The organism is Cryobacterium sandaracinum, assembly GCF_004403415.1.
In the GTDB taxonomy this organism is placed as follows: domain Bacteria; phylum Actinomycetota; class Actinomycetes; order Actinomycetales; family Microbacteriaceae; genus Cryobacterium; species Cryobacterium sandaracinum.
The window spans coordinates 1-57,671 of record NZ_SOGO01000010.1 but is presented as its reverse complement, the minus strand read 5'-3'; the positions used below and the strand labels follow the sequence as shown (position 1 = coordinate 57,671).

At 64.3% G+C, this 57,671-nt stretch carries 45 protein-coding genes, 1 tRNA gene and 1 other RNA gene (1 of these 47 running past the window's edge); 8 read left to right on the top strand and 39 right to left on the bottom strand.

Annotation, left to right across the window (positions count from 1 at the left end; all coding sequences use genetic code 11):
* The 3 genes from E3T25_RS03220 to E3T25_RS03210 all read left to right on the top strand — a co-directional run.
* On the top strand, positions 1-385 hold the 3' portion of the coding sequence (locus tag E3T25_RS03220) for a hypothetical protein (RefSeq protein ID WP_134372142.1). It extends 146 nt beyond the left edge of the window; only the last 385 of its 531 coding nucleotides appear in the window; its start codon lies beyond the left edge, outside the window; it ends in the stop codon at positions 383-385.
* A gap of 88 nt (positions 386-473) precedes the next feature.
* The gene (locus E3T25_RS03215; RefSeq protein WP_241980580.1) at positions 474-1,556 is read left to right on the top strand and encodes an acyltransferase family protein; all 1,083 of its coding nucleotides are present in this window, start codon (positions 474-476) and stop codon (positions 1,554-1,556) included.
* Between the two features lie 659 nt (positions 1,557-2,215).
* Complete coding sequence (locus E3T25_RS03210) at positions 2,216-2,950, top strand: hypothetical protein (protein ID WP_134372138.1); 735 nt, start codon at positions 2,216-2,218, stop codon at positions 2,948-2,950.
* 84 nt (positions 2,951-3,034) lie between these two features.
* On the opposite strand, the gene E3T25_RS03205 is transcribed toward E3T25_RS03210, so the two are convergent.
* The 26 genes from E3T25_RS03205 to E3T25_RS03085 all read right to left on the bottom strand — a co-directional run bounded on the left by E3T25_RS03205 (position 3,035) and on the right by E3T25_RS03085 (position 34,970).
* Complete coding sequence (locus tag E3T25_RS03205) at positions 3,035-4,870, bottom strand: DUF4012 domain-containing protein (RefSeq protein ID WP_134372136.1); 1,836 nt, start codon at positions 4,868-4,870, stop codon at positions 3,035-3,037.
* Between the two features lie 348 nt (positions 4,871-5,218).
* Positions 5,219-6,238: an LCP family protein gene (locus E3T25_RS03200; protein ID WP_166784519.1), complete on the bottom strand. Its 1,020-nt coding sequence runs from the start codon at positions 6,236-6,238 to the stop codon at positions 5,219-5,221.
* 23 nt (positions 6,239-6,261) lie between these two features.
* A complete protein-coding gene (locus tag E3T25_RS03195; protein ID WP_134372132.1) occupies positions 6,262-7,575 on the bottom strand; it encodes a UDP-glucose dehydrogenase family protein in 1,314 nt (437 codons plus the stop codon).
* Positions 7,576-7,673: 98 nt separating this feature from the next.
* Complete coding sequence (locus E3T25_RS03190; RefSeq protein WP_134372130.1) at positions 7,674-8,678, bottom strand: GDP-L-fucose synthase family protein; 1,005 nt, start codon at positions 8,676-8,678, stop codon at positions 7,674-7,676.
* Positions 8,679-8,680: 2 nt separating this feature from the next.
* A complete protein-coding gene (gene gmd, locus E3T25_RS03185; RefSeq protein WP_134372128.1) occupies positions 8,681-9,733 on the bottom strand; it encodes a GDP-mannose 4,6-dehydratase in 1,053 nt (350 codons plus the stop codon).
* A gap of 330 nt (positions 9,734-10,063) precedes the next feature.
* Positions 10,064-11,521: an oligosaccharide flippase family protein gene (locus E3T25_RS03180; RefSeq protein WP_134372126.1), complete on the bottom strand. Its 1,458-nt coding sequence runs from the start codon at positions 11,519-11,521 to the stop codon at positions 10,064-10,066.
* Between the two features lie 178 nt (positions 11,522-11,699).
* The gene (locus E3T25_RS17860) at positions 11,700-12,524 is read right to left on the bottom strand and encodes a glycosyltransferase family protein (RefSeq protein WP_420898220.1); all 825 of its coding nucleotides are present in this window, start codon (positions 12,522-12,524) and stop codon (positions 11,700-11,702) included.
* A gap of 396 nt (positions 12,525-12,920) precedes the next feature.
* Positions 12,921-14,096 carry a glycosyltransferase family 4 protein gene (locus E3T25_RS03175; RefSeq protein WP_134372124.1) on the bottom strand — a complete coding sequence of 392 codons (1,176 nt, stop codon included), beginning with the start codon at positions 14,094-14,096 and terminating at the stop codon, positions 12,921-12,923.
* Positions 14,087-15,502 carry an O-antigen ligase family protein gene (locus E3T25_RS03170; protein WP_134372122.1) on the bottom strand — a complete coding sequence of 472 codons (1,416 nt, stop codon included), beginning with the start codon at positions 15,500-15,502 and terminating at the stop codon, positions 14,087-14,089. Before E3T25_RS03170 ends, E3T25_RS03175 begins: the two co-directional genes overlap by 10 nt.
* Positions 15,503-15,616: 114 nt before the next feature.
* On the bottom strand, positions 15,617-16,690 hold the full coding sequence (locus tag E3T25_RS03165; protein WP_134372120.1) for a glycosyltransferase: 1,074 nt from the start codon (positions 16,688-16,690) through the stop codon (positions 15,617-15,619).
* 255 nt (positions 16,691-16,945) lie between these two features.
* Positions 16,946-18,121 (bottom strand): glycosyltransferase, encoded by a 1,176-nt coding sequence (locus E3T25_RS03160; RefSeq protein ID WP_134372118.1) that lies wholly within the window; start codon positions 18,119-18,121, stop codon positions 16,946-16,948.
* 33 nt (positions 18,122-18,154) lie between these two features.
* The gene (locus tag E3T25_RS03155) at positions 18,155-19,039 is read right to left on the bottom strand and encodes a glycosyltransferase family 2 protein (RefSeq protein ID WP_134372116.1); all 885 of its coding nucleotides are present in this window, start codon (positions 19,037-19,039) and stop codon (positions 18,155-18,157) included.
* Entirely contained in the window at positions 19,036-20,154 is a 1,119-nt protein-coding gene (locus E3T25_RS03150) for a glycosyltransferase family 4 protein (RefSeq protein WP_134372114.1), read from the bottom strand. The genes E3T25_RS03155 and E3T25_RS03150 overlap by 4 nt, the downstream gene beginning before the upstream one ends.
* Positions 20,151-20,708 carry an acyltransferase gene (locus E3T25_RS03145; RefSeq protein ID WP_134372112.1) on the bottom strand — a complete coding sequence of 186 codons (558 nt, stop codon included), beginning with the start codon at positions 20,706-20,708 and terminating at the stop codon, positions 20,151-20,153. Before E3T25_RS03145 ends, E3T25_RS03150 begins: the two co-directional genes overlap by 4 nt.
* 5 nt (positions 20,709-20,713) lie before the next feature.
* Positions 20,714-21,460, bottom strand: a complete 747-nt coding sequence (locus E3T25_RS03140; RefSeq protein ID WP_134372110.1) for a WecB/TagA/CpsF family glycosyltransferase — start codon at positions 21,458-21,460, stop codon at positions 20,714-20,716.
* A gap of 62 nt (positions 21,461-21,522) precedes the next feature.
* Complete coding sequence (locus tag E3T25_RS03135; RefSeq protein WP_134372108.1) at positions 21,523-22,971, bottom strand: sugar transferase; 1,449 nt, start codon at positions 22,969-22,971, stop codon at positions 21,523-21,525.
* The gene (locus tag E3T25_RS03130) at positions 22,962-23,945 is read right to left on the bottom strand and encodes a beta propeller repeat protein (RefSeq protein ID WP_134372106.1); all 984 of its coding nucleotides are present in this window, start codon (positions 23,943-23,945) and stop codon (positions 22,962-22,964) included. The genes E3T25_RS03135 and E3T25_RS03130 overlap by 10 nt, the downstream gene beginning before the upstream one ends.
* 9 nt (positions 23,946-23,954) lie before the next feature.
* Positions 23,955-24,560: an arsenate reductase/protein-tyrosine-phosphatase family protein gene (locus E3T25_RS03125; RefSeq protein WP_134372104.1), complete on the bottom strand. Its 606-nt coding sequence runs from the start codon at positions 24,558-24,560 to the stop codon at positions 23,955-23,957.
* Complete coding sequence (locus E3T25_RS03120) at positions 24,560-26,002, bottom strand: tyrosine-protein kinase domain-containing protein (RefSeq protein WP_134372102.1); 1,443 nt, start codon at positions 26,000-26,002, stop codon at positions 24,560-24,562. The genes E3T25_RS03125 and E3T25_RS03120 overlap by 1 nt, the downstream gene beginning before the upstream one ends.
* Before the next feature lie 133 nt (positions 26,003-26,135).
* Positions 26,136-28,508 carry a sensor histidine kinase gene (locus tag E3T25_RS03115; RefSeq protein WP_134372100.1) on the bottom strand — a complete coding sequence of 791 codons (2,373 nt, stop codon included), beginning with the start codon at positions 28,506-28,508 and terminating at the stop codon, positions 26,136-26,138.
* Positions 28,505-29,158: a response regulator transcription factor gene (locus tag E3T25_RS03110; protein WP_134372098.1), complete on the bottom strand. Its 654-nt coding sequence runs from the start codon at positions 29,156-29,158 to the stop codon at positions 28,505-28,507. The genes E3T25_RS03115 and E3T25_RS03110 overlap by 4 nt, the downstream gene beginning before the upstream one ends.
* A gap of 247 nt (positions 29,159-29,405) precedes the next feature.
* Complete coding sequence (locus tag E3T25_RS03105; RefSeq protein ID WP_134372096.1) at positions 29,406-30,035, bottom strand: thymidine kinase; 630 nt, start codon at positions 30,033-30,035, stop codon at positions 29,406-29,408.
* A gap of 92 nt (positions 30,036-30,127) precedes the next feature.
* On the bottom strand, positions 30,128-31,468 hold the full coding sequence (locus tag E3T25_RS03100; RefSeq protein WP_134372094.1) for a hypothetical protein: 1,341 nt from the start codon (positions 31,466-31,468) through the stop codon (positions 30,128-30,130).
* A complete protein-coding gene (locus E3T25_RS03095) occupies positions 31,465-32,868 on the bottom strand; it encodes a sensor histidine kinase (RefSeq protein ID WP_134372092.1) in 1,404 nt (467 codons plus the stop codon). The genes E3T25_RS03100 and E3T25_RS03095 overlap by 4 nt, the downstream gene beginning before the upstream one ends.
* 939 nt (positions 32,869-33,807) lie before the next feature.
* Complete coding sequence (locus E3T25_RS03090; RefSeq protein ID WP_241980578.1) at positions 33,808-34,650, bottom strand: IS3 family transposase; 843 nt, start codon at positions 34,648-34,650, stop codon at positions 33,808-33,810.
* Positions 34,651-34,658: 8 nt separating this feature from the next.
* The gene (locus E3T25_RS03085; RefSeq protein WP_134372088.1) at positions 34,659-34,970 is read right to left on the bottom strand and encodes a transposase; all 312 of its coding nucleotides are present in this window, start codon (positions 34,968-34,970) and stop codon (positions 34,659-34,661) included.
* Positions 34,971-35,228: 258 nt separating this feature from the next.
* Between E3T25_RS03085 and E3T25_RS03080 the strand changes: the two genes are divergently transcribed.
* The gene (locus tag E3T25_RS03080; protein WP_134372182.1) at positions 35,229-36,203 is read left to right on the top strand and encodes an IS481 family transposase; all 975 of its coding nucleotides are present in this window, start codon (positions 35,229-35,231) and stop codon (positions 36,201-36,203) included.
* A gap of 74 nt (positions 36,204-36,277) precedes the next feature.
* On the opposite strand, the gene E3T25_RS03075 is transcribed toward E3T25_RS03080, so the two are convergent.
* The 4 genes from E3T25_RS03075 to E3T25_RS03060 form a co-directional block, all read right to left on the bottom strand.
* Positions 36,278-37,747, bottom strand: coding sequence for a malate:quinone oxidoreductase (locus tag E3T25_RS03075; RefSeq protein WP_134372086.1), 1,470 nt, complete (start codon positions 37,745-37,747; stop codon positions 36,278-36,280).
* Positions 37,748-37,911: 164 nt separating this feature from the next.
* Complete coding sequence (locus E3T25_RS17300; RefSeq protein WP_134342253.1) at positions 37,912-38,364, bottom strand: DUF1801 domain-containing protein; 453 nt, start codon at positions 38,362-38,364, stop codon at positions 37,912-37,914.
* Entirely contained in the window at positions 38,361-40,856 is a 2,496-nt protein-coding gene (locus E3T25_RS03065; protein WP_134372084.1) for an EAL domain-containing protein, read from the bottom strand. The genes E3T25_RS17300 and E3T25_RS03065 overlap by 4 nt, the downstream gene beginning before the upstream one ends.
* 52 nt (positions 40,857-40,908) lie before the next feature.
* Positions 40,909-41,952 (bottom strand): aspartate-semialdehyde dehydrogenase, encoded by a 1,044-nt coding sequence (locus tag E3T25_RS03060; protein ID WP_241980587.1) that lies wholly within the window; start codon positions 41,950-41,952, stop codon positions 40,909-40,911.
* Positions 41,953-42,062: 110 nt separating this feature from the next.
* On the opposite strand from E3T25_RS03060, the gene E3T25_RS03055 reads away from it, so the two are divergent.
* Complete coding sequence (locus E3T25_RS03055) at positions 42,063-42,338, top strand: hypothetical protein (protein ID WP_166785930.1); 276 nt, start codon at positions 42,063-42,065, stop codon at positions 42,336-42,338.
* Positions 42,339-42,469: 131 nt separating this feature from the next.
* On the opposite strand, the gene E3T25_RS03050 is transcribed toward E3T25_RS03055, so the two are convergent.
* A complete protein-coding gene (locus E3T25_RS03050) occupies positions 42,470-43,807 on the bottom strand; it encodes an aspartate kinase (RefSeq protein WP_134342256.1) in 1,338 nt (445 codons plus the stop codon).
* Between the two features lie 202 nt (positions 43,808-44,009).
* Between E3T25_RS03050 and E3T25_RS03045 the strand changes: the two genes are divergently transcribed.
* Positions 44,010-44,636: a TetR/AcrR family transcriptional regulator gene (locus E3T25_RS03045; RefSeq protein WP_134372080.1), complete on the top strand. Its 627-nt coding sequence runs from the start codon at positions 44,010-44,012 to the stop codon at positions 44,634-44,636.
* Between the two features lie 49 nt (positions 44,637-44,685).
* The gene (locus tag E3T25_RS03040; RefSeq protein WP_134372078.1) at positions 44,686-45,663 is read left to right on the top strand and encodes a DUF5692 family protein; all 978 of its coding nucleotides are present in this window, start codon (positions 44,686-44,688) and stop codon (positions 45,661-45,663) included.
* Positions 45,664-45,886: 223 nt separating this feature from the next.
* Here the strand turns inward: E3T25_RS03040 and recR are convergent, their stop codons facing one another.
* From recR to ffs, 7 genes are all read right to left on the bottom strand, one after another.
* Positions 45,887-46,486 (bottom strand): recombination mediator RecR, encoded by a 600-nt coding sequence (gene recR / locus E3T25_RS03035; protein WP_104099829.1) that lies wholly within the window; start codon positions 46,484-46,486, stop codon positions 45,887-45,889.
* Positions 46,487-46,489: 3 nt separating this feature from the next.
* Positions 46,490-49,357: a DNA polymerase III subunit gamma and tau gene (locus E3T25_RS17785; RefSeq protein WP_134372076.1), complete on the bottom strand. Its 2,868-nt coding sequence runs from the start codon at positions 49,355-49,357 to the stop codon at positions 46,490-46,492.
* 208 nt (positions 49,358-49,565) lie between these two features.
* Entirely contained in the window at positions 49,566-49,976 is a 411-nt protein-coding gene (locus E3T25_RS03025; protein ID WP_134372074.1) for a YccF domain-containing protein, read from the bottom strand.
* A 352-nt stretch (positions 49,977-50,328) separates the two neighbouring features.
* Positions 50,329-51,543, bottom strand: a complete 1,215-nt coding sequence (locus E3T25_RS03020; RefSeq protein ID WP_134372072.1) for an acetate/propionate family kinase — start codon at positions 51,541-51,543, stop codon at positions 50,329-50,331.
* On the bottom strand, positions 51,540-53,795 hold the full coding sequence (gene pta / locus E3T25_RS03015; protein WP_134372070.1) for a phosphate acetyltransferase: 2,256 nt from the start codon (positions 53,793-53,795) through the stop codon (positions 51,540-51,542). The genes E3T25_RS03020 and pta overlap by 4 nt, the downstream gene beginning before the upstream one ends.
* 3 nt (positions 53,796-53,798) lie before the next feature.
* Entirely contained in the window at positions 53,799-56,267 is a 2,469-nt protein-coding gene (locus tag E3T25_RS03010; protein ID WP_134372068.1) for a phosphoketolase family protein, read from the bottom strand.
* 158 nt (positions 56,268-56,425) lie between these two features.
* An RNA gene (gene ffs / locus E3T25_RS03005) (signal recognition particle sRNA small type) lies at positions 56,426-56,522 on the bottom strand.
* A 229-nt stretch (positions 56,523-56,751) separates the two neighbouring features.
* On the opposite strand from ffs, the gene E3T25_RS03000 reads away from it, so the two are divergent.
* A tRNA-Ser gene (locus tag E3T25_RS03000) sits at positions 56,752-56,839 on the top strand.
* Positions 56,840-57,303: 464 nt separating this feature from the next.
* Here the strand turns inward: E3T25_RS03000 and E3T25_RS02995 are convergent.
* The gene (locus tag E3T25_RS02995) at positions 57,304-57,546 is read right to left on the bottom strand and encodes a ferrous iron transport protein A (protein ID WP_104169199.1); all 243 of its coding nucleotides are present in this window, start codon (positions 57,544-57,546) and stop codon (positions 57,304-57,306) included.
* Between the last annotated feature and the right edge of the window lie 125 nt (positions 57,547-57,671).

The following is a 57,671-nucleotide window of genomic DNA, read 5'->3' as shown; positions in this document are numbered from 1 at the left end:
GGCCATCGCCGCCATTGAGCCCTCCCTGATCGACCACGTCGACCTGGTGAACGCGTCAGTGGGCTGCTTGGGCGCGGACGGCAGCCCGCAGGCCTCGGTGCACGCCTGGCAGAACATGCGCTATGTCTGGCTCATCAGCGGATCCGAGCCGCTGGACGTAGCCGACGCACTGGTGCAGACGAACGAAAAGGCCGGCTGGACCACGCCTGTGATGGGGAATGAGACGGGCGAGAAGCCCGGCGGCGTAGCGAGAACAGTGGTTCTGGTTCCGGCGGGTGACACCGGTAATGCGCCCGCGCTGAGAATCTCGATCGGGTCGAACCCGGCGCTCCCGCCCGTGCTCTACCTCAGCTCGACCAGCCCCTGCTTCGACGGCACGACTTAGGGCCTGTTACCCTTTGAGCCGGATCGTGATGGGCTCAGGTACGCCGATACGGTCTGGTGACACTGCTCGATTTATCGAAGGACCATTGGTGCCCGAAACACGTAGACACGGGCGCATCGAAGGCCTCGACCTCATTCGCGGCCTCGCCATCGGGCTGGTCCTGCTGCGCCACGCGTGGCCGTCCACGTTCGGCGGCGGCGGCATCGTGGGTGTCGTCATGTTCTTCGCCCTCAGCGGCTACCTGATCACCGGGCTGCTCCTCTCCGACATCGGTCGCTTCGGTCGGGTGCGATACGGCCGCTTCTACCGCAATCGCGCACTACGACTGGTTCCCGCGCTGGTGCTCATGTTGGGTGTTCTGGCCGTGGTCACGCTGATTCTTGACCCCTGGGGCGATAGGGCCGGCCTTGGCCGTGCCCTGCTCATCGGCATCACCTACACCGGCAACCTGCCGATCCCGCTGGGCAGTTCGGGCATCAGCCACCTGTGGACGCTGGCCACCGAGGAACAGTTCTACCTCGTCTGGCCGATCCTGCTGGCCATCGGGGTGCGGTTCCGTCGCATGCGCTGGGTGCTGGCGGGATCGGTGCTCGCCATCGCCACCGTCATGATCGCGTCGATGCTGATGACAGCCCCGGACATTACGCGCATCTACACGCTGCCCAGCTCCTGGGCGATCGCGATGGTGATCGGCGCCGCCGCCTACGTGGGTCAGGATGCTCTGGGCCGGCTCCTCCCCAAATCCGGCATTCCGCGGGCTGCGCTCTCACTCCTCAGCCTGGGCATTCTGATGGTGATCACGTTCTCCCCTATCGCCAAGAACTCGCACCTCACCTACCTGGCCATCAGCCCGCTGGTGGCTCTCCTGACAGCGGTGCTGATCTTCCACCTGCGGGAGTGGAAGAGTCTCCCGGCGCGGTGGCTGAGGCCCGCACTGGCTCTCGGCACCATCTCGTATGCGGCGTACCTGTGGAACTACCCGGTGGTGCTGTGGCTGAGTGCCACACCGGCCATCCCGCACGGCCCTCTGCTCTCCCTGCCGATCACCCTGCTCGCGGCAACGATCAGCTGGTGGCTGGTGGAGCGCCCGTTCCTCGCCTGGAAGTCCAGGCTGGACGCCCAACCTTCCGTGCCCGCGCAGAGTGCTCCGGCACGACTGAAGCAGTCCTGAAACGGGAGTGGTCGACTCGCGCCGTCGTCGCCCATCTCCGCCACGAAATCCGTCCCGGGCCCCGGCCGCCGAATTCTGCGTTCATTTGGGGGGGGGGGGGGGCACCGCTCCTAGGGGCACCGCCACTGGGGGCACAAGTTCGCCTCGTGCGCCGCTCAGCGCCGCTCAGCGCTGCATAAGCTCTCAACGTGACCACGCCATTGGAGTGCCCCGGATGTCGCCATTCCGCAACCTCGGTCGGCGCCAGGTTCACCCTCACCAGCTTACTGCGACGGCCCCGGCCCACCGAGTGCCGCCAGCCGTTGGTACTTCTGGACGAGTTCGGACCATTCGACCAGGAATGCGGATGTTGGGATGCCTTCCACACACTCGCACAAGGCCGCCGCTCCACCACGCGAAACCCCTGCATACGCCAAGAGCCCGCCAGTGCACGCCCACCCCCTTTTTGGGGACGCAGGATCGTATTCCACACGATCACACCCGCCATAAGCTAAAACGTGACTAGGATCCGCCCCGAGCAGATGGGGCACAAAGCTCTGCTCCGACGTGGGCGCAGTCACAAGCGGCTTCAATACGCGTTTCTCTTCGTCGCGGCCGCCGCCGCGGGAATCACCGGTTTTGCCGCTATCACCATGACGCTCTAGCGACACAGGCTTCAGATGACTACGTCGGCAGCCTGGGGGGCGGCCATCGCCGCCGGATCGTTGGCCTTAGCGCTCTCGATCGGCTCTCCGGCGATCATGGCCTGGGCCGAAGAACCGCCCTCAACGGCGACCAACGAAGAGCCGGTCGTAACGTCGGATGATTCGACCGTTCCAGTACCGGAGACCCCGCCCGAAACGTCCACCCCGGTCAACCCGAGCCCGGTTGACACGCCGGCCACTGACACACCCGAACCGGAGGTCAGCCAAGCGCCGACGGAACCGGCACCCGCCGACCTGACCGTTGCACCCGAAGCCGTTGCTCCCGCGCCTGTGACCCAGGAGAGCCCGACCACGACCTCGAATGAAGAGCCGGCGGGGAGCCGCTCGCAGTACAGCAGATCGAATTACAGCAGCTCGCGGTCCAGCGATCGAGACTCGGACGAGAAAACAGCTGTGGATGCCTCAGACCTGAGCGTGCTCGGCATCACGACGACCACGCCAACTGCGCCTCTTCAACTGCAGCTGCAACCTGAAACCGCAGCCACCTCGGAGGCCACCGCGACCCCCACCCCGTCCGAGGTGCTCGACTCGGCGGACTCCGCCAGTTCCGTGGCCTCAAGCCTGTCTCCGCTCGCCGTCATTGTTCTGGTGAGCAGCCTGAGCCTGATCGTGCTGCTTGGCGTTGGAAACTTTTTCTATCGCACTCGCTTCGCCAATCGCCAGCAGCCGCGGTCTTTCCCCCGCCGCTGAGGCGCAGACTTACAGGGCGGCAGGAACGTCTACCGTGTTGCCAGCGAATCGGTGAGCCGCTCAGTTATCCGTGCACCCGCTTGTCTACTTCGCGGTACTGCAGCCGGGGGCGTCGACCGTGACCGCGGTCGGGTTCAGCATCGGCGTCGTGCGCAGTTCCGGTGCCGCGTAGGTGCCGGCGGGGCCAATGAAGACGGCCGTGACCGCGCTGGTCTGACCGGGGGTCAGCATGACCGAGAACCGTGCCACGGGCCGGCCGAGGTCGTCGGTGGTGGTCTCCAGACCGGCCCCGTCGACGGCGTCGATCGACGACGACACGAAGGTCGTGCCGGGAGGCCCATAGACGAAGACCTCGGTGCGGAACTGTTTGACGCCCCACGCGCCGCTGGCCACGTAGCTCGGAAGCACCGCCGCAAGTTCCGGCGTGAGGGTGGAGTGCAGCTTGGCCGTCGTGGTGAAGGTCGGGGTCGCCGCGGTGCAGACATCCGTACTGAGCGTCGCGCCGGTTTCGAGGTAGAAGTCCATCTTCGATGCCGACATATCCCGGAAGAATACCCCCGTGGTGGTCGACTCATCGTTGGTTGTGGGCAGGATGCCGGCGATGGGGGTGCCTTCGAGAATCTTCTGCTCCTCGGGGTGGGCGCTCCACGCCATGATGCGGTGCTCGCTGACACCTTGGGTGACGGCTTTCAACATGGTCTGCGGTTCGGCCTGCGAGTTCGTCACGGCGTCGAACATGGTTTTAGCGGCCTCGGCGAAGAAAGCGTCGGTCTGGTCAGGCCCATCCCGGCCCTGGTAACGGAAGTAGATTTCGTTCAGCAGCAGGGCCACGGCGTTGTCCTTCGAGAGCACATCACCGGTACTCATCGTGACCGGGCCAGTAGCGCCCAGCATGTGCGCCAGAGCGACGGGGTCGATCGAGATTACTCCGTCGACGGTTCCGCCGACGTCCCGTTGCCAGAACGCCTGCGCGATCTCGGCTGCGGTGGGGAAGTCGGGCCGGCTGGTCGCGAGGTTCAGTCTGGTGTACATCAGCGAGGTGAACAGCGAAGAGACTTTGGCGTCTTCTCCAATCGCCGGACTCACGGCGTCTTTCAGGAAGGTTTGGCTAGACGCCTGGCGGCCGATGCTGATCTTGCCGTCGAGCACGGTGACCTCGGTCAGGGCGGCGGCAGTGCCACCGAGCGCGGTTGTCTCAGCTAGGTTTTGGAAAACGAGAATGTAGGTACGTGGCCCCGAGGCTCCGAGCATGTCGGGTGCCACCGAGGTGAACGAGTTCACGTCCCTCACGCTAGTCGCCGCGCCGTCGAGCATGGTCGAGAGCTTGGTGCCGGCCGCGCTGATCTGCTCGATGGTGCCGTCGAGTTCAATATCGGCAACAGCTACCGCCGCCGAATCGAGCGCGGTGCTCGCCGTGGCGAGGGCTGTGTTCAGCTCCACGATCGGCCCGAGGTTAATCTTTCCGTCAACGGGCTTCAGCGACGCGGCACTCAGGCCTGACGCCACTGAGGCGATCGGCGCGACCGCATCCTGCGCCACTACGTCGATGGCCTCTGCCATCCGGCGCACGGCCGTGAAGTTGGTGCCGATGAATGGAACGATTTCCGCAGTCCGCCAGAGCGGGTCATGAGTCTGATCGACAGCCTTGCTCGTGGCGACGGAGAGTTTCGTAGCTGTGTCACCGACAGCCGCGAAGTCCATGGCCGTGGCCTGGGTCTTCAGGGCACCCACGAGGGTCTGCGCCTTTTCGAGCTCTGCTTTGGCAGTCAGCGCCCGGGACCCGGCCCATCCCCCGGCGGCACCGAGCAGAACGACGAGTCCGATGAGCACAGCGAGAGTGATCAGAACCCGGCGGTGACGGCTCTTTACCCCCCGAGGTCGGGCGTGAGCGGCGGCGCGGTCGTCGGTTGAATCAGTCACCTACGTACGCTAACCCATGCCGGCCATTCGCCCCGTATCTGCCAACGCGCGCAAAAACTCTGGGGCGACCGCACTGGTTGCACGCGAGTTATACCTACCAGCGCAGTTGCCGGGCTGCGATTTCGTCGCACTTGTCCGAACACCAGTACTTGCGGCTCGGGTCGCAGATCGGCCGCGAACATTGAAGACAGCGGTTGGTCCTGTTGAGACGCCATTGAAGGAAGGAAAAGCGTAACGAAATCGTAGGCATCGGGTTGCCTCCTCGGCCCCGCCCGGGTCAGCGGTGCCGCCACCATAGACCCGCCGCGGCTAAGGAGGAAGACCTGCACCGAACAGGCCCGTGGCCCGTCAACCCGCCGGCTGCAACTCCGGCTGGACCGCATCTAGAGTGCCCGTCTGAAACCCCTTCTGCACAGCCTTCAACTTGTCTTGATCGATAACGACGATCGACTGTCCATCCGGTGAGGTGCCAGTGCCCGTCGTCGGCAGAGTGAAGAACGTCACGTCGCCCACGCGCACGTCGCGAAGTTCCACGGCCAAACCGGCCACGTACGCCGAGTCCAACCCGTCGTCGACGGCAAGATAGGGAGCAATCGCCCCGACCAGGCCGCTAATCTTGGCCGGATTTGTGAGGGTTTCCGCTGTCAGCGACTTGCCGAGAACGGCCTTGATGAATGCCTGCTGGTTGCGTGCGCGCTGAAAGTCGCCGTCAGAGAATGCGTAGCGTTCCCGCACGAAGGCCAGGGCCTCCGTACCGTTCAAGAGGTGGGTTCCCTCGGCGAAGTAACGCCCCTTCAGATGGGACGAGTCGAATCCGATCGGATTGTCGATGTCGACGCCGCCCAGTGCATCTGTGATGCCCTTGAAACCGGTGAAGTCGACAATGGCTACATGGTCGATGCGCGCACCCAGCAGACCTTCAACGGTCTGCACAGCCAGTGGCACTCCACCATAAGACATGGCGGCGTTGATCTTGGCCTTGCCACGGCCCGGAATCTCGAGCCAGCTGTCACGCATAACCGACATGACGAAGATGTTCTCGCGGTCCGCCGGCACGTGCACCACCATGATGGTGTCCGAGCGCTGGCCGGTCAGGTCAGCGATGGACCCGTCGTTGGCACCGCGGGTGTCAGAGCCGAGTAGGAGGATGTTCTGCCCGCTCGTGCTCTGCCCGCTCGACGCATCAACAGGTGGCACCGTCGGGCGCGACGTCTCGTCGGGAAAGACATCCGGAATCTTCACTGTCTGGGTGTCAAACGTGTTGCTCAGGCTCCACGCATAGACACCCACAGCGCCGACAACGAGAAGAAACACTGCCACGATAGCGATGACAACAATCCGTAGCCCTCGGCGTTTCGGCTTCGTCACCGAGGAATGAGATAGGCCAGCCATTACGGCCGTCCGAGTCCCAGGTATGTCCAGCCCGCAGCGCGCCAAGCGGCAGCGTCGAGAGTGTTTCGGCCGTCGATGATGATGGGCACACGCACGAGTGTGGCCGCCGAGACCGGGTCGATCTGCTTGAACTCGGCCCACTCGGTGACCAGCACTACCGCGTCCGCGTTACGCAAGGTCTCCTCGATGCTGGTCGAGTAGGTGAGTTGCGGATGCCGCAACCGCGAGTTCTCAATTCCCTGCGGGTCCGTTGCCACCACATCGGCGCCGAGACCCCGCAGTTGCACGGCCACGTCCAGGGCTGGCGAGTCGCGCACGTCATCGGAGTGCGGCTTGAAGCTCAGCCCCAGCACGGCCACCTTGGCGGTGTAAACGGGCTTGTCCAGAGCCTGCAGGGTCATGGCAACGACCCGCTGCCGCTGCCGCAGGTTGATCGCGTCGACCTCCTTCAAAAAGGCGACCGAGTCTCCCCGCCCTAGTTCTTCGGCTCGAGCGGTGAACGCTCGGATGTCCTTGGGCAGGCAGCCGCCACCGAACCCGACGCCGGCGTTGAGGAACTTGCGGCCAATGCGCACGTCGAAGCCAATGGCGTCGGCGAGCTCGGTGATGTTCGCCCCAGAGGCATCGGCAATCTCCGACATAGCGTTGATGAAGCTGATCTTGGTGGCAAGAAACGCATTCGCCGAGACCTTCACAAGCTCGGCGGTGGCGTAGTCGGTGACGATCAGGGGCGTTTGCGCGGCCATAGCCGAGGCATAGACCTCGTTCAGCAAGGCCGTCGCCTGCTCGCCAGCCTCGCCGGGCGCAACGCCGTAGACCAGCCGGTCGGGGCGAATGGTGTCTTTCACGGCGAAGCCCTCGCGCAGAAACTCGGGGTTCCAGGCGAGGGTCGCGCCGCTGCCGGAAGCCTCGATCACGGCGGCAAGGCGAGCCGCGGTGCCAACCGGCACCGTGCTCTTGCCCACAACCAGGTCTCCGGCGGCGAGGTGAGGCAGCAGCGACTGTATGGCAGCGTCAACGTAGGTGAGATCGGCAGCGTGGCTGCCGGCCTTCTGAGGGGTGCCGACGCCGATGAAGTGCACCTCAGCGCCGGCGGCCTCGGCGATGTCGGTGCTGAAGCGCAGCCGGCCCGAGGCCATGGCCGACGTCAGGATCTCAGGTAAGCCCGGCTCGTAGAACGGCGGTTTCCCCGCGGCGAGCTGCTCGATCTTGTGGGCGTCGATATCGATGCCCACCACGTCGTGCCCGAGTTCGGCCATTGCCGAAGCATGCACCGCCCCAAGGTAGCCACAGCCGATAACTGAAATCTTCATGCGTTGTCTTCCATAAGGTTCAGCCTATTTGCGACTGCGCGACCGATTGGACCAATGTCGCCATCGCTCGCACCCACAACGGTTGGCCGACACCCCTGCTACTGCCTGATTGAGTTCGCGTGGTCGTGATACCACTCCACGGTTGAGCGCAGCCCGTCTTCAAGGCCAATCTGCGCCGTCCAGCCTGCCTGGGCGAGCTTGGACACGTCGAGCAGCTTCTGCGGGGTGCCATCTGGCTTCGTGGTGTCCCACTCTGTCTCACCGGTGAACCCGACCACCCGGGCCACGGTCTCCGCGATCTCACGGATCGTGACGTCACTCCCGGTGCCCACGTTGACCTGCTCCGGCCCGTCGTAATTCTCCAGCAGGTGCAGGCAAGCCGCCGCCATATCGTCAACGTGCAGGAACTCACGTCGCGGAGTGCCAGTACCCCAGTTGGTCACACTCGGCGCACCCGACTTCGCGGCCTCGTCGTACCGGCGGATGAGCGCCGGCAGCACATGCGAACCCGTGGGCGAAAAGTTATCTCCGGGGCCGTAGAGGTTCGTCGGCATCGCTGCGATCCAGGGAAGTCCGTACTGGCGTCGCACAGCCTGAATCTGGAGGATACCCGCAATCTTCGCGATCGCATACGCGTCATTCGTGGGCTCGAGATGCCCAGTCAGGAGAGAGTCTTCCCGGATCGGCTGCGGCGCTAGTCTAGGGTAGATGCAGGACGAGCCCAGGAACAGCAACCGCTCCACCCCATACTTCACGGCCGCATCGAGCACGTTGACCTGGATACGCAGGTTGTCGCTGAGGAAATCCACCGGGTAGGTGTTGTTGGCGAGGATGCCACCCACCTTCGCGGCGGCGAGAACGACGTAACGTGGCTTGGTCTCGGCGAAGAATGCGAAGACCGCGTCTCGGTCCTTCAAATCCAGCTCGGCCGATGACCGGCCGACGAGGTCCGTGAACCCTTCAGCCTCGAGGTGACGCCAGATCGCGGAACCCACGAGGCCGCGGTGGCCCGCCACATAGAACCGGGAAGCCCGCTCCAACGCCGCCGGAACGAAGGAATCCTGCTCCCGGTCGCCAGCAGTGGAGGCTGCAACGATAGCCATCGTCAGTTCGCTCCGACGCTGACGGGGGCAGTGCCCCAACTCGCAAGCTTGACCTCATCGATCCACCGGCTGCCGGAATGCCGCAGCGCCGTGATGTCAGCGTCAACCATGATGCGAGCCAGTTCAGCGGTATCGACAGTGGCCTTCCAGCCCAGCTTGGCTTCAGCCTTGGAAGCGTCACCCACGAGCGCATCGACCTCGGTCGGGCGAAGGTACCGCTCGTCGAACCGAACGTGGTCCTCCCAGTTGAGCCCTGCGTGGCTGAACGACGTCTCAACGAATTCGCGCACGGTGAAGTTGCCGCCGGTGGCGAGAACGAAGTCATCGGGCTCATCGACCTGCAGCATGCGCCACATGCCCTCGACATACTCCGCCGCATACCCCCAGTCCCGGATCGAGTCCAGGTTACCGAGATACACGTGGTCCTGCGTGCCGGCCTTGATCGCCGCGACCGCACGGGTGATCTTGCGCGTCACGAACGTCTCGCCGCGGCGCGGGGACTCATGGTTGAAGAGAATGCCATTGACGGCGAACATGCCGTAGGCCTCACGGTAGTTCTTCGTGATCCAGTAGCTGTACACCTTCGCCGCACCATACGGGGAACGCGGGTAAAACGGCGTCTCCTCATTCTGCGGCGGCGGGGTAGCGCCAAACATCTCGGATGAAGACGCCTGGTAGAAGCGTGTCGTAATGCCCGACATCCGCACCGCCTCAAGCAACCGAATGGTGCCCATCCCGGTCGTGTCCCCCGTGTGCTCAGGCTCATCAAACGACACCCGCACATGAGACTGCGCGGCAAGGTTATACACCTCATCCGGCTTGATCTCAGCAAGCAACGTCACCAGACGGCTGCCATCGCTCAAGTCACCGTAATGCAGGAACAACTTGGCCGCCGGGTCATGCGGATCCACATACAGGTGATCAATACGCGACGTGTTGAACGTCGACGCACGACGAATCAGCCCGTGCACCTCATAGCCTTTTGAAAGCAGCAGTTCGGCAAGGTAGGAGCCGTCTTGACCTGTAATACCGGTGATGAATGCGCGCTTTGCCATAGAGTTCCTTTTTCCTTAGCGGGCAGGGATCGACCGCTTGTGCGGTCATCTGCTGCCAAACCCCTGACCAGATAATCATATCGATCGATGGTGGCCGCCTCGCCTGGTTTGACCCGATCGTGACAACTGCCAAGGGCGCCCGAAGTCCAGCCGCAATGATCTGGTGTGATTCAGTGCGGCTGGCACAGACGGCCATCGTTTCGACAATTCGGTACTCGGTACTCGGTATTCGGTATTCGGTATTCGGTATTCGGTATTTGGTATTCGGTTAATTCTTCGAAGCTGGCACCACTGGCTTGTTCAACTCGAGCTTGGCCCGTGGTCGCAAGCTCACTGCGACGAACGCTTGGGGATAAAGCCGTACTGCCTCGCGATTACGACAGCGGGGATTTTCTCCCTGAATATGAAGAGTGCAAACACGACAACGGCAGCTAGGGAAAGTGTCCAGAACCATTCACTTGGATGATCTCCCGACATTGACGCCAGTTTTACTATCGCCCAGATGATCGCGCCGAGCGAGGCTGAGACGCTCGCAGCTAGAAGATAATTTTGAAGCAAACGTGGAACGTTGAGATAGCCACCCCGTCCCGCGAGCCACACTTGCCATGCATGGCGAACTATATTCGTTAGAAAGATCGCAACAATGGCAACGAAGATGTCTTCGTATAAGAATATAAGGGCAGCGGCACCCACTTGGAGCGAGATGAGAATAGCGTCGGTCGACCACACCCAGCGAAAACGGCCCAGAGCTTCGATCCCACTCGCCAACAAAGTTGTGACTATTTGAAGCCCCCCAGCGATGGCCAGCGGGCCGGCCAGCGAAGCAGCTATTTCCCAGCCAGGTCCAAAAACAACCGGCACGAGAGGAGGGATTAGTGCTGCACCACAGGCGCTCAACCCAAAAGCGATCCAGGCCGTGAGAATGAGCATGTCGGTCCAAACTCTTTTCGCGCGATGCGCATCTGCAATGTCATGCCTAAATTCCGGATACGCAGCCTTAATCAGGGCATTTTGAATGTGCTGGAACGGAATGACGGACACGACTTCAGCGCGATTCCAATGGCCTAAAGTCGCCGCACCAACCGCTCTGGTCAAACTGAACTTGGTTATGTTGCCAGTCAAATAGCTCAAGAAGCTGGCAAACATGAGCTTTCCACTAAACCCTATGTCTCCGTGTCCATGTTTAAGCTTCGCGAGACCGAGGAGCTGCCTGTCCGTTGCAAACAACGATCCTCCGAGAATGAGAAGCTGCGCCAAAGCCCCGGAGACAACAAGAGAACTCGCAGATTGCCAAGTCATGACCGCAATTGCGCCCACTGCCATACCCATCACGTTGCTTGCAACGGTGATCAAAGCCAATTGTCTGAATTTGCCTGAACGCGCCATCAAGCCAGTCGAGAGGCCTATAAATGGGCTTACGAATCCAATGATAGAAAGCCATCTGATCGGCTCCAATGCCTCGTCGACACCCCACAACCAAGTCCAAAATGGCGCGCTGAAATAGAGGGCCGATCCTCCGACTCCACCAAGAATCAACGCATAGCTAACCAGAGCGCGCAGTCGATCCCGGTTGAGATCCAGCATCCTCGAAACTGTTTGCCCAAGGCCGCCAGTCGCGAGGAGCGTCACGAGCCCTGTGACAGTTAGCGCGACAGCATAAGCGCCGAATCCAGCAGGAGTTACGAGCCGAGAGGTGACTGCTGCATACGCGAATTGCGTCACTATTGTTGCTATCTGCGCCCCATATATCCAAGCCGCACCTCTTAGGAGCCTCCGGCCGGTACTCAATCTTGTCTCGCGAACTCGGGTCCCTCAAGGACTAAGTCGAGAGGTGTAAGACGAAGGACCAGCCCTTTCCCCTGAACAGAAGGTTCGCAATGTGCCGGCAATCCGAAGTTCCACCGATTTGCACGATCAGAGCTTTCAGGAGCCAGGTGCCACCTAGCTATGGAATTGCTACACCGCATCAGGTGCTGTGCAGGGAGAGAGAATCAGGGTCCCATGCAGCCGAAGCCTTAATCGGATCAACTCGGGTGTTTTTGTAGTTCAGGAATTTAACGATTTGATCATCCTGCCGATAGAGAGCCTGGGAAAAACTCTGGGCTTTTCTGCCCGCCTCGAGTCGTTCAGCCGGCGTTGTCTCCGTGAGGACTCTTTCGATCGAGTCGACAAGACCCTCTTGAGACTTGCCGAAGATTAGAAACTCGTTGGTACTGGGAGGGAACAGTTCGTCGTAACCCGCGTGGTGCGTTGTCGCATGTATCGACCCCGCAGCTAGAGAAATCGGGAGTCGATCTGAGAAGTAACGTGGCTCGGTCGCGAAGTGGTCCCAGTTTGCGCTTATCCAAGCAGATCGAATCGCGTCATGTTGCAGAGCTGAGTCAACAGGGCCCATTGCTCCCGGGCCAGACCAGCCCCTCCCATAGAGTGCGAGTCGGTCCCCGAAACGTTCCTGCAGCTTGGCGATGAACTGAATGCGATCTTTCCAATTGGGAAGGCCCCGAAATCTGGGTATGTTTCGATTCGCGACTACTACGACGTCGAAGTTGCGCTTGCTCTCATCGCTAACACCCACATATCGGGCTCGATCCGGCTCAAATACATGTGGCGCCCAACGCACGTCACGGGCCCCATTGCGCCGGAAGTTGTCAGCGAAGACGCCAGAACCTACGGTGTAGACGACATCTGCGGCGCGGCCAGCTGCCCGAGCCTCGTGAGTCAGTGGATGTAAGTATCGGCTATAGGGATCGGCCTCGTGGTAGATGAGCTCAAATTGACACGTCTGCCGCATGGCTAGGAAATGATCGAGCCTGAGCCCAGTAGCACCCAGGTGCTGCATTAGAACAACATTTGGGCGGAAGTCCCGCACTCGCGCTATAAGGTCCTGTCGATGTCGTTCTGGATCACCACCATTGGAAATACGAAGTTGCAGGCTGAAAATACTAACGTCCTCGATCAAACCCGCCTCAGACAGGTTTGCGAAGGTCCTTCTGAACCCAACCTGCCTCGACAAACCCGATTCGTTTGGAACATACAGAATGCGGAGTCTATCCACGGACAATTTCTGTCTTCTCTCTATCGTGTGGGTTTGCTGCGCCAACGCAGGCCCGCGGATCACCGCATGCGGGCAACACCCCTCAGTGAGGCTACCTGAATTCTCAGCACCCCAACCAAATCGGACCTCCTCTCAACGCGGTTCTAGTGCCACGACCTTTTGATATTCTTGAAGGTACTGACTCGCGATCAACCGCGGGGAATATCGAGCGGTCATGAGTTCTTCAGCCCGAGCAACTCGAGCAGCGGTTCCTGTTGGGTCTTCCAGCGTTTTGGAGATGGCAGCGGCAACGACCTCAGGGTCCATCACGTCAACCAGCAGACCGCCCTCCCCCTCGAAAAGGGTCCACGCGACACTGCCTGAATCTATTCCCGCGACAATAGGAAGGCGAGCATTCATCGCTTCCAGCAGGCAAATCCCGTGAGATTCTTCTCGAGAGGTGTGGCAGAAAACCGTTGCATTCTTAAGTTCTGAAGCAACGCCGAATCGATTCGCTGGCCCAACAAACGTCACACCGAATTCCAAGCCTTTTTTAAGCGCCCAGATCTCCATCTCGCCTCCGCTTTGAAGCCCCGGCCCGACGAGTCTCAGTTCCGCCGCTGGATGCCTTCTGCGTACGAGAGAAAACGCTGCAAGGAGAGTTCTGACGTTCTTCAGGGGGGAAGAACTTGAAACATCGACAATTACGGGATGAGCGGTCGTTCTCGTAGCCGGGAATTCCATCTTGGGAACTGGGTTTGTGATCACTGGTATTTCGCGCCTGTAGAGCATTTGCCGAGTCCATCTCGTAGCAAGAGAGGGACTCACTGCGGTTAGGTTTTCAACAGATGCCCTAACGCGCAACGCCATGAAAGCTCGAATCAGACGATATCCATCCGGCATGTGGCGAAGAACTGTGAAAGGGGCGTCGTGAGCAGTGACGATCAGCGGTTGTGCGCGGGCATCAAGGCAAGCCTGGGCAAATTCGTAGGTCCAATGGGCGTGAAATACATCCGCATCGCATGCCGCAATTTCAAGTGCCAGAGCCTTTTTCTCTTGCCGAAATAAGTCAAGAGCCCTGTCCCTAGAACGCGAGCGATAGGGGACGACAGCGATCGATAAGCGCTCACCATTTACCCTCCAGACAGTACTGGGCGTCACCGAGGCGGTAATCAGGGAAACTTGATGGCCCATATCCAGAAGTTCCCGAACGAGGCTATTGACTGGGGTGCCGCCCATCCCTTGGGGAAAGGACAAGGTGGAGGAATAGGTCCCGAGGTCCGAGGCGAACTCTTCGGGGTTCGACGGGCCGACGACAGCTATGTGCATGTGGCACTCGACATTGACGCTTGGCCCGTCAGCCCAATGGAGTTCCTCGCGGATCTAGGCTTCCGCATATCGCGGGCCGCTCGAAGGGGCCCCGCGCTAGTGATAGGGCGTCTGGCGGGATGGCCGGGCCGCTCATATCTGGATGCCCCAGCGGGAGTCGCCTCTCTTGAACTGAGCAAGGCGAGAATCAATATAACTACGAAGCTGACGCCCGATAGCTGCGATTTGAGTGGTGCCTCCACAAGCGTTACGACGCCCCCTGCACTAAGCACGGCGAGCAGCAGGGGCCGGCTCATGGTGGTGGAGTTGAGGGCTCGCCCGAAGAGCACGGCGGTCAAGGTGCACAAGGCAATCACCCCCAACAATCCGCTGTCAATGAGCGTCTGCACGACTTGATTGTGCGCCTGTCCAGCATGCTCTGAAACGATCCATCCCATTCCTGACCGGTTCTCCACAGAGAGAACTTCAATTCCATGACCAATAATGGGTGAACTCAGGAACAAGGGCCATAGCGTTGTCCAAATTTGGACACGCCCTGAAAGCAGCACATCTGCGTCGATAGATTGAATCCCGAGCAACAGCACTCCAACGGTCGCCAGCCCGGCAGGGACCATCACGGCCAGCCGCGCCGTCCGCGCATGTGCGGCCTCGCCGCGTGCTCCCCAAAGAACGAGGAGCCCGACAAGGGCTGCCGCCCAACCGCTCCTCGACTGAGCGAACACGAGACAGACCAAGGCAGCGACCATGAAGACCCCTCGATAGCGCGACTGAGGGCGATTGAAGATTTCAATAAGAAACGCAACCGCAGCGACTGGTCCAAGCGCGTTGGGGTGAGTCGTGGCTCCCATCAGCTGACCGATACCGAGAAGGTCGCGTCCACCTCCGACCGCTGACCGCATCACATCATTCGGAGCCAAAGCCCAGAGAGCAAGCGAGAGCGCTATGGCGGTTCGAAGTATCGCCCTGCCATGCCAAAGCAGATTTTCGAAGCTTGCTTGGCTGCTTCCCACGATGAGCGCGATGCCGATTGTTATTCCAAGATTCATAACGTTCTGACCTTGAATAATTGAACTCACGGCCAGCACGCCCCAGAGCGCGACCGCGGCGAGAGCGACCCGAGACGTACGCCACCCCCTCTGCGGAACAGCGAGAACGAGCGCGAGACACAGCAGCATCGCGACAGCAAGGAACAGCTGCCACGCCAACGCCGAGGCGTTGGAGGGGGACGTTGTTAAGCCCTGATAAAAACCGGGATCCAGAGCCACCGGCGCAATACAACCAAATGCAAGCGACCAGATCGCGACGATCGATGCGAGGGGGCTGCCCTCGACGATGGACGTCACAAGCTTCGGCAGTATCACTACTACCCACGGAAATGCGACCAAGAGCGCGGCAATAACACTCATGTTTTGGACGACCCATTGCGTTAGCGAACTCAAAATACAAGCTTTCGTAAAAGACCTATCAGAACCAAGTAACGTGCCCGGGGCGTCATGGCACCTGAATATCCCGCGTTGGGGCTAGTCATCGGCTGCGCTCATTCCTTGATGGGTTACAGACAAGTACAGTGCCAAATACTCCCTCACACCCCGCCGTGCAGAGAAATCGATAATCGGCATTTCTGGCGTTTGGTCTTGTCCATCGCGAGCACGGACCGCCCCTAAGGCAGTCCGCCAACTATCTACATCAGTTCCCACGACTGACACGAGCGGCTGGGTGGTTGCCCAAGAAAGCCCCGGAGCGGGCGCGATAATCGAGGGCACCCCCGCAGTCAAAGCCTCTGCAAGCGCGACAGAGAATCCCTCGTGCTTGGAAGGCAGCAAGAACACATCTGCGTCCGAGAGGCTCTTCGCTGGGTCCCCCATCCCACGATGCAGCAATCGCCCTGCCAGGGCCAGCCGGTCAAGGATCGCGACCTCAAGCGGGCTCGCACCAACTTCACTCCCATGAAAGAACAAGTCAATCGGCAAGCCTTCGAGTGCTTCTAGGGCAAGTACCTGATTCTTTATCGGGGATGCGTTGCCGACGAGCACGGCCGATACTCTTGACCGTATTGAAGTCGGTCGAGATCTCCTCGCCCGTCCGACATGAAAAAAGCGATCATCAACCCAATTGTAGACAAGGTCGCATTCCCTCCCGAATCGGCGTTCATTATCCTGCACGTCAGGAGATGGCGCCACGAATCGCTCCACGAATCGGTCTGAGGCAAGGGCTTGTAGCCTACGGGACCGCAGACTCCTCCCCTTCGGTGCGAATAGACCGTGAATGGTACGAATAATTGGGGTCCTGGACGAGGCTAGACGCGAGGCGATCACAGCCGCTGAAAATGCCTGCTCCGCGTGAATATGCACCACATCCGGGGCCAGTCGCACGACCAGCTCAAACCAGGCCGCAAGTCCTCGTATTGTTCGCACTCTTGGAATGATGAAGACTTTGTAGCCAACTTGACGCAGTTCCTCCTCGAAAGAATTATTTTCGCCCTGACCAACAATGATCGTTTCGATCCCGGCATCATTAAGACTCCCGACAGCAGAAACAAGCATCCGTTCCATGCCGCTCGGCTGCAGCGAGCCGAGCAGGTGAAGTACTCTCATCCGATATCACTTTCTGACTGGCGAGTCGCCTCTCTTGGCCGATCCTGAACCCACCAGCGGCCCCCGACCTTCTCAAAGCAAGAAACACAGATTCGGTGCGCTCTGACTTTGACGGAACTGAAGTCAAGGCTGCTGGGCTCTCGCGTGACTAACAGGACACCGAATGCCCGGACCGCATGAATGTACGTACCGCGGTCAGAACTTAGCGCCCTGCTCAAGTCCTGTTGAGGGGAAACCGGGCACTCTGTGCTTGCCCTAATCGTCCTCAACCTTTCGGTCATCTTGCAACCACCATTTGTCAAAAAGGGCCGGGAATCGGGCTGCACTCCATCGCGTGGAGGGCAACGGGCGCGGACGGGAAAGAACAGTAAGGATTGCTTCAGCGAATGCATTGACCAAGTTGCGTTGATCGGACCTCACAACAAATCCGCCGTTCTGCGAGAGCCTGATTGTGCTATCCGCACCACTGCCTTGAACTGCCACTGCAGGAACACCAAGGGCTGCAGCCTCGCCGACTGCCCATGAGGCTCCTTCTCTGGCCGCCGGGTGCAACAGAACACGTGAAGCCGCAACTAACCGTAGGGCCTCTTCGCGGTCAACCACGCCTAGAAAGTTAACGCGCGGCACCAAACCCGACCGCTTTGCGAACCCCTCCAACACTGGCCGTAAGGGACCATCGCCAACAATATTCAACCGATAGTTCGCTAGCCTCGGATCAAGCAGGGCTTCCAGCGCGATCCAGGGCCTTTTCCTGTTGATCAGCAGCCCTGACATGGTCAATAGATCGTTTTCAACCGCGATTCGTGGGAATTGGTCAACATCAATAACGATGTTGGGTTCCAAGTCACATTCGCGTGGCATTAACCAGTTCCTCGTGAATTCGTTGGTTGCGATCACGAGATCAACGTTTCTAGCGTGAAATTTGCCGAGTTTCCTAAGGCCCCAAACCCCGACGACCTCAATAGGTCTGGGTCTTTTCCCTTGCGAGTGGACGGGCGCCGATGGCACCATCACAGGGCCCCAAATTGTTCGCACACTCTTGTCCCCGCTGGGTAGAACGTGGGGCAGCGACGTGCTCGCAAACGTCACTTGATGCACCACGTCTACTGTCCCTGAATCGACGAGATTCGCGACGCATGCTCGAGCGCCAACGCTCCAACCGAGATAGGTTGCGCGGTTGCGGCTATCGCCGAACGTCTTGAGCAACATTCTCGGCACCGACACTGGTACGACCTTCACATTCGTGCCCACATTGCCAAGCCCAGCGAGGGCCTTCAGCACAACATCGTGATCGCGTTGGTCAATCACCACGTAGAGGTCCTCAGCGTTATTGACGGCCCACAGCGCCGCCTGTGAAACGAACGCCCAGCCGACTCCGCCCTCACTCCCTTTACCAGGGCGAGTTGCAAAGGACACGATGATTTTAGCCAAGATGTATATACCTTCTGGTCAACGATACTCTGCTCACGCTTGCTCATGGACTTTGCGGCGTGCACAAGCAGTTCCTGTGACATTTCGAATCCACCAAAGCAAGTAGGTGGCAGCGACGTAGAGCGGCCACAAACGTGGTGCGTCCTTGTGAATAATTCTCCTCAGCGATGAAAAGTTACCGCCCCCCTTGGCACCGATGAACCGCTGCCACTTGCGGGCCAAACCATCTTCGGGGTCAGGGTGATTCCTCGAACACGTTCCCAAGGTGGCCGACAACAACACAACCGGTACCTGCAGACGCCGACAACGCATTCCATAGTCAATATCTGCCAAGGCATGTGAAAAATCTCCGTCAATGCCTCCAAGAGCACGTGCAACAGGTACGGGCACAAAGACGAGGTTCCCGTTGAACGTGTCGATGCGTATGGGTGCGACTCCGGGGCTCACCTGAGTAAACCTGAGAGGGTGCCATCCCGTCTTGGTCAGTCCTCCGTAGGTGATGCCACCCGTCTGCGGATCACGCATAGCCCCCACAACAACCGTTTTCATGGGAGCAGAGGTGACGGACGATTTGAAAAAGTAAGAGAACTGAAGGATGGCCGATATATCGACAGTGACGTCGTCGTTTAGCCAAACGATCCATTCATTTGGGCCGGTCCCCAAGTCGTCACGAGCCAAAACGCTTGACTCAGCTGCCGCCATACTTCTTGCCCAGTACGCTGAACCGTCCCCGCGCAGGATCAAAATGGGTACTTTCAGAGACCTCAGCGCCCCTTCTGTCCCATCTGTCGAGCCGTCATCAAAAACGGTGAAGTCAACAGCCATCCCGGCAGCATCTGCAGCCGCGATAATGGAAGTTACGGCCCGCAGAGTCAGCTCGCGACGGTTGTGACAGGCCATGATCACGTGCAGCGTCATGGACGGGACTCCAAAGCACTCTGGATGCCCACGATGAAGTTCTCTACCATCGCCTCAACTGTGTAGCGATCACTAGCTTCGATACAAGCCTGCTGCATCGCGGCAAGCGTGACTGGATTCTGAAGAGTGGCGACCAAGGCGCGTGCAAAGTCATCGATGTTGTCGGCAGCGACCACGGCGTTAACCCCCGATTCCAGATACTCAAATTCGGGAGCGTGCCACGGCCAACCGGTGGTAACTATCGGTGTCGCACCCGCGAAACTGTCGACGGCCACGAGCCCAACTCGCCCTGGCATCGCCATCACCTGGGATGCCGTGATCGCAAGTGCCTTGTCAGGGCCAAATAACGACCCCAAGTACTTGACACACGCCATAGAAGCTGCGGCGCATTCCACAAGATTCTGTTCGATGCCGGCGCCAACAATGAGGAGCCGAAAATCAGAGTCGAGCTTGTGCGCTGCATCCGCCGCCTCGAGCAAAAAACTGAGACGTTTGCTGGAGTCAAGACCACCAATGAACAGAGCAGTCTTGCCGTGGAGGTCGTGCTGGGCATTGAAAGTTGCCACTGTGGTCACGTCGACCGCTTCGATTTCTCTCCGCAGCGTTGACGTATCGATTGAGTTCTGCACGACCGTAGTTTTCATCCGTGGATACCCTGCGTTGACTACTGCCTCAACGCCACCAGATGTGTAGGCGAAGAACCAAGCTCCTCTACGAGTGAGCCACTGCTTCAAACGTTCCTGGATCTCACTTACCTGCATTGTGTAGGTCTTACCGTGACCCCAATATGCGAGGGGCACCCGAGAGAAACAGAGCTGGTACGTCTCAAGGTTGCGCACGGCTTGCTCAACGATCACAAGGTCAAAGTGCCTGTGGGCTCTGAACGGCCTAAGAGACTTTCGATTCAAGGTTCGACCGCGCAGATGGAAGAACTGGGTGGGCAAACGGGTGAATTCCTCAGAGGCCCGAGCGTCATTACGATCTTTCCACTCAGGGGGAGAGTCTCCGTAAAAAATGGAAATATCAATGCCCTCTTCAGCGCCTCGCCTCACGAGATGCTCAAAGAATCCGACGCGGTACTGGGGGAACCAAGGGTGAATGATGGCGACCTTCATGCTTCGGAAACTGGCTTCCCAATGAGTATGCGGTGACCGGATTTCCTCAATTTTTTCCAATGCTCGTCGAGCTCCTCATCGGTGAATCTGGGGCCGAGTACCCGTGCAGGGCTTCCAACGGCGATGGAATTAGAAGGTATGTCTTGCGTAATGATCGAGCCGGCACCGATGACCGAACTGTCTCCGACGGAGATGCCGGACAGGACCACCGCCCCGTACCCGATCCAAACGTCTGATCCAATTGTCGTGGCCTGACTCAGCCGCTCAGGATCATTACCTACCCACAGGCTGCGACGGATGCTAGTTCCGATTTCACGTAGATCATGATCTGTGCGACCCACAATGCCGACAAGATTAGCGATAAGAACTCCGTCACCAATTTCACCATCGACTTCGATTGTGACGTTCTTTCCAACGTAAACGTCCTTGCCAATGGTGAGGGATCTGGGTGCCCAGAGCACGGACCCTGGTCCAACATGAAACCCGAAGCCAAACTTTACGTTTTTCCGTACCGCAAAGGAGCGTAGGGCAGCTTCAATGATGCGTCGAACCATGCTAATTACACCTTCGGCGTTGAGAACGCCGCCTTTAGGAATCGGACATTGCCAAACACATAGCGCTTCCAAAGACGGCGTGGCTCACAGATTAATCGATAGACCCACTCCAAGCCGACGTTTGTCATCCAAGCCGGAGCGGAACGAAGCGTGCCGGCGGCGAAATCAAATGCTGCACCAATCGCAATCGCGACGACGGGGAGCGCACTCGCGATGCGCTGGGCTTCCACGTCCTGCTTAGGTGTGCCAAGACCGACCCAGACGATCTGCGCAGCCGTCTCTCGAATTCGAGAATCCTGATCTTGCAGCTCCGCTGCGCTCAGCTTGCGGAAGGGCGGGCTTTCAACGCCAACAATCTTCACTCCAGGGAATCGCCTCGCCAGCTCCAGCTCAAGTGCACTAAGTACTTCTGGGGTGGAACCCAGCAAGAAATGTCTGAGGCCGTGTGCCCGTCCTTGATCAAAGACATCAAGAAAGAGCTGCGGACCACGGACTTGATTGAGTCGGGGCGAGTGACCGCGCAACTCAGAGACCCAACCGATCGGCTTTCCGTCCGGGTAGTTAATTGCCGGCGCCGCTAAAACTCCGCGGTAGTCTGCTGACCGATCAGCAAGGGCAACTGTATAGGCGTTCGCCAGATGGACATGCGCTCCTCGGCCCTGCTGCGAAATAGTGACGATGTGCTCACAGGCCGATTGGGGGGTACTGGCCTCGAACTCGATCGAACCAACCCACTGGGATTGGCTGTCCATCCTGTCACCAGGAGTAAAAAATCTCCGCCCGTCAATTGGTTGGCCCGATTCGGTTCTAGCGCTCAAAATGCACCCTCTTTCGCAAGGACAGCTCTAGCAGTTCTCCACAAAATGATGAAATCCCCAGTGACCGACCAGTTTTCGACGTAATACAAATCGAGCCGCACGGAATCTTCCCAGGAAAGGTTTGATCGGCCGCTTACTTGCCAAAGCCCAGTGATTCCGGGCTTCACTAGGAGCCGGCGCTCCGCGTACTCGTCGTAAAGTGCGACCTCCGTTGCAAGAGGTGGCCGCGGCCCTACCAGTGACATGTGACCAAGAAAAACATTGATCAGTTGCGGGAGTTCGTCCAAGCTAGTGCGCCGCAGAAAACTTCCGACTTTCGTTACTCTCGGGTCGACCTTCAGCTTGAAAAGTACGCCGTTACCGTCGGACTGATCGAGCAAACTCAGAAGCTGCTCCTCCGCGTTAGTGACCATCGAACGAAATTTGACCATGCGAAAGTGCTTTCCGTTGAGTCCCACACGTTCCTGGTAAAAAAAAGCCGGTCCCTCGCTGTCGCGGCGTACCGCGATGATGATCAAAGCGAGCAGCGGACTCAACAAGAAGAGACCGAGGCCTGAAGAGATCAGATCAAACGTGCGTTTGGCCGCATGGCGGCTGCCCTGGAAGGCAGGGAAGTCAACCTGGATAAGTGGCAGGCCAGAAACCGGACGCGTATGGATTCGCGGGCCAGCGATATCCGTGAGTGCCGGCGCCATAATCAGGTCGACCTTGCGGGCCTGAAGTTCCCAGCCGAGTTCTCGCAGCCGCCGAGGGCCGAAAATATCGGCGCCGGTGAAAATAACAGTGTCGGCCCGCGATTGGTCAATTGCCTGAAGTACCTGGCCGAAATCCCCCAGCACGGGAACCCCGTCAACCAAATCCTGGGCGACACTTCCACTTTCAGTAATTGCACCCACAACAAGAATTCCTGCTGCGCTATCACGTCGAACACCCACTACAACGTGAACACTCTTGACGCGCTCGCCCACTACAAGGGCCCGGTGCACATACCGGCCCTCCTGGCGGCGGGAAACCAACCATTGCCGCCACATCCAGCGACCGATGAGCAGGAAAAGAAGACCCATCGGAAGTGCCGTGAGGAAATAACCCCGTGCCAAGTCCACCTTGAGCAGGAACACAACAATTGCTGTGACTCCGAAGATTCGGGCACTAGCGTCTACTATGCGCTTGTACTCGGTGCTCCCGGTCCCAATGGTCTTGTGGTCGCGCGTCGCATAGAACTCGAGCGCAAGCATCCACAGCACGATCAGACCCACCGAAACGAGGGTGTAACCGATCGTGAAGTCTCTGAGATTCTCAATCGGCACGCGCAACTCCGAGCGACGCGTGCCGAACCATAGCGCCTGACTGCCGAGGACGGCGACAAGGATAACCGCAAGGTCAGTGAAGAAGAGGCGCGATGCGTAGGCGCGCTGCCAGGTGAGTGTCTTGCCGCTCAGGCCCACGACTGACCACCATCAGTCGAGCGGGCGAACGCGTCACCCGCCCATAGCCAAAGCGTGCCATCTTCGGCAGCGGTGACGGCAGTCTCACCGGGGATAACCGTGGCGGCCAAGCAGGCTCGGGCGGTTGTATCGAGACCACCGGCCGCCGACACCGTGACCAGAGCAACACCGACACAACCTGCCGAGTTAGCGACCGCCACCCCATAGCCGTCCGCGGTCGCTGTGAGTGCCGCCGCGCCGGGAATTGAAGCGGGTGCCGACCACGTCGCGCCGGCATCCGTGGTCGTGAAGACTGACGCATCGGTGCAGAGAATCGCCGCACTGGAGTCATCCGTCGCCGCTAAAGTTGCGACAGTCGCGCATGGAGCCGCTGCGTCTCCACTCGGGCTGTGCACGGTGTCAGGCGTCGACGGGTCGATGTACCACTCAGCGGCGACACGTTCGGGATAGGCCCTCCACTGGTCGCCCGCCACGAAGGTGGAGACGAGCTGCGGTGCGCAGTCAGCGATGTCGAGGGTGACCAGCGACATCTCGGTGTCATCGGTGACGCTTATCGCCAAAATAGAAGAGGCGTCGGTCTCGATTGAGGCGTTGAAGCTTTCCCAGGTGGCACCGGAATCGGTGGTCAGTTCGGGGTCTGCGGAGGCAGCCGGGCAAGCGCTGGTGGATGCTCGCCAGGCCGTTGAGGAATCGAGAGCTGCCAGGAGGCGGGTGGGGGCGACTGTTGCCGTGGCCGCGGTCTCGACAGGCTCGACCACCGGGGGCTCGACCTCCGCAGGATTGGTCTCGACAGGCTCGACCACCGCGGGCGCCTCGGCAACTGTTCCGGCACTGGAATCCGGCTTTGTTGCAGTAAGCGCGAAGAACACGAGGCCGACGTCGAACAGAAGGAAAACGGCTAGTCCACCCACGAGCCAGCGACGGCGTGCAGGGTTGTTGCGGTTCTTGCGAAAGCTGGGATTGTTTGCAGCCATGGTGCCCCCCTAGGGCTGCAATACTCTTGCGGATCGGTGGAACAGCGACACAACAGCGTTCACGGCTGGCACAAGCTGACGAGCAGACTCGGCGTAGACCTCGTCGCTGCGCCGATAGGGGTCAACCACGTCATCGTCGTCGGGCGACTCGGGCGGGCCCACCGCTCCGCGCTGCGAGGCCGCGAATCCCACCAGCGTGGAAAAGCGACCCACGACATCCTCCAGCGGGAGCGCCGCCGCGTCGTCGAGGTCGTCGTCGGTGACTCCGCTGACGAGTCTCGCGAATTCCCGGATGGTGAAGGTGTAGCGAATGGCCTTGGGGAACAGCTCCACGATGGCGCGTCGGTGTTCCCGCGACATAGCGAACACCAAGTTGGCTTCATTCAGGTGTTCTACCGTGAGCATTCGTGCGACGTGCTCCGAAGGTTCGCCCCCGAAATGCCGAGACAGGTCAGCAGCTTCGTCGGGCATGGCCTGACCGGTCAATCCGATCGTTCCGGCGCTGCCCAGCGAGACCTCGGGCCAGGTGGCCAGACCGACTCGCAGCAGCTGCTCGGCGAGTGGTGACCGGCAGATATTGCCCGAGCACACCGTGAGGATCGTAAAGGTGGCCACTACGCGGCCCGCCGTCTCGGTTTGCCGAAGCCACGGCGAGTAGGCGCGGCGCTGGCCTCAACCGCTTTCTCTTCCTCAAGCGCAGTGCCGTAGCTGTACTGCCCGTAACCATAGGAGTCCGGCCCCTTGGTGGGGAGCATCGTGACGACCATGCCCACAAGTCGGCTTCCGGCGCGTTCAAGGGCCTGCAAAGCACTGGCCAGTTCATTGCGCTTGGTGCGGCCGGAGGCCACCACCATGATGGCGCCACCGCAGAGCTTGCTTAGCACAGCCGCATCGGTGACCAGGAGCAGCGGTGGGGCGTCGATAAGCACGACATCGAATTCGTCGGTGAGAGCTGCGAGCATGCGGGCCATGGCCGCGGATCCAAGCAGCTCGCTGGGGTTCGGGGGAACGCGGCCGCTGGGCAGCACGAACAGTTTATTCTTGCCCCATTTTTGCAGCACGTCGGCAAGCTCGGCTCGCCCAATCAAAACGTCGGTGAGACCCACACCACCCTCGATTCCCATGTACTCGGCAACGCGCGGCAAGCGCAAGTCACCGTCGACCAACACGACCCGCGCGCCGGTCTCGGCAAGAGCGATGGCGAGGTTGGCAGTGGTTGTGCTCTTGCCCTCACCGGGGATGGAGCTGGTGACCACGAAGCTGCGCGGGCCTCCCTCGGTGTTAACGAACTGAAGGTTGGTGCGTAAACTTCTGAACGACTCGGCCCGCGGATTCTTAGGGTCAGAGTGGACCACCAGGGGGCGGAGTCGCGCATCGGGGTCGTTGGTGATGCCGCCGAGCATGGGTGCGTCGGTCACGAGATCGATATCGTGGAGGCTGTGGATGCGAGTGTCGAGCACGCTGCGCAGCACAGCGAAGCTAATACCCAGCGCCAGACCCACCAGCAGCCCAAGAGCGATGTTTTGAGGCACGTTAGGACTGGCTGGCCCGTCAGGAACTAGGGCTGGTTGGATCGTTTCGATCTTAACGGGGCTGACTGCCTCTCCTTCGGGCTTCTCCAGCTGATCGACAACGATCTTGCTGAAGTTCTGGCCGACGGAGTTGGCGATGTTGGCGGCGAGCACTGGGTCGCTGTTGGTCACCGTCACGTCGATCAGCACCGTGTTCAGTGGAGAGGACGATTCGACCATTCCTGCGAGCTGGGCAGCAGTGAGGTCGAGCCCGAGGTCTGCAATGACCGTGTCGAGCACGATGGCACTGTTCACCACGTCAACGTAGGACGTGACGGCCTGGCGGGCGAAGCTGGTTCCGGCATTGAGCTCGCCGCTTCCCGCGTCGCCGGTCGACTTCACGGAGACGTAGAGCTGGGTACTGGCAACGTAGCTGGGGGTCGTCGCGATGGCCGCACCGGCCGCGCCGGCGATTCCGAAGAGGGTGCAAGCGAGAATCAGGATCCAGCTTTTGTGAAAGATCCTGAGGTAGTCCTTGAGCTCCACGCGCGTTCCTCCGGTAGTACTTGGCATAGAGGCACCGCTGAAATTGCTGTATCCCCTTGTTCATCCTTGCACATGGGGGTATTGACCTACCCCCGTGGGGGGTGTGAAGGTCTCTCAAGTTTTTGTGGAGTTGCTACAACGATGGCTGGAGGAGTCCGTCGGGGGTGACCGTGAGCATCCGTGGCTCGTCGGCGTCGACCACGATCGAGGCGATCGTGGGGCGGTCGGCGGGCAGCAGACGGGCGGTCAGGCGACCGTGGGTGAGGGAGTCGAGCTGGTCAGCGACGATGGCGGCCGCGGCGGCCAGCTGCCGGGGCGGCCGGTCGGCGCTGTCGTCGAGCAGGGTCACGTCGACACCCCGGATGCGGGCGGCGCGGGCCGCGGTGATCACCGGCTCGACGAAGAGCGAGCGCCCCCGGATGGCGTCGCGCAGGGTGGCCTCCACGAGCAGGCTTTCCGCTCGCAGGGTCGGTTCAATCTGAAGCGCGTCGATCTGCAGGGGGTTGTTCTGCAGGGCCCCGCTTTTCAGCAAATTCGCGAGGCGCTGCAGGGTGGGCCGGGCCAGCGTGTTCACCCGGGTCAGCTGGGTTTCGCGCTCATCGAGGGCCGCTGCCGCCGTGGCCGCCGCTGCGCCGCTGCGGGCTCGCTCCCGGTTCAGCCCGGCCAGGGTCTGGGTGGAGCGCTTCAGACCCACGGCGAACAGGGTTCCGGCGAGCAGGGTGCCGGCGTGACGGATGACCAGGTTCACCCCGTCGAGCAGCGACAGTCCGTTGAGCAGCGCCCAAACGATCGAGATGACCATGATCATGCCGTAGCCGTACCAAGCGAATCCGGGCCGGCCGCGCACCGCCAGCACGACCAACATCATGGTGATGGCGCCGAGGTACCAGTGGGCGAACGGGGTCGACCCGACCGGCGGCACCGGGAATGCCGTGGCCACGGCGGACAGCCCGCACAGCGCGAGCACCATGACGGCGTTGCGAGGCGACACCGGGTCAGGCACGACGAGGGTGAGCCAGGCGGCCGCCGCAGACACCGCCACGAACCCGAGGATCTCGTAGGGCAGGGTCCACAGGGGTTCACCGTCGGCGAAGGCGAGAACGGCGTGCACGGCGATGAATCCCACGAGGATGGACGTGGACAGGGCCTTCGGCAGGCGGGTCACGCCCTTCAGCTGCGTGGCGGGTCGCGGCGGGGTCGGGGGTGCGCTCGAGAGGGCCGGGACCGGCTGCGCGGGGGCTGCAGGTGTGGGCGTCCAGGAGACCACCACCTCGGTGCCGACGCCGGGGCGGGAGCGCACGGTAGCGGCACCGCCGGAGAGGCGCTCCATGCGGCCGATGATGCTCTGCGCGATGCCCAGGCGCTCGGCGGGCACCCGCGCGGGGTCGAAGCCGACGCCGTTGTCGTGCACGGCCACCCGGATGCCGCCCTGGTAGCTGGCCACGGTAAGGGTGCGGGCCACCGGGCTCCGCACGGGCTCCTGCACGTCGGCGGCGACCGAGTTGCGGAGGGCCTCGCCGACGGCGCCGAGCAGGGCGGTCACGGCGAGGGCGGGCACCGCGAGGGTGCCGGGCAGGTTGGAGGTGATCTGGGCATCCGGTGCCAGCTCGGCCACCAGCTGCTCGAGGCGCCGGGTCACCTGGGTGCCGGGCATGCTCGGGTTGGGTAGCGGGGCGCGCAGGGCGTCGAGCCGCACCAGGGTGTCGGCCGCGTGCCGGCTCAGCACCGGCACCGGGGTGCCGCCGCGTCCGGCCATCAGCAGGGTCGAGATGACGCTGTCGTGCACCAAGGCGTCGATGGTGAGCCGCTCGCGCTTGCGCGCGAGGCGGTCGGCGCGATCGACGAGTTGCACGCGGGCGATCGTGGCCGCCTGGTCGAGCTTGCCGGCGCTGCGGCGCGCCATGGTGGTCAGTCCCACGAGCATGCCCAGCAGCAGGAAAGAGTAGAGGCCGTCTTCCACACCCACCAGCACCGGGGAGGGGTCAGTCGAGGTGGCCGCACGCAGCAGCCCGCTCATCGTGCAGACCAGCACCAGGTAGGCCCAGGCCGTGCGGTCGCGGGTGCTCACCGCCACAGCCATCACGGGCACGCCGGTGAGGCTGATCGCCCAGGGGATGTCCGCGCCCGCCGGCAGCGGCTCCGCCCGCACGGTCAGCCAGAACACCAGCAGCAGCACGAAAAACGTCCCCTCGGCGAGCGCGATCACCCGCAGCACGCGCAGAGGTACCCCGCGTGAGAGCACGGCGATCAGCAGCGGCAGCCCGAAGATCAGCAGCCACGCCGCCACCGACCAGGACCGCCGCGGCTCCCAGGCCTGCTCGAGCACGGTGTCCAGGCAGAGCAGCCCGAAGACGAGGGCGGTGGGTCCGAGCGCGCCGTAGAGCAGGCGGGCGAGGCGCTCGGTCGAGGACTGCGGCCGGGGCGGCGGTCGGGGTGGCCGCCGGGGCCGCCTGTGCAGTCGGTCCTGCTGGGGGGTCTGCCTGGGGGTCGCTGCGCGCCCGGTCACGGCTGGCCGGGGATGGGCAGGAGGCCGTCTTCCAGTGCCCGCTTGTAGAGGTCGATCTTGGTGTTCGCCGGGCGGCCGACCCGCTCATATTTCGAGCGCACCCGACGGATGTAGTCGATCACCGTGGCCTCGGAGAGTCCCATCCGCGAGGCCACCAGCGGTGCCTTCGCGCCCGCAGCGTAGAGCGAGAGCACCTCGCACTCGCGCACGCTCAGGCCCGCGTCGGAGAGGTCAGGATCGCCGTCGAGGGCCGCGGCCCACTCGGTGGAGACCACGGTCTCCCCCGCCGCCGCCCGGGTGACGGCGTCGAGCAGCACCGCGGTCGGCTCGGACTTGCGCACCACACCCAGCACGCCGCTGCGCGCCGCGGCCCGCATCAGAGCGGCGTCGTCGCCACCGGTGAACGCGAGCACCGCCGCGCCCGCCCCGCGCAGCCGGTCGACGTTGCCGGTGGCGGTGGACCCGTCGGAGAGCCGCAGATCCAGGATGACCAGGTCGACGGGCATCTGCTGCACGGCAGACTCGAGCAGCTCGGTCACGGTCGCGACCGTGGCCACCACCTCGATCTCGGGGATCGTGGCGAAGAGGCCGGCGAATCCGCGGGCGACGATCTCGTGGTCATCGATCAGGGCTACGCGAAAGCGGGACATCGGCGATCCTTGGATTCTCGGGGCGGTGCCTGCCGGGGTCTCGGGCAGGGTTCAACGACGTGCGGAGTGACCCCTGTTCTGGTGCCACAAGAAGTAACGGCTAGTCAGTCCGGAAAGCGGCCCTTACGTTTAGGCATGGGGAAAACCAACCGGGGGGTTGGTGGGGCGCTCACGATCCCGAAGTCGTTCGAGCGCCCCGTCCTTCCAGTTGTCACGCAGGTGCGGTCCGTCCTGCGGGCGTGGGTGCTCATGTGGATGCGGGCCGGCTGCGGTTGTTCAGCACACCATTGCTTTCCTCGAGGTAGCACGATCCGCAGAGCGACTCGTAGGTTACCTCGGCGCCGTCGATGGCCACCTGGTCGCCGTCGAAGACGAAGACCCCGTCGATCTGGCGCCCGTTGAACACGGCCTTGCGCCCACACCGGCAGATGGTCTTCAGCTCTTCGAGGCTGTGCGCCACCTCGAGCAGGCGCCGACTGCCCGGAAAGGCCACCGTCTGAAAATCGGTGCGGATGCCGTAGGCCAGCACCGGTATGTTCTCGAGGATCGCGATGCGCAGCAGATCGTCCACCTGCTGCTCGGTGAGGAATTGCGCCTCGTCCACCAGCAGGGAGCTCACGTCGAGGCCGGTCTCGGCGAGCACCCGGGCGCGGTGCTCGTGGAAGAGGGCGTAGGCATCCGTCTCGGGGGTGAGCAGGTAGTCCACGGCCCGGGTGACGCCGAGCCGGGAGAGGATGCCCCGGTCGCCCTTGGTGTCGACCGACGGTTTGGCCAACAGCACCTGGTGGCCGCGTTCCTCATAGTTGTAGGCGGCCTGGAGCATCGAGGTGCTCTTGCCGCTGTTCATGGCTCCGTAGCGGAAATACAGTTTCGCCATTGCGTGGTCGCCCCCTCGGCTGGTCGCGCTCGTGCCGCTCTGCTGCGCTGCGTCATGCCGCGCTGCGTGTCGTGGCGCTGCGTGCGCCTAGCTCAGCGTACTGGTGGAACCGGGCGGGGGCGCTTGTCGCCGAATTCCAGCGTCAGGCCGGGGCGACGGATGCTCACCCGCACCCACGGGAACACCACCCGCAGCACCGCCGTGTAGGAGCGCAGCAGGGCGCGCACCCGGCGCGGCGGGAGGTCGAGCGCCACCCGGATCGAGAACGTGTCGATGCCGGAGTGCCGCTGCTGGCGGTCGCTCGGCGGATCGACCTGGGTGTCGGGCTCGGAGTCGGGCTCGGTGTCGGCCTGCACCACGAGGCTGCGCGGGTCGAAGCCGGGGGCCAGGCAGAGCATGCTGATCAGGGCCGAGGTGGCCGCGCGCTGCTGCGTGCCGAAGTGCGCCGCCCGGTGCTCGGGGTCGGCCACGACGAGCAGCGGATCCTTGCCGCGCTCGAGGAGCGCCGTGCGTTCGCGGGCGATGACGGCGTCGAGCCAGGTCTCGTCGATGTGCGCCACGATCGCCCGGCGAACCCCGGCGGCGAGCTCGTTCGCGCGATTGATGTCGGCCTTGGTCACCACGCCGCGTTCGAGCACGCCGTCGAAGAGGGGGAAGACACCGGGCTGCAGGGTGGCGAGCTGCTGCTCGACCACCTGGCGCACCACGCTGCCGCGGGATTCTTCGGTGCGCCGGGCGATGGCGCGGCGGGCATCCGTCTGCCAGGCCAGCAGTTGACGCACGATGCGGCGGGAATACGCGGCGGCGGCGAGGCCGAGTGCGAGCACCTGGGTGACCGCGACGACCACGAAGACGCCCGACGGCACCCGCAGCGAGCGGAACGGTTCCTGCGGCAGTGTGACCGCGGCCACGACGACGGAGGCGAGCACCGCGGTCAGCGCCAGTTCACGCCAGGGGCGGAAGGGGGCGAGGGCCACGAGCAGGAAGCCGATGGTGATCGGGCCGAAGTCGTCTTGCACCAGGGAGTTGCTGCCCCAGCGGGCGGCCTGGTCGAGCAGGTGGGCGGCCAGGCCGAGGCTGATGATCAGCAGCAGCGACGCCTGGCGCACCGGGGACCGCGACGGTCGTACGGCCGACACGAGCGCGGCGGACGCCGCTGCGGTGGCGACGAGCGCGAGCACGGCCAGGAACGGATGCCGGATCTCGTCGGCCTGCAGCACCGTGGTCACCACCGCGTAGCCGAACACGACCAGGGCGATGCCGGGCACGATCGTCCAGACCGCGAGGGCGCCGAGCGGGTCGAGGCGCTGCTGGGTGAAGGCGTGCGGTTTGGTGTGAGGCGTGGGGACGGGGGTGTGGTTCTGCTGTGCGGCTGCGGCTGCGGCCGTGGCCGCGGCGCTGCCTGATGGCGAGGTTGCGTTCGTGGGTGTCACTGGGCCACCCGCTCGGGGTCTGGGGTTTCTGTTTGTTCGGGCTGTTTTGTCGGCTCGGCGTGCCCGCCGGGTTCCTCGATCGCCACGGGCACGCTCAGCATCACCGAGGTGCCGGCGCCCGGCCGGGTGAGGATGCTCACCGAGCCACCCAGGCGTTCGATCCGGCGGCGCACCGCCTGGCGCAGGCCGAGACGGTCGGCGCCGGTCTCCGATTCCGTGAAGCCGCGCCCGGCATCCATCACCATCAGCGAAATGCTGCTCGGCTCGGACTCGATCACGACCTCCGCGGCGACGATGCCGGAGTGCAGGATCACGTTCACGAGGCACTGCTGCACCGCCAGGCTCAGCTCGCGGTCGCTGGCCGGGCTCAGGCGGCCGAGGGCGGCGCGGTCTCCCGTGACTTCGACCACGAGGCCACGATCGCGACTGCGCTCGATGGCGGCGTAGACCGCGCTGGTGAGCCAGGCATCCGTGCCCCCGTGCGGTTCGACGCTCAGCGCATCGGCGTCAGTGAGCCAGTCGGTGCCGCGCAGGGTCTGCAGGGTGTCACGGATGCTGCCGGCCAGGTTGGCGCTGAGCGGCCCGGGATGCGCGCGGGCGAGGGCGACGAGCTGCTGGAGGGTGGTGTCCTGACCCAGGGCGAGGGTGCGCAGGTCGAGCTCGTGGCGCAGCAGGCGGGTCTGGTCGGTCTGCATGGCCCGGTGCAGGGCGATCTGAACGGACCACTCGCGGCGCACGAAGACCGTGAGCAGCAGCACGCTGACGAGGAAGAGATAGGTCGAGATGGTGAAGACGTCCGCGCCGTAGGGCACCTCGGTTTGCGTGGCGGCGTAGACCGTGACGGCTTCGGCCATGACGAAGGCGGTGGTGCTCCAGAGCACGCCGGCGCGGGCGGAGACTCCGGCACCGCCGATCATGACCAGGGCCAGTTTCGGCAGGGTGACGAGGAAGACGTTCGAGCTCGGGAACAGGGCGGGGATGCCGAGCACGGTAATCGTGTAGAGGTAGGTGGCGACGGTGCCGGTCACGAGGTAGGCGATCGTCAGGGCGACGGTGCGGCGCAGGGAGAGGGCGATCAGCACGGCGGCCATGAGGAGGAGGGCGACGATGGTGGCGAGGGTTTCGGTGGGTGTGGTGGCTGCGGTTGTGGCGGTTGTGGCTGCGGTTGTGGCGGTTGTGGCTGCGGTTTCGGTTGTGGCGGTTGTGGCTGCGGTTGTGGCAGTTGTTGTGGCGGTTGTGGCTGCGGTTGTGGCGGGTGTGGCTGCGGTTGTAGACAAACTGAGGAGGATGATGGCGGCGAGGGAGGCGGCCAGGCAGGTCAGCGCAAACCAGTGTGCAGCCCGCGCGAGGGCATGGCTGAGGGCCCTCGTGACCAGGTGGTCCGGGAGTCCAAGCGTCATGGCAACCCTCTCTGTTCGGTTGATTCTCTCATTCCGCGAGGGCGCTTCCGCGCTGCCCCGGGTAATCCGCTTCGCCCAGATCGAATTCGACGGAGATTGTGCACAATAACGTGGCCACGGGACCCTTTGCGCAATCATCGTGCAAGATCTCCGTCGAATTCGTTCGGCTGGGGTCGCGCGGGGCGGCGGGGCATCCGTCGCGTACGGTCGGGTGGAGCTGGCGGCTCTGGCCCTAGCCACCCTGCCATCCCCCGCGCCCCTCCATGCCTTCCCTGCCATCCCCCCGCGCCCGGTTGTGGCTAACTCAGGAGATCCCAGCCGCTGGCCACGGCGCGGGCACGGATCAGTGCCGAAGTCGCCGCGACTCGGCCACGACCCCGCCGGGATCTCCTGAGTTGGCCACCAGTCCCCGCCTCTTCCCACCACCGGACACGCACAGCTCCTGCAATTCGGCCAAAATATGCTGATTCCGGCCCGTTTTGACCCGCTTTGACCCGCTTCTGAGAATCTGCAGGAGTTATGCAGAGCATGGCTCGGGTACGGGCCACGGCGAAGGCAAAAAAAATACGGCGGCACCGGTGCAGGGACTTCCCCGCACCGATATCGGCCCTCCTGGAGCAGGAGCAGGGCGCAGCGACCGCGGTCACCGGCATCGGATGTGGCTAACTCAGGAGATCCCAGCCGGCGTCCCGACCACGGGCGCGAAGCAGTGCCAAAGTAGCCGACACTCGGCCGCGACTCAGGCGAGATCTCCTGAGTTAGCCCCACCACGGGCCGGGTGTCGAGGCTCTTGGGCGAGCCAGCGACAGGGCGTGACGGATGCGGCGGCGCGGCATCCGTTCGGGGCAGCAGTGTGAGCTAACTTCGGAGAATTTCGCAACACGCCGCCCACGGCGATGGGGTGACCCGGTCTTTTCGGACGGGGTCCTCGGTTTCATTTTAGGCGGCGAGTGTGAGTTTGATGAGGCGTTCGGTGGGTGTTGAGTAGCCGAGAGTTTGGTGCAGGCGAACGTTGTTGAAGTGGTGAACGTAGTTGATGACTTCGGTGCGGGCCTTGCGCCTTGTCGTGAAGGTTTGCCAGTTGAGGCTTTCGCTCTTGAGTTTGGAGAAGAACGTTTCGGCGGCGGCGTTGTCCCAACACTGCATCTTCGCGCCCATGGAGCGGATGATGCCGTGTCGGCCGCAGTACTTCGTGAACCGTTTCGACCGGTATTGGACTCCGTGGTCGGAGTGGAAAACTGCTCCTGGTTTGACGTGGCCGGTCTCGAGGGCCATGTTCATGGCCCGGGTGATGAGTTGGGTGGTCATGCGGGCCCCGGTCGCGTGGCCGAGCACGGAGCGGGAGGCTAGGTCGATGACGGTGGCGAGATAGAGCCGGCCTTCCCGGGTGTGGATGTAGGTGATATCACCGACGAGGATCGTGCCGACGCTCAGCGAGGTGAAGTTTCGCAGGAGCAGATCGACCGGGTCGGCCAGTCGGGAGGCCCGCTGGTAGCGGATCGTGAAGGCGCGTTCTGCAGCTGGGGAGATTAATCCCAGATCGTGCATGATTCCGGCGATGGTTTTGCGGTTCACCGGGACCCGGGCCCGGTTCAAAGCCGCGGTGACTTTGCGGTATCCGGCCGCGCCCTTGGACTCGGCGAACGCGATCATCACCTGCCCGGTGAGGCCTTCATGCCGCCTCTGCGCGGGCGCGGTGACGTGGTGCGACCAGTCGTAGAACCCTGATGTTGATACTCCGAGCCGGCGGCAGAGGTAGGCGATGGGGAAGTCGGCCTTCATCCGGGAGATCATTTCGAACCGTTGTCGTTTTGATCGAGTTCCAGGAAGAAGGCCTTCGCTTTTTTCTCGAAGTCGAGATCCCTCCGCAGCAGGGCGTTTTCCTTCTCCAGGTCCCGGATCCGTTTCCTGGCTTGCGGCGTGAGCTCACCAGCAGGATCGATGGTCTTCAGCCTCGCGGCGTTGACCCAAGTCCACAGAGTCCGGTGGTTGATCCCGAGCGCTGCGGCGACTTTCACGATCGATTTGTCGCCCTCCGCGACGCGGGTGACCGCGGCAGCCCGAAACTCCGGGCTGAAGTGTTTGTGTTTCTCGTGTTCCATTGTCTATCCAATCCTGAATTCAGGAGGACTGTCCGGAAACACCGGGTCACCCCAGGCCGCTCGACCGGCATGCTGCGAAAAACTCCGAAGTTACGGGCTGAGAACAGGCACCCCCAGCCCACAGGCATCCCCAGCCCAGGCGGCACCACCCCTAGCTGTTGTTCCCATACAGGTTGTGAGCGTGGCGTGAGCTAAAAAGGTGAGGACCTCCGGTATCGATTGGGTTACCACACTCAACACGATGCAACGGAGGCCCTCATCTCTTACGTTACTCATGCCAACGCCCCGCTGACCCCGGGAGGCCGGCTGAAGCTGGTTCAGCTCGTCGTGAACGACGGCTGGGCTCAAGCCCGGGTCGCCGAACGGCTCCAGGTCTCTCGCGCGACCGTGGCCAAATGGGTTACCCGGTACCGGGCTCAGGGTGGTGCCGGGCTCGTCGACCGGTCGTCGCGCCCGCACTTCTCCCCGAACCAATGTGCCCGGCGCACCGAACGGCGAATCATCGCGCTGCGCTTCACGAGGCGGTGGGGGCCGCACCGCATCGGCTACCACCTGAGGCTGCCGCAATCGACGGTCTCGAAGATCCTCAACCGGTACCGGATGCCGTTGCTGGGCCATCTAGACCAGAACACGGGCCTGCCGGTGCGCAAACCCAAACCGATTCGGTACGAGAAGAAAACCCCAGGCGAGCTGGTGCACGTTGACGTGAAGAAACTTGGTCGCATCCCCGACGGCGGCGGCCACCGCACTCTCGGCCGCCAAGCCGGCAAACGCAACCGTCAGGCAGGCGTGGGCCACTCATTTCTGCACTCCGCGATCGACGATTATTCCCGGCTGGTCTATTCAGAGATCTTGACCGATGAGAAGAAGGAAACCGCGGCCGGCTTCTGGGGCCGCGCGAACGCGTTCTACGCGACCCACGACATCACTGTGCTGCGCGTCATGACCGACAACGGCTCCTGCTACCGGTCGAAGTTCTTCAACGACGCTCTGGGCGACATTACGCACAAGTTCACCCGGCCCTACCGACCCCAAACCAACGGAAAGATCGAACGATTCCACCGCACCCTCGCCGCGGAATGGGCTTACGCCCACCACTACAACTCAGATGCCGCCCGAGCAGCCACCTACCAAGACTGGATCCATAGCTACAATCACCACAGACCCCATACCGGCATCGGCGGCAAATCACCCATCAACCGTGCTCACAACGTCAGTGGGAACAACACCTAGCCCGCGGGCACGGGCAGAGAACAGGCACCCCCCCAGCCCGTGGGGCCCGGGCAACCCCGCCCCCGGGCAACCTCCTACGCGGTCAGGTTCAGCACGGCCGCGGTTGCCGCCAGCGACGCGGCGGCAACGGCCGGGTCGTCGGAGAGCTTCGTGCCGAGGCTCGGGATCATCTCGCGCAGTCTGGGTTCCCAGGCCGGGTACTCCTCGGGGAAGCAGCGCTTGATCAGGTCAACCATGATCGGGGCCGCGGTCGAGGCTCCCGGGGAGGCGCCGAGCAGCCCGGCGATGGTGCCGTCGGCCGAGGTGATGACCTCGGTGCCGAACTGCAGCACGCCGCCCTGCTCCGGATCCTTCTTCATGACCTGCACGCGCTGTCCGGCGGTGATGAGTTCCCAGTCGGCGAGCTTCGCGGTCGGGATGAACTCCTGCAGCGCCTTGAGCTTCGTCTTCTTTGAGGCGAACACCTCGCCGATCAGGTACTTCATCAGGCCGAAGTTGTGCGCCGCCACAGCCAGCATCGGCCCGATGTTGTGCACCCGGATCGAAAACGGCAGGTCGAGCCAGCTGCTCGACTTGAGGAACTTGGGGGTGAAGCCGGCGTATGGTCCGAACAGAAGCGAGGTCTCTCCATCGACGACGCGGGTATCGAGGTGCGGCACCGACATGGGCGGAGCACCCTTCGCCGCCTTGCCGTAGACCTTCGCGTGGTGCTGGGCGACGAGCTTCTGGTTCGTGGTGCGCAGGAACTGCCCGCTGATCGGGAACCCGCCGAAACCCTTGACCTCGGGGATGCCGCTCTGCTGCAGCAGCGCCAGGGCGCCGCCGCCCGCACCGACGAAAACGAACCGGGCGTTGACGACGCTCGGGTGGTTGCCGACCAGGCGGCGCAGGTTGAGCTTCCATGAGCCATCCGTGAGCTGTTTCACACCGGTGACCTGCTGGTTCGTGTGCACGCCCACGCCCTCGGCGGTGAGGTTGGCGAAAAGGTAGCGGGTGAGGGCGCCGAAGTCCACGTCGGTGCCGGACACGATGCGCGTCGCCGCGATCTTCTGGTTCTTCGGGCGCTTCTGGGTGAGGAGCGGGGTCCAGGTGCCGATCACGGCCGGATCCTCGCTGTACTCCATGCCCGCGAAGAGGGGCTCGCCCTGGAGTACCGCGAACCGCTTGCGCAGGTATTCGACGCTGCTCTCGCCGTGCACGAAAGTCATGTGCGGGGTGGAGTTGATGAAGTTGGTGGGCTCGGGCAGCACGCCCGTCTCGACCAGGTGTGCCCACAGCTGGCGGCTGATCTGGAACTGCTCGTTGATCGCCACGGCCTTGGCCGCGGTCACCGAGCCGTCCTTCGATTCGGGCATGTAGTTCAGCTCGCACAGAGCCGCATGGCCGGTGCCCGCGTTGTTCCACGGGTTGGAGCTTTCCTGAGCGACTTCCCCCAATCGCTCGTAAACCTCGATGCTCCAGTCGGGCTGCAACTGCTTGATCAAGGTACCGAGGGTGGCGCTCATGATGCCGCCACCAATAAGAACGACATCAATCTTCGCCATTGGATTCACTCTTCCACCATATCGGTGGCAACGGATGCCTCCCGCCGGGACGCAGACGCGTCAGGTCACGGTTGGCTCGGCAACGAGCTCAAAAGCGACCCAATCGCGGCTCAAAACCGGTCCAGTCGCGACCGATAAGCGACTCAGTTGCCACCAAAAGCGGCTCAGCCGCGACTTTTCAGGAGCTCGTAGTTGGCGATGAAGTCGTCGACGGACACGCTCGCGACCTCGCGCACGATCAGGTCGAGATCGAGGTCGGCCAGCGTCTTGAACCGCACGCAGCTGTTGCCCATGTTCAGCGTGCGTCCGGTGGCGTCCCATTGGGAGCGGAACGCGGCATCCTTCTCGGGAAAGCTGCAGAGGCCCATCAGGTAGAGCGAGTTGTAGTGCTTCTGCGCGGCCAGGCTCACGTAGACGAGCGGCTGTTTGTCGTCGGTGTTCGCCAACAGTTCCAGCGGAACCGCCCAGCCGAGCATGCCGCCGTAGACGCCGAGCCGATACCCCGCGGGCATGGCATCGCGCACGACGTCGAGCACCGGGTAGATCACCGCCCGACGCTCGGGTTCGAGGTCGAAAACGATCGTCTCCACCTCGAACGGAACCGGTTCTGTGCTCATGAAACAAGCGTAATGCCGAGCCTCGGCACGACCGCACGGGCGCCGTACAACTCCAGCCGCGACAGGGTCTTCTCAAAGCTCTCCGGCACGCCGTAGTGGAACCCCTGCGCGCTACGGATGCCCAGCGCACTCAGGTGGTTCGCCATCGCATCGTTCTCCACACCCTCGACGATCATCGAGTACTCGAGGTTGTCACCGAAACCCTGCAGGGCGGTGAGCACCTCCCGCTGGCGGATGTCGTCGAGGTCGTCGACCAGGCTGCGGTCGATTTTGAGGATGTCCATGGGCATCCGTACCAGGGCGTCGACCGACGAATCCTGGGAACCGTAGTCGTCGAGCGCGATCATCATGCCGAGGTCGCGCAGGCGGTCGGCCTGGGCACGGATGGCCGGGGTGACCTTGGTCATCGACCGCTCGTTGAGTTCGAGGCAGAGCGAGATGCCGGGGTAGCGGTCCGCGAGCTCCTCGATGTAGTTGCCCACACGCTCGGGCAGGATCTGCCCGGCCTCGACGTTGATGGTCATGCACACCACGCGCGGCTCGATCAGCCGGAAGTCCGCCGCGGCGGCCATGGCCTTCACGGCCACCTGGCGGGTCATCGCGTCGAGCCGGCCGAGGCCCTTCGCCTTCTCGACGATCGACGGCGGCGATAGCGGGCCGAGGTCCGGGTCGGTGTAGCGCACGAGGGCTTCGAACGCCCAGATCTGCCCGGTGACGAGGCTGACGATGGGCTGGAAAGCCAGCTCGAGCAGGTCCTCGTCGATGGCGTGGGCGATGATGTCGTTCATCTGCGAGGAGCGGTGGCTCGAGATGTTGAGGCTGCTCTCCTTCGACGGGCCGCCACGCCGCCGGGACTTCTTGATCGCGAGCATCGACCGGTCGGCATCCTGGACCAGCTGGTTGACGTCGGTTTCGCGGTGCGCCGAGTAGGCCAGGCCCACGCTGATGATCGGGCTGTGGGTCGTCTGGCCGATGAGCATCGGCTCCCCGGAGACCACCAGGATGCGCTCGGCGATGGACTTCGCCTCGGCCAGCGACGCCAGGTGGGTGAGGATGATCACGAACTCGTCGCCGCCGACCCGGGCGACCACGTCATTCGGGCGCACCACGGCGCTCAGCCGACGCCCGAGCTCGCGCAGCACCTCGTCGCCGGTCTGGTGGCCGAACCGGTCGTTCAGGCGTTTGAACTCGTCGAGGTCGATGAATAGCACGGCCAGGGCCTCTGAGTAGTCCCGGTGGTCGTTGATGTTCGCCAGGGCCTCTTGGAACGCGCCGTAGTTGGGCAGGCTCGTGAGCGGATCGGTGTTGGCGCGCAGGGTGAGGCCGGCGATGTTGCGGCGGGCCCGCACGACCATCTCGGCGGTCGTGGCCAGGGCCTGGAGGGCGCGGCGGTCGTTGCCGGTGAAGGCGCCGTCCATGGCGTCGCGCCGGGCCACGATGTACTGGTCCGGCCCGATGGCGCCGGCCAGCGGCAGCAGCATGCTGATCTCGCCGGGCTGCGCGGGCTCGCTGCGCACGATGACGGATTCGGCACCGATTGCATCCGCCACCACCCGGCGCAGCAGGTCGGTGACGGCCGCCGGGGAGCCGGGCTCGGGCTCTGGGGTGGCGTCGGCGGCACTCGTGGCGGGGTAGGTGTTGGCGGTACCGCTCGTGATGCCGGTGCCTGTGGTGGCTGGGCTCGTTGGGGTGACCCACCCGGAGGGCCCGGTGGCCGGGTCGGCGGCAAGCGCGCTCGTGGCGGCGACCATGCCGGCCAGCCGGTGGCGCATGACCGCCATCACCGTGGAGACCTTGACCACGGAGGCGACGATCATCAGGGCGAACAGCACGATGACGGCATCGAGCGTGTTGGTGACCTCCACCAGAAACGGCAGCCCGACGACACTCCAGTGCGCGGCCGTCACCGTGACCACGACGGTTCCGACCAGCACCAGCAGAACCCGCAACGGCGACAGGGGTCGCCCGCCGCTGCGCCGACCAAGCGGGCTGGCGACGAAGCGCTGGCGCAGCACCTCGGTCGCGATGATGAAGAAGACATAGCCCACGGATGCCGCGGCCACGCCCACCAGAATCGGCAGTCCGCCCGCGCCGAACCAGGTGAACAGGCCGATGGCGGCGAGGGCGCCGGCACCCTGCAGGCCGGCGCTGTAGAGCGCGACCGATGCCCGCCCGGACTCGATCAGGATGGCCAGCAGAACGCCGAGCGCGATCAGCCCGGCCGAGACCGGCAGGGAGAGGGTGGGGGCCAGCGCCGGCAGCGCCAGAACGGGGAGGCTGATCATCGGGCTGCGGTGCGCCACGGCGCCCACGCGCACCCAGGTGAGCTCGAGGGCGGCCGCGCAGACCACACCGACCCCGGCGATCAGCCAGCTGTCTGAGGGTTCATCAAGGAGCAGCACGAACGACGTGGCGATGAGCGCGAGGCCGATGCCGGCGAACGCAAGGAAAGCCAGGCGTTTGACGCCCCTTGAGTTCCGATTCCCGCCCACGAAGTCTGACACTAGCGGAGTGAGCGCCCGGTTATACACCACCACGCTGAGGTCAGCGAACGAGCAGGTCCGCGGCGACGAGTTCCGCGATCTGCACGGCGTTGAGTGCCGCACCTTTACGAAGGTTGTCGCTGGTGATGAACAGGGCCAATCCACGCCCGTTCGGCACGCCGCGGTCCTGACGCACGCGGCCGACGAAGCTCGGGTCCTGGCCGGCCGCTTCGAGGGGTGTGGGGACATCCGTCACGACCACGCCGGGGGCGGTGGCGAGCAGTTCGAGGGCGCGGGCGACGGTCAACGGGTTGGCGAACTCGGCGTTGATCGAGAGGGCGTGGCCGGTGAAGACGGGCACGCGCACGCAGGTGCCGGAAACGAGCAGATCGGGCAGCTCGAGGATCTTGCGGCTCTCGTTGCGGAGTTTCTTCTCCTCGTCGGTCTCGAATTCGCCGTCGTCGACGATGGAACCGGCCAGCGGGATCACGTCGAACGCGATCGGGCGGGCGTAGACGATGGGTGCCGGCATGGGCACAGCGGACCCGTCGTGGACCAGCTGGAGCAGGTTGTCGCTCAGGGCGGCGGCCCGCACCTGGCTGGCGAGCTCGCGGGCGCCGGCCAGGCCGCTGCCGGAGACCGCCTGGTAGGTGCTGACGATGAGGCGTTCGAGGCCGGCCTCGTCGTGCAGCACCTTGAGCACGGGCATGGCCGCCATGGTGGTGCAGTTCGGGTTCGCGATGATGCCCTTGGTGGCGAGTTTGATGGCCTCGGGGTTGACCTCGCTGACGACAAGCGGCACGTCGGGGTCCATCCGCCACCCGGAGGAGTTGTCGATCACGGTGACGCCGGCCGCGGCGAACCGGGGAGCCTGAATTTTCGAGAGTGTCGCGCCGGCGGAGAAGATGGCCACGTCGAGTCCGCTGGGGTCGGCGGTGGCGGCGTCTTCGACGACGATCTTCTCGCCCTTGAAGTGCAGCACGGAGCCGGCGGACCGGGACGACGCGAAGAAACGGATGCCTCCGACCGGGAAGTCCCGTTCCTCGAGCAGGCTGCGCACGACGGCTCCGACCTGGCCGGTGGCCCCGACGACGCCGATCTGGATTCCTGTGGTGCTGGTTGCTGCGGTGCTGGTTGCTGCGGTGCTGGTTGCTGCGGTGCTGTTTGCTGCGGTGCTGTTTGCTGCGGTGCTGTTCACTGTGTTTCCTCCGCTGGATGCCGTGGCTGCTGGTGCTGGTGGTGCTGGTGGTCTCGCTCTCGCCCGTGCACTTGCTCGTGCACTTGCACTTGCACTTGCACTTGCACTTGCACTTGCACTTGCACTTGCACTTGCACTTGCACTTGCATCTGCATCTGCATCTGCATCTGCACTTGCATCTGCATCTGCATCTGCATCTGCATTTGCATCTGCATTTGTGGCTAACTCAGGAGATTCTCGCGACTTGGCCCGAATTCCAGCCGGATCGCGCCTGTGGCCTCTGGTTCTCCTGAGTTAGCCCCAGGGAAACCGGTTGAACGGGGTCGGGGTGGGGTGAGGCGGGGTGGGGTGAGTCGGGGTGAGGCGGGGTGGGACCGAGCCCGGCTGGCGTCCGGCCGAGCCCGGTTGGGCCGACGGATGCCGGCTAGCGGCCGGTGCCGCCGTGCACGACGGCGTCGTTGGTGGAGTCCAGGCCGAATGCGGTGTGCACGACCCGCAGCGCCTGGTTGATGGTGTCGGCGCGGGTGACCACGGAGATGCGGATCTCGCTGGTCGAGATCATTTCAATGTTGATCCCGGCCTCGAACAGCGCCTCGAACAGCTTCGCGGACACGCCCGTGTTGGTGCGCATGCCGGCGCCGACGAGCGCGAGCTTGCCGATCTGGTCGTCATACTGCAGACCGGCGAACCCGACGTTGGTCTGCTCGTTGCTCAGCGCGGTCAGCACCTGCTGGCCCTCCGATTTGGGCAGGGTGAAGGAAATGTCGGTCAGTCCCGTGGACGCGGCCGAGACGTTCTGCACGATCATGTCGACGTTCGCGTTGGTCTTCGCGACGATTTTGAAGATCTGCGCGGCTTTGCCCGGAATGTCGGGAACGCCGACGACCGTGACCTTGGCTTCGCTCAGGTCGGCGGCGACCCCGGCGATGATTGGCTCTTCCACTGTCTCTCCATTCGCGGATGCGTTATTGGGATGTGTGCGCTCGGTGGCCGACGAATTCGGGATCGCGACATGCGGGCTCGTGGTGTCGGGGTTGTAGACAATGGTTCCCACGTTGTTGTTGAACGAGGACCGCACATGCAGCGTCACACCGTGCCGACGCGCATATTCCACCGCCCGAATATAGAGGACCTTCGCACCAGCGGCGGCGAGCTCGAGCATTTCCTCGCTGGAGATGCGGTCGAGTTTGTGGGCCCGGGGAACGACGCGCGGGTCGGCGGTGAAGACGCCGTCGACATCCGTGTAGATCTCGCAGATATCGGCGCTGAGCGCGGCGGCCAGCGCGACGGCGGTCGTGTCAGAACCGCCGCGGCCGAGCGTGGTGATGTCCTTGGTGTCGCGATTGAAGCCCTGGAAACCGGCGACAATCGCCACGGCACCGTCGTCGAGGGCATCGCGGATGCGCCCGGGAGTCACGTCGACGATGCGGGCGGCGCCGTGTTGGGCATCCGTGATCATGCCGGCCTGACTGCCGGTGAAGGAGCGGGCGTCGTAGCCCATGCTCTTGATCGCCATGGCGAGCAGCGCCATCGAGATGCGCTCGCCCGCGGTGAGGAGCATGTCGAGCTCGCGCGGCGCGGGGATCGGGGTGACCTGGTGCGCAAGGTCGAGCAGCTCGTCGGTGGAGTCTCCCATCGCGGAGACGGCGACGACGACCTCGTTGCCCGCTTTGCGGGTGTCGACGATGCGTTTGGCCACGCGTTTGATGCTTTCGGCGTCGGCGACGGATGATCCGCCGAACTTCTGCACGATCAAGCTCACGTGGCACTCCAAGGGTTCGGGTACGCGGGCACAGGCAAGCTCCCATCATAAATGCTGTTGTATTCGGCAGCGGTCATGTGACGGTGTGCGGCACCCATTGACGCCCTGTCATTGACACTATGTCAATCGCGGTCGCAGGATCGGGGCAGAGGGTGGATCCCGCCCCGCCACGCGCTTTGACCCAGTTGCCGAGGAAGCTCCGATGCCCGACGAGTTCACGTCGAAAGCGCCGGTGCCGGTGCCGGTGCGCCAGAGCAAGCAGCCGGACGAGCGCCGGGACGACATTCTGCGCGCCACCCGGGAACTGGTCGCCGAGCGCGGCGTGGCCCGCGTGAAGATCACCGACATCGCCGCCCGGGTCGGCGTCACCCGCGGCCTGATCTACCACTACTTCCCGCACAAGGACGCGATCATCGACCTCATCTGCGAGGACCACATCGCGGAGTTCGTGACCGACCTCAACCTCTGGGACGCCGCCCGTATCCCCGGCGACATCGACCGCGCGCTGGTCGAGTGCGTCGCACTGTTCCGTCACCACCTGCATCGCACCGACCTCTTCCGCGAGGAACTCGGCCGCACCGAGTACGCCGGGCTCTACAACGAGTTCGTCGACCGGGCCGTCAAGGCCGTCGTCGACCGGCTGCAGGTCACGACCGTCGAGGCCTACGCGCGGCGGCACGAGATCCGGATCGACAACGTCTCCGAGGTGTTCTCTGTGCTGGTGTTCGGGCTGATCGGGCTCGTGCGTTCCACGCCCACCGTCTCGGACGATGTGCTCGTGGCGATTGTGCGCCAGACGCTCCACCTCGACCACAACGCGCCGGCCTAAGACTTTTCTCTAGCATCACTTTTTCACCCAGTCAAAGGAGTATTCGCATATGTTCCTATTCGATGCCATCCCGTGGTTGTCGACCCTGATGTGGGTCGCGGTCGTCGCGGGGCTGATGATCGCCAACGAGGTCGCACGGTCGAGCAAATGGGCGTCGCTGGCGCTGTTTATCGCACTGCCGGTGGCGCTGACGATCTTCGTGTGGCCCACCACCGCCGGCGCCGGGTCCAGCACGGGTACCTGGTTTCACTGGGTCAAGGTCTACTCGGCACTTGCCGGATGCCTGGGCTTCATGGCCATCCGTTTCATTCCGCGTCTGGCCAAGAACCGGTACGCGCTGATGTTCCCCGCGTTCATTCTGGCGCTCAACATCTTCGAGGCCGTGATTCGCGACTTCCAGGTCTACGGGCTGAACGGGATGGTCGACGGAGTGTTCATGGTGGGCGGGCCGTGGAACATCATGAACGGTATCGCCGGGCTGCTGAACCTGCTCACGATCTGCGGCTGGGCCGGGATCATCATCAGCCGCGGCCCCAAGAAGGACATGATCTGGCCGGACATGCTGTGGTTCTGGATCATCGCCTACGACCTCTGGAACTTCGCCTACGTCTACAACGCGGTCGGCGACCACTCGTTCTACGCCGGCGCGGCCCTGCTCGTGTCGTGCACGATCCCCGCCTTCTTCATCAAGCGCGGCGCCTGGCTGCAGCACCGCGCGCAGACCCTGGCGTTCTGGATGATGTTCACCATGGCCTTCCCGACCTTCGTGTCGAGCTCGCAGTTCGCAGTGAAGTCGTCGCACGACCCGGTCGCCCTGTTCTGGGTGAGCGCCGTGGCCCTCGCGGCCAACATCGCCGTTGTGGTCTTCCAGACCTACACGATCGTGAAGAGACGCCGCAACCCGCTCATCGACGAGCTGTTCACGCACCTACCCGCGTACCGCACGGTGCTCGAAGCGAACAAGCCGCTGGTGCCGGCGGCGGCTGCTCCAGCCGCGCACCCGCGGGCGACCGCCAGCGCGAAATAGAACGCCGTAACTGCGGAGAATTTCGCGACACGCGGCATCCGTCGCCCCGGCCCGTCTGTCGTCCGGGCGGGCGGGCGGTCCAGTCCGGCGAGGTCGGTGGCGGATGCTGTCCCCTGGCCACTCCTGACGGCAACTGTTGCCCGAGCGGACAACTGTTGCCGGCACACCGGGCACAGTTGTCCGCTCCGGTAACACTTGCGGCAGTGGGCAGGCGGCGGGGGGGCTAGTTCGTGACGGTACGGCGGCCCTCGAAGGCCCGCCCGAGAGTCACCTCGTCGGCGTACTCGAGGTCGCCGCCGACCGGCAGCCCTGACGCGAGCCGGGAGACCTTGATCTCGAGGGTGGTCAGCAGGCGCGACAGGTAGGTTGCGGTCGCCTCCCCCTCGAGGTTCGGGTCGGTGGCGATGATGACCTCCTGCACCGTGTTGTCGGCAAGGCGCTGCATCAGCTGACGGATGCGCAGGTCGTCCGGTCCGACGCCGTCGATGGGGCTGATCGCCCCGCCGAGCACGTGGTAGAGCCCCTTGAATTCGCGGGTGCGCTCGATCGCGACGACGTCCTTGGCCTCTTCCACCACGCAGATCATCGCGGGATTGCGGCGCGGGTCGCGGCAGATCATGCAGGTCTTCTGCTCGGACACGTTGCCGCAGATGTCGCAGAACTTCACCTTGTCGCGCACCTCGAGCAGCACGTTGGCGAGCCGGGTCACGTCGAACTGCTCGGTCTGCAAGATGTGGAACGCGATCCTCTGCGCGGACTTGGGCCCGATCCCGGGTAGCGTGCCGAGCTCGTCGATCAGTTCCTGAACAATGCCTTCGTACATGGTTTAGTCGCCTCTGGTTCGGGATGCCGGATCGTGCAGCTGTTCTTCGAGGAAGGTGGCGCCGAGGATTTCGCGCACCACCGACTCGCCGTAGCGCTGCTTCTCCGCAAAGGCGGGCCCGCGACGGGCAACGGATGCTTCGACGCCCGCCCGGTTCGGAGCCTGCACCTGGGTGCGCGCCGGGGTTCCGGGCTGGGCGCCGCTTGGGAAGCCGTTCTGGGCGCCGTTCTGAGACTGGGACTGGGACTGGACTCCCGGCTGAGACTGAGACTGGGACTGAGACTGGGACTGAGACTGGGCCTGGGCTCCCGGCTGAGACTGGGCTCCCGATTGGTGCTGGGCTCCCGCTGCGGACAATCCCGCACGCGCGGCGGGCGCCTGGTAGCGGCCGGGCTGGCCGCCGTTCGGGTGCAGGTCCGGCGGGAATTCCTCGTCGTAGGGCGGGGGCTCGTCGTCGTAGGGCGGCTGCGGCTCAGGGTCTCGCCCGGACGCGGGAAGCGTCGTGGGCGCCGGCGCGCTCGGCGTGGAACGCGGGGCGGTCTGCGGGGCGGATGCGTGCGCGGGGGCATCGGGGGTCGCAGCGGAGGCCGCAGACGCAGGAGCAGCGGTTTCAGCAGCCGGGGCTGACCCCGGGATGGCCACCGTGGCCCAGCCGGTGCCGGCATCCGAGGGACTCGGAATGGCAGCGGTCGCCCAGCCGGTCGCGGTCGCGGCGACCGCCGGGCTGGCAGTTGCGCGGCTGGTCACCGGCGACTCGGGCACTGTCGGGCTGGCCACTGCCGGGCTGGCCGCCGCCGGGCTGGCCGCCGCCGGGCTGGTCACCGTGGGGCTGGTCACCGTGGGGCCGGCAGCCGATGCCGCAGGCGCTTCTGGGGCGTCAACCTTGCCAACGCCGGCCGGGGCGGAACCGGCTGCAGCGTTCACGGCAGCAGCCGGATCGGGGTCGGCGGCAGCAGCCGGATCGGGGTCGGCGTCGGCGGGCGACGCCTCGTCGGTTGTTGCAGCAGCGGATTTGGGTGTCGTCCTGGAGCCGGTGTCGCCGCTTCCGGACCCGGCTGCGGCCGAGCCGCTGACGGTTGCGGCCCGCGCGACAGGGCTCGGCGCGGTGGAGTCCTGCACGCCGAAACCTGTCCCCGGGGAGACCGGGGCGACCGGTGCCGGAGCGGGGGCGGATGCGTTGGGGGTGGCTGGGACATCCGTTCTCGGGGAGTCGACCCGGGCGGTGAGCTGGGGCGTGAAGCCGAGCACCTCGTTGACGGCGCGCTTGAGATAGTCGCCGACGCCCTGCCCGGGGGCCGCCGACTGCTTGAGTCCGGCGACGTCGTTCTGGCTCGGGAAGGAGAGCACCAACAGGTCGCCGCCACGCAGTTCCATGGCGCGGGCCGTGTAGAGCACGAGCCAGGCGCTGATCTTGGCGGCCTTGACTGCCTCGAGGATCTGCGGCCAAGAGTCCTTTACCTGCTGCAGGGTGACGGGTCCGACAGGGCGGGGCGGGGCCGCGACTTGGGTCGCGGGCGCAGCGGCAGCAGGCGCGGCGGCAGCAGCAGCAGCAGCAGCAGCACCGCCGGAGACCGCGGGCCGGCCGGAGGCATGCGTCGCCGAGACCGCAGCCGCGCGCGGGGGCGAGCCGACCGGGCTGGTGGCTGGGGCATCCGTCGCCGGGCTGTCGCCGGGATCAGAACCAGACCCGGAACCAGAACCGGAACCGACCCCGATGCGGCGTTCGAGGCGTTCGACGCGGGCGAGCGCGCCGCGGGTGGAATCGTCGCTCGCAGGGATGAGCACGCGGGCAATCATGAGTTCGAGGTGCAGGCGGGGGCTGGTCGCGCCGGTCATCTCGGTGAGGGCGGCGTTGATCACGTCGGCGGTGCGGGAGAGCTCGGCGGGGCCGAACTTCGCGGCTTGCACGGCCATGCGGTCGAGTTCCTCCTGCGGCACGCCGCGCAGCACGGCGGCAGCGGCGGCGGCACTCGTGGCGCCCACGATGATGAGGTCGCGCAGGCGTTCGAGCAGGTCTTCGACGAAGCGGCGCGGGTCCTGGCCGGTCTGCACGACCCGGTCGACGGCGTCGAACGCGGCGGACGGGTCGCGGTCGGCGATCGCGTCGATGGACTCGTCGAGCAGCGACGCGTTCGTGTAGCCGAGCAGCGCCACGGCGCGGTCGTATTCGACGGAGTGCCCGTCGGATCCGGCCATCAGCTGATCGAGCAGCGACAAGGTGTCGCGCGGCGACCCGCCGCCGGCCCGCACCACGAGCGGCAGCACGCCCGGCGCGACGGTCATTTGCTCGGTGTCGCACATCTGCTGCACGTATTCGAGCATCGGCCCGGGCGGCACGAGCCGGAACGGGTAGTGATGCGTGCGCGAACGGATGGTGCCGATCACCTTTTCGGGCTCCGTTGTCGCAAAGATGAACTTGACGTGCTCGGGCGGCTCTTCGACGATCTTCAGCAGCGCGTTGAAGCCCTGCGGCGTGACCATGTGCGCCTCGTCCAGGATGAAGATCTTGTATCGGTCGCGGGCGGGAGCGAAGATTGCGCGCTCACGGATGTCCCGGGCATCGTCGACCCCGTTGTGGCTGGCCGCGTCGATCTCGACCACGTCGAGGGATCCGCCGCCGTCGCGGGACAGCTCCACACAGCTCGGGCAGACCCCGCATGGTGTGTCGGTGGGACCCTCGGCGCAGTTCAGGCAGCGCGCGAGAATACGGGCGGATGTCGTCTTGCCGCAACCTCGGGGCCCGCTGAACAGATAGGCGTGATTCACCCGGTTCGTGCGCAGGGCCGTCATCAGCGGATCGGTCACCTGAGACTGACCGATCATTTCGGCAAAAGTCTCGGGCCGGTAGCGGCGATACAGGGCGGTAACCACGAGGTCAATCGTAGCCGGAGCCACTGACTAGTGCTGTGTGGGGCGGGGCGTGTGTGGGGTGTGTGTGTGGGGTGTGTGTGGTGTGGGTGGGGTGTGTGGTGGGGCGGGTGGCATCCGTTTGTCAGGTGGGCAGGCTCAGGCGCGGCGGGGCTCAAGCGGGCGGGGCTCAGGCGCGGCGGCTCAGGCACGGCGGCTCAGGCACGGCGGCTCAGGCGCGGCGGGCGACGGCCTGGTCGAACGCGCCGGGGCGATTGCTCACGATTTGCTTGCCGAGGGGCGCGAGCGAAACCGGCACCATCTTGAAGTCGGCGATGCCGAGGGGGATTCCGATGATGGTGAGGCAGAGCGCGATTCCCGAGACGATGTGCGCCAGGGCCAGCCACCAGCCCGCGAGGATCACCCAGATCACGTTGCCGATGAACGAGAACGCTCCACTGGTGGGTTTGGCCACGACGGTGCGGCCGAACGGCCAGAGCGCGTAGGCGGCGATGCGGAACGACGCGATGCCCCACGGGATCGTAACGATCAGCACGCAGAGCAGAATGCCTGCGGCGAGGTAGCCCAGGAACAGCCAGAACCCGCTCAGCACGAGCCAGATCAAGTTCAGGAGTGTGCGCACGCGAAAATACTACCCGCGCAGGAGGCGGAGGTCGCGAGATCGGAATCGGGCGCGGCGAGCGCGGACATCCGTCGCCGGCCGCGTGTTGCCCTCCCGGCACCCGGCTCCCGGCTCGACTTTAAACTCGGAGAATTTCGCAACACGCCGCCGACGGCGCTGGGGTGACCCGTGTCGCCTAAAAACTTCGAAGTCACGTCACCCAGCACCCCGCACCTCGCACCCCGCATCCCGAGCGCCCCGAACCCCCACACGCCAATCGGCCGCCCCCGGAACCCGGGAACGGCCGATCAACAAAGGCATCAACAAAGGCATCAACGAGACACAGGAGCCGAAACCCCTATCAGCGAACCCCCTACACCGACGGATGCGTGCGCTTGATCGTCCCCAGCGTCTGCCGGGCGATCTCCAGCTCCTCGTTCGTCGGGATGACGAGCACGGTTACCCGGGAGTTGTCCGTGGAGATCACGCGCGGCGTGCGGGACTTGGCTTCGTTGCGCACGGGGTCGATTTCGATCCCCATGCCCTCGAGTCCGGCCAGGGCGCCCGCGCGCACGATCGGCGAGTTCTCACCGACGCCCGCGGTGAAGACGATGACGTCCACGGTTCCGAGTTGCGCGTAGTAGTTGCCGACATAGCCTTTGACGCGGTGGAAGTACACGTCGAGGGCAGCCTGGGCGACCGGGTCGCCCGCGACCGCGGCATCCTCCACGTCGCGCATATCGCCGTTGCCGGCCAGGGCCAGCATGCCGCCCCGGCGGTTGAGCAGGTCGTCGAGCTCGGCGGTGGTCATCCCGGCCCGGCGGCGCAGGTGGAAGATCACGGCCGGGTCGATGTCGCCCGAGCGGGTGCCCATCGCGAGCCCCTGCAGCGGGGTCATGCCCATGGAGGTGTCGATCGATTCGCCGCCGTCGACGGCACACACGGATGCCCCGTTTCCCAGGTGCAGCACGATCGTCTTGACCTCGGCCAGGGGCCGATCCAGGTAGGCCGCCGCGGCCTCCGAGACGAACTTGTGCGAGGTGCCGTGGAAGCCGTACTTGCGCACGCGGTACCGCGTCGCGATGTCCCTGTCGATCGCGTAGGTGTACGCGGCCGGCGGCAGCGTCTGGTGAAACGCGGTGTCGAACACGGCGACGTGAGGCACGTTCGGGAAGCTGGCGCGGGCGGCACGGATGCCCTGCACGTTGGCCGGGTTGTGCAGCGGAGCGATCTCGGAGAGGTCCTCGATGTTCAGCTCGACCAGGTGGGTGATCTCGGTCGGCTCGAAGAACCGGTTGCCGCCCTGCACCACGCGGTGGCCGACGGCGATCAGGTTCGTCTCGGACAGCTTCGGGCCGTGCTCGGCGAAGGCCTCGATCATCACGGCGAAGCCGGCGGTGTGGTCCATGATCGGCTGGTCGCGCTCGGTGCGGCCGCCCTTCGACGTTCCCGCGGTGTGCCGTGAGTGCCCGATCGGCTCGCCGATGCGCTCGACCAGGCCGCTGGCGAGCTCGGTTTCGGTGTCCATGTCGATCAGCTGGTACTTGAACGACGACGATCCGGAGTTGACGACCAGGATGGCGGTCATGCGGACACCGCCGCTGCGGCGGAAGATGCCGCACCAGAAGCCGAAGCTGCCGGGGTGCCGGACTCGGACGCTGCGAGCGTCGCGGCCTGGATCGCGGTGATGGCTACGGTGTTGACGATGTCCTGCACTAGTGCTCCTCGAGAAAGGTCATTGATGGGTTTGCGCAGGCCCTGGAGGACGGGGCCGATGGCCACTGCTCCGGCGCTCCGCTGCACGGCCTTGTACGTGTTGTTGCCCGTATTCAGGTCGGGGAAGATGAAGACGGTGGCGCGGCCGGCGACAGCCGAACCGGGCATCTTCGTGGCGGCGACGGCGGCATCCGCTGCCGCGTCGTACTGGATGGGACCCTCGATCAGAAGGTCGGGGCGACGCTCCCGCACGAGGGCGGTGGCGGCCCGCACCTTGTCCACGTCGGCACCCTGCCCGGACTCGCCGGTCGAGTAGCTCAGCATGGCGATGCGCGGCTCGATACCGAATTCGACGGCCGTCTCCGACGCCGAGATGGCGATGTCGGCGAGCTGCTCCGCGGTGGGGTCAGGGTTCACCGCGCAGTCGCCGTAGACGAGCACCTTGTCGGCCAGCGCCATCAGGAACACGCTGGACACGACCGAGACTCCCGGACGCGTCTTGATGATCTGCAGGCTCGGCCGGATGGTGTGCGCCGTGGTGTGCGTCGCCCCGGAGACCATGCCGTCCGCCAGCCCGAGCTGCACCATCATGGTGCCGAAGTAGGACACGTCGGTGACGAGTTCCATGGCCTGCTCGACCGTGACGCCCTTGTGGGCGCGCAGCTTCGCGTACGCCTCCGCGAACTTGCGCCGCAGCACGTCGTCGAAGGGGCTCAGAACCTGCGCCTTGGCGATGTCCAGGCCGAGGCCGATGGCACGCGAGCGCACCTCGAACTCCTCACCGAGAATCGTGATGTCGGCCACATCGCGGGCCAGCAGGGTCGCGGCGGCGCGCAGCACGCGGTCGTCGTCCCCTTCGGGCAGCACGATGCGCTTTTGGTTGGTGCGTGCGCGTTCGAGCAGCATGTACTCGAACATCAGCGGCGTCACCACGTCGGCACGGCTCACCTTGAGCCGGTCGAGCAGCACGGATGCCTCCACGTGGCCTTCGAAGAGCGCCAGCGCCGTGTCGCGCTTGCGTTGCGAGTCGGCGGCCATCCGTCCGGGCGTGTGTGTGATGCGCAGCGCGGCGTCATAGGAGTTCAGCTCGGTGCTGATGATCGGCACCGAGGCGTCGAGCCCCTCGACGAGCCGCCCGATCTCCTCGGGCAGGGCGAAGCCGCCGACCAGCACGATGCCGGCGATCGACGGGAACGTAGCGGACGAGTTCGCCATCAGAACGGCCAGCAGCACCTGCGGGCGGTCGCTGGGAACCACAACCACGGCGCCCTCGAACAGGCGCGGCAGCACGTTGACCATCGACATGGCCGCCACGACCACGCCGAGCGCCTCCCGGGACAGCAGCGCGGGGTCACCCTTGACGAGCGTGCCGTCGGTGGCCTTGAGGATGCTCTTCATGCTCGGGGCCACGAGGAACGGGTCTTCGGGCAGCGCCCAGACCGGCACCGCGTTGCGCCCGCTGCCGGGCTTCGTGTCGGCGTCGACGACGCTCCGCACGGCGTCGATGAGCTCATCGAGCCGAGTCGGATCGGCGCGGTTGACGATCACGCCAAGCAGTGAAACGTGCTCGTCGCGCAGTTCCGCCAGGGTCACGTCGGTCAACTGGCGGATGTCCTCGGCCGTGCGCGGGTCGCTCTGGCCGAGCTGCCGGTCACCCTGGCTGAGCGTGTCGCGCTGGCCGGGACCGACCCGCCCGCCGAGCACCAGCAGCACCGGCACCCCCAGGTTGGCGGCGATGCGCAGGTTGAAGGCGAGCTCGGTGGGACTGCCGACATCCGTGTAATCGGAGCCGATCACGACCACCGCGTCACACTGGGCCTCGACGGCCTTGAAGCGCTGCACGATGCGGCCGAGGGCCGCGTCGGGGTCGAGGTGCACCTCGTCGTAGGTGACGCCGACGCAGTCGTCGTAGGTCAGCGGGGGCTGCACGGTGAGCGCAGACGCACTCGACAGGTGCGAGAGCAGCAGCTTGAGCACGTAGTCGGGATGGTGCGCCGAGCGAGCCACGGGCCGGAACACACCGACGCGCTCCACCGAACGGAGCAGGGTGTCGAGCACGCCCAGGGCGATGGTGGATTTGCCGGTATTTCCCTCGGCAGAGGTGATGTAGATACTGTCAGCCACGGTTTATACGTTGTCTCCGCCGGTGGAGACACCGGCATTGTCGGGGGTCACGCCGACGCCATCGGCGTCCCAGACCCATTCGGTGACGTCGGGGATGTCTTCCCCGTGGTCGCGGGTGTAATTGCGGGCCCGAAGGCGGGCATCCTGCATCTCCTGGCGAAGCAGGGCGGCGCGGGCGCCGAGTCCGGGAACCCGGTCGATGACGTCCATCACCAGGTGGTACCGGTCGAGGTCGTTGAGCATGACCATGTCGAACGGCGTGGTGGTGGTGCCGTTCTCCTTGTAGCCGCGGGCGTGCAGGTTACCGTGCCCGGTGCGCTTGTAGGTCAGGCGATGGATCAGCCACGGATACCCGTGGTAGGCGAACACGATCGGCTTGTCTGCCGTGAAGATGGCGTCGAACTCGTTGTCGCTGAGGCCGTGCGGGTGGTCCGCCTCGGACTGCAGGCGCATCAGGTCAACGACGTTCACAACGCGCACCGATAGGTCGGGCAGCCATTCCCGCAGGATGGCGGCCGCGGCCAGCACCTCGAGGGTGGGCACCTCGCCGGCGGCGGCCAGCACGACGTCGGGTGAGGTGCCGAACGTCTCGGTTCCGGCCCAGTCGAAGATGCCCAGACCCCGCTTGCAGTGCGCGACGGCCTGGTCCATGGTGAGCCAGTTCGGCGCGGGCTGCTTGCCGGCGACGACCACGTTGACGTAGTCCACACTGCGCAGGCAGTGGCTGTAGGTGGCGAGCAGCGTGTTGGCGTCGAACGGCAGGTAGACGCGTACGACATCCGCACTCTTGTTGACGACGTGGTCGATGAACCCGGGGTCCTGATGCGAGAACCCGTTGTGATCCTGGCGCCAGACGTGCGAGCTGAGCAGGTAGTTCAGGCTCGAGATTGAGCGGCGCCACGGGATCTCGCGGGTGACCTTGAGCCACTTCGCGTGCTGGTTGAACATCGAGTCGACGATGTGAATGAAGGCCTCGTAGCAGTTGAACAGGCCGTGACGGCCGGTGAGCAGGTAGCCCTCCAGCCAGCCCTGGCACTGGTGTTCGCTGAGCATCTCCATCACGCGGCCGGCGCGGGCGAGGTTCGTGTCACCCTCGTGGAATTCCGCGTTCCACTGCTTGTCCGTGGCCGCGTAGACGGCCGGGGCGAGGCGGTTGGAGGCCGTCTCGTCGGGCCCGAAGATGCGGAAATTGTCGGGGTTGTCACGGATGACGTCGGCCAGCCAGGTGCCGAGAACCTTGGTCGCCTCATCGGTGGTGGCGCCCGGGGAAGGGACATCCACCGCGTACTCCCGGAAGTCGGGCAGCTTCAGCGCCCGGCGCAGCAGCCCACCGTTGGAGACCGGGTTCGCGCTCATCCGCAGGTCGCCCGCGGGGGCCAGCGCCGAGATCTCTGCGGCGGGGGCGCCGTTCGCGTCGAAGAGTTCGCCCGGCCGGTAGGAGGCCAGCCACTCTTCGAGCAGCCGGGTGTGAGCCTCGGTGTCGCGGGCGTTGCTCAGGGGCACCTGGTGCGAACGCCAGGAGTCGACGACCTGCACCCCGTCGATGACGGGCGGGCAGGTCCAGCCCTTGGGCGTGCGCAGGATGATCATCGGCCAGCGCGGACGCTCGGTGTCGCCGGCGAGGGCGCGCGCCTTGATCGCGGCGATCTCGTTGAGCACCTCGTCGAGGGTGAGCGCCATGCGCTGGTGAACGAGAAGGGGATCCTCGCCGTCGAAGCCGCCATCCACGATGTAGGGCTTGTGGCCGTAGCCGCGCATCAGGTCGAGGAGTTCCTCTTCCGGGATGCGGGCGAGCACGGTGGGGTTGGCGATCTTGTACCCGTTGAGGTGCAGGATCGGCAGCACGACGCCATCCTGAAGCGGATCGATGAACTTGTTCGAGTGCCAGCTGGTGGCCAGCGGGCCGGTCTCGGCCTCGCCGTCGCCGACGACCGCGGCGACCAGCAGGTCGGGGTTGTCGAACGCGGCGCCGTAGGCGTGGCTGAGCGCGTAACCGAGCTCGCCGCCCTCGTGGATCGAGCCGGGCGTCTCGGGCGAGGCGTGGCTGGGGATGCCGCCGGGGAACGAGAACTGGCGGAACAGGGCCTTGACGCCCTGCTCGCTCTGGTCGACGCCGGAGTAGATCTCGGAGTACGTGCCGTCGAGGTAGGCGTTGGCCACCATCCCGGGGCCGCCGTGGCCGGGGCCGGTGACGTAGAGGGTGCTGATCGACCGTTCCTGGATGGCGCGGTTCAGGTGGGCATAAAGAAAATTGAGCCCCGGAGTGGTTCCCCAATGGCCGAGCAGACGCGGCTTGATGTGGTCCCGCGTGAGCGGCTCACGCAAAAACGGGTTGTCGAGCAGGTAGATCTGCCCTACCGACAGATAGTTGGCGGCCCGCCACCAGGCATCGACGCTGGCGAGCGCTTCAGCGCTGAGCGGATGCGGTGACCGGTCTGGCCAGAGAAAGGGTTTACCGGATATTTCAGCCATGGTGCCTCCAGGCACTATCGGGGCGGGGGCGTTATCTGCGCCATTTCATCTTACGAGATGAGGCGAAATCGTTATCATTGCTAACGGCCTGCGGCTGTGGCGGGGCTGTGGCGGGGCTGTGGCGGGGCTGTGGCTGTTTTTCCGGCGCGTGCGGGCATGAAAAAGACTCCTCGCGCACCCACCAGAGCCCGGTTACCCTTGCTACGTTTCCGTCCTGGGGGAGTTGGCCGAGATGGCGCCACGCGAGGAGCCGACCCTTAGTTTAGACGCAAAGCCGGCGAGGCCGAAAACGGGCCGATTCCGAGTCGATTCCGAGTCTGCACCGGGTCTGCACCGGGTCTGCACCGGGTCTGCACCGGGTCTTGTACCAAGTCTGTACCAAGTCTGTACCGGGTCTGTACCGGGCGGCCGGGGCGAGTGTGCGCGGAGGCCGCCGGAAACAGGTAAGCTTCCCTAGGTCGTTCCTTGAGGGAACGTTCGGCCAGGAGAATTCGCCTAGTGGCCTATGGCGCACGCTTGGAAAGCGTGTTGGGTGAGAGCCCTCGGGGGTTCGAATCCCCCATTCTCCGCCAGATCGCGCTGCAGCACGCGGGCGGGCATTAGTCTCGACGAACTCTACAATCAACTCTCGGGGGTTCGAATCTTCCGCCCCCGCAGTGCTGCTTCCGTGCCCGGATGGGGCTAACTCAGGAGATCCAAGCCGCACGCAAACATCCACCGCCTGATTCCGGGGGCGGGAACCGCAACTGGCCGTGGTTCTCCTGAGTTAGCCACCGACCCGCGTGCATAGCTCCCGCACATTCTGCCGGATGTGGCCAATAGAGCCCTGAAACAGCCCCCCGCCGAGAATTGGCAGGAGTTATGCACGTAGCGAGGCTCCGACCGTGCCTGGCATGGGGCCAACTCAGGAGATCCGCGCGGACCGCTCCGCCGTGGCCGCAGACCAGTGCGGAGCAGACTGCGGCCGCCCAGGGATCTCCTGAGTTGGCCACGGAAGTGTCGGGGCAGGTCCGGCGGGCACCGGCGAGCCCGGGGGCTAGTCGGCGAGCGGATGCCGCGGCGCACGCGGCACGGGCGGCGGCGGCACCGGCTTCGCGGCCACGACATCGGCGAGCGCGAGGACGACCAGACCGCGTTTGGTCTCAACCATGCACCCTGTGTCGGAGACGGACCGCAAGTAACCCACGGCATCCGTGACCCCGCCTTCGATGCGGGTGCGCACCACGATTCGGGTTCCGAGGGTGGTGCTGGAGACGAATTGGGCGGCGGCGAGGCTCATCCGGCTGAGCCTACTCTTCGAGCCCGAGCCGAGCGCAGCCCGGCCGCGCGGCGCCCGGCCCAGCCGCACCCAGCCGCACCGCGCCGAACCCAGCCGCGCCGCGCCGCACCCAGCCCAACCCAACC

Coding starts and splice junctions, on each gene's coding strand:
- recR (WP_104099829.1), bottom strand. CDS start 46,486: ATGTACGAAGGCATTGTTCAGGAACTGATCGACGAGCTCGGCACGCTA.
- E3T25_RS17860 (WP_420898220.1), bottom strand. CDS start 12,524: ATGCGGCAGACGTGTCAATTTGAGCTCATCTACCACGAGGCCGATCCC.
- E3T25_RS03085 (WP_134372088.1), bottom strand. CDS start 34,970: ATGGAACACGAGAAACACAAACACTTCAGCCCGGAGTTTCGGGCTGCC.
- E3T25_RS03020 (WP_134372072.1), bottom strand. CDS start 51,543: ATGACCGCCATCCTGGTCGTCAACTCCGGATCGTCGTCGTTCAAGTAC.
- E3T25_RS03190 (WP_134372130.1), bottom strand. CDS start 8,678: ATGGCTATCGTTGCAGCCTCCACTGCTGGCGACCGGGAGCAGGATTCC.
- E3T25_RS03105 (WP_134372096.1), bottom strand. CDS start 30,035: ATGGCGAAACTGTATTTCCGCTACGGAGCCATGAACAGCGGCAAGAGC.
- E3T25_RS02995 (WP_104169199.1), bottom strand. CDS start 57,546: ATGAGCCTCGCCGCCGCCCAATTCGTCTCCAGCACCACCCTCGGAACC.
- E3T25_RS03095 (WP_134372092.1), bottom strand. CDS start 32,868: ATGACGCTTGGACTCCCGGACCACCTGGTCACGAGGGCCCTCAGCCAT.
- gmd (WP_134372128.1), bottom strand. CDS start 9,733: ATGGCAAAGCGCGCATTCATCACCGGTATTACAGGTCAAGACGGCTCC.
- E3T25_RS03140 (WP_134372110.1), bottom strand. CDS start 21,460: ATGGACAGCCAATCCCAGTGGGTTGGTTCGATCGAGTTCGAGGCCAGT.
- E3T25_RS03195 (WP_134372132.1), bottom strand. CDS start 7,575: ATGAAGATTTCAGTTATCGGCTGTGGCTACCTTGGGGCGGTGCATGCT.
- E3T25_RS03145 (WP_134372112.1), bottom strand. CDS start 20,708: ATGGTTCGACGCATCATTGAAGCTGCCCTACGCTCCTTTGCGGTACGG.
- E3T25_RS17300 (WP_134342253.1), bottom strand. CDS start 38,364: ATGAGCACAGAACCGGTTCCGTTCGAGGTGGAGACGATCGTTTTCGAC.
- E3T25_RS03075 (WP_134372086.1), bottom strand. CDS start 37,747: ATGGCGAAGATTGATGTCGTTCTTATTGGTGGCGGCATCATGAGCGCC.
- E3T25_RS03210 (WP_134372138.1), top strand. CDS start 2,216: ATGACTACGTCGGCAGCCTGGGGGGCGGCCATCGCCGCCGGATCGTTG.
- E3T25_RS03170 (WP_134372122.1), bottom strand. CDS start 15,502: ATGAGTGTTATTGCCGCGCTCTTGGTCGCATTTCCGTGGGTAGTAGTG.
- E3T25_RS03175 (WP_134372124.1), bottom strand. CDS start 14,096: ATGCACATAGCTGTCGTCGGCCCGTCGAACCCCGAAGAGTTCGCCTCG.
- E3T25_RS03165 (WP_134372120.1), bottom strand. CDS start 16,690: ATGAGAGTACTTCACCTGCTCGGCTCGCTGCAGCCGAGCGGCATGGAA.
- E3T25_RS03150 (WP_134372114.1), bottom strand. CDS start 20,154: ATGAAGGTCGCCATCATTCACCCTTGGTTCCCCCAGTACCGCGTCGGA.
- E3T25_RS03010 (WP_134372068.1), bottom strand. CDS start 56,267: ATGGCTGAAATATCCGGTAAACCCTTTCTCTGGCCAGACCGGTCACCG.
- E3T25_RS03090 (WP_241980578.1), bottom strand. CDS start 34,650: ATGAAGGCCGACTTCCCCATCGCCTACCTCTGCCGCCGGCTCGGAGTA.
- E3T25_RS03040 (WP_134372078.1), top strand. CDS start 44,686: ATGTTCCTATTCGATGCCATCCCGTGGTTGTCGACCCTGATGTGGGTC.
- E3T25_RS03155 (WP_134372116.1), bottom strand. CDS start 19,039: ATGACGCTGCACGTGATCATGGCCTGTCACAACCGTCGCGAGCTGACT.
- E3T25_RS03045 (WP_134372080.1), top strand. CDS start 44,010: ATGCCCGACGAGTTCACGTCGAAAGCGCCGGTGCCGGTGCCGGTGCGC.
- E3T25_RS03130 (WP_134372106.1), bottom strand. CDS start 23,945: ATGGCTGCAAACAATCCCAGCTTTCGCAAGAACCGCAACAACCCTGCA.
- E3T25_RS03110 (WP_134372098.1), bottom strand. CDS start 29,158: ATGTCCCGCTTTCGCGTAGCCCTGATCGATGACCACGAGATCGTCGCC.
- E3T25_RS03055 (WP_166785930.1), top strand. CDS start 42,063: ATGCCGTGGCTGCTGGTGCTGGTGGTGCTGGTGGTCTCGCTCTCGCCC.